The sequence below is a fragment of the Trichococcus sp. genome (assembly GCF_055118575.1).
Window position 1 is genome coordinate 1 of sequence record NZ_JBSQPW010000027.1, and the last position, 45322, is coordinate 45322.

At 48.4% G+C, this 45322-nt stretch carries 43 protein-coding genes, 3 tRNA genes, 2 rRNA genes, 1 riboswitch and 1 other annotated feature; of the genes, 10 read left to right on the plus strand and 38 right to left on the minus strand.

Going from position 1 to position 45322, the window contains the following annotated elements; translation table 11 throughout:
* Nucleotides 1-407: 407 nt before the first annotated feature.
* Complete coding sequence (locus ACTCCX_RS08655; RefSeq protein ID WP_463275622.1) at nucleotides 408-1073, plus strand: helix-turn-helix transcriptional regulator; 666 nt, start codon at nucleotides 408-410, stop codon at nucleotides 1071-1073.
* Nucleotides 1074-1220: 147 nt separating this feature from the next.
* Nucleotides 1221-1802 (plus strand): GNAT family N-acetyltransferase, encoded by a 582-nt coding sequence (locus tag ACTCCX_RS08660; protein WP_463275623.1) that lies wholly within the window; start codon nucleotides 1221-1223, stop codon nucleotides 1800-1802.
* Between the two features lie 41 nt (nucleotides 1803-1843).
* Here the strand turns inward: ACTCCX_RS08660 and ACTCCX_RS08665 are convergent, their stop codons facing one another.
* Both ACTCCX_RS08665 and ACTCCX_RS08670 read right to left on the minus strand, forming a co-directional pair.
* A complete protein-coding gene (locus tag ACTCCX_RS08665; protein WP_463275624.1) occupies nucleotides 1844-3382 on the minus strand; it encodes a sensor histidine kinase in 1539 nt (512 codons plus the stop codon).
* Complete coding sequence (locus tag ACTCCX_RS08670) at nucleotides 3372-4073, minus strand: response regulator transcription factor (protein ID WP_463275625.1); 702 nt, start codon at nucleotides 4071-4073, stop codon at nucleotides 3372-3374. The genes ACTCCX_RS08665 and ACTCCX_RS08670 overlap by 11 nt, the downstream gene beginning before the upstream one ends.
* 167 nt (nucleotides 4074-4240) lie before the next feature.
* On the opposite strand from ACTCCX_RS08670, the gene ACTCCX_RS08675 reads away from it, so the two are divergent.
* On the plus strand, nucleotides 4241-4597 hold the full coding sequence (locus ACTCCX_RS08675) for a hypothetical protein (RefSeq protein ID WP_463275626.1): 357 nt from the start codon (nucleotides 4241-4243) through the stop codon (nucleotides 4595-4597).
* Between the two features lie 285 nt (nucleotides 4598-4882).
* Here ACTCCX_RS08675 and ACTCCX_RS08680 read toward each other — a convergent pair whose 3' ends face one another.
* From ACTCCX_RS08680 to ACTCCX_RS08730, 11 genes are all read right to left on the minus strand, one after another.
* Nucleotides 4883-5650, minus strand: coding sequence for an energy-coupling factor transporter transmembrane component T family protein (locus ACTCCX_RS08680; RefSeq protein WP_463275627.1), 768 nt, complete (start codon nucleotides 5648-5650; stop codon nucleotides 4883-4885).
* A complete protein-coding gene (locus tag ACTCCX_RS08685; protein ID WP_463275628.1) occupies nucleotides 5647-7134 on the minus strand; it encodes an ABC transporter ATP-binding protein in 1488 nt (495 codons plus the stop codon). Before ACTCCX_RS08685 ends, ACTCCX_RS08680 begins: the two co-directional genes overlap by 4 nt.
* 14 nt (nucleotides 7135-7148) lie before the next feature.
* On the minus strand, nucleotides 7149-7727 hold the full coding sequence (locus ACTCCX_RS08690) for an ECF transporter S component (RefSeq protein ID WP_463275629.1): 579 nt from the start codon (nucleotides 7725-7727) through the stop codon (nucleotides 7149-7151).
* Between the two features lie 35 nt (nucleotides 7728-7762).
* Entirely contained in the window at nucleotides 7763-8437 is a 675-nt protein-coding gene (gene tenA / locus ACTCCX_RS08695) for a thiaminase II (RefSeq protein ID WP_463275630.1), read from the minus strand.
* A 145-nt stretch (nucleotides 8438-8582) separates the two neighbouring features.
* A riboswitch (TPP riboswitch) is annotated at nucleotides 8583-8709 on the minus strand.
* 165 nt (nucleotides 8710-8874) lie between these two features.
* Nucleotides 8875-9537 (minus strand): transaldolase family protein, encoded by a 663-nt coding sequence (locus ACTCCX_RS08700; RefSeq protein WP_463275631.1) that lies wholly within the window; start codon nucleotides 9535-9537, stop codon nucleotides 8875-8877.
* A gap of 6 nt (nucleotides 9538-9543) precedes the next feature.
* Nucleotides 9544-9912, minus strand: coding sequence for a PTS glucitol/sorbitol transporter subunit IIA (locus tag ACTCCX_RS08705; protein WP_463275632.1), 369 nt, complete (start codon nucleotides 9910-9912; stop codon nucleotides 9544-9546).
* A 72-nt stretch (nucleotides 9913-9984) separates the two neighbouring features.
* A complete protein-coding gene (srlE, locus tag ACTCCX_RS08710; RefSeq protein WP_463275633.1) occupies nucleotides 9985-10992 on the minus strand; it encodes a PTS glucitol/sorbitol transporter subunit IIB in 1008 nt (335 codons plus the stop codon).
* Nucleotides 10993-11055: 63 nt separating this feature from the next.
* On the minus strand, nucleotides 11056-11604 hold the full coding sequence (gene srlA, locus ACTCCX_RS08715; protein ID WP_463275634.1) for a PTS glucitol/sorbitol transporter subunit IIC: 549 nt from the start codon (nucleotides 11602-11604) through the stop codon (nucleotides 11056-11058).
* A gap of 50 nt (nucleotides 11605-11654) precedes the next feature.
* Complete coding sequence (locus ACTCCX_RS08720; protein ID WP_463275635.1) at nucleotides 11655-12107, minus strand: transcriptional regulator GutM; 453 nt, start codon at nucleotides 12105-12107, stop codon at nucleotides 11655-11657.
* Nucleotides 12108-13988 carry a BglG family transcription antiterminator gene (locus ACTCCX_RS08725; RefSeq protein ID WP_463275636.1) on the minus strand — a complete coding sequence of 627 codons (1881 nt, stop codon included), beginning with the start codon at nucleotides 13986-13988 and terminating at the stop codon, nucleotides 12108-12110.
* Nucleotides 13989-14003: 15 nt separating this feature from the next.
* Nucleotides 14004-14807 carry a sorbitol-6-phosphate dehydrogenase subunit gene (locus ACTCCX_RS08730; protein WP_463275637.1) on the minus strand — a complete coding sequence of 268 codons (804 nt, stop codon included), beginning with the start codon at nucleotides 14805-14807 and terminating at the stop codon, nucleotides 14004-14006.
* 435 nt (nucleotides 14808-15242) lie between these two features.
* On the opposite strand from ACTCCX_RS08730, the gene ACTCCX_RS08735 reads away from it, so the two are divergent.
* Both ACTCCX_RS08735 and ACTCCX_RS08740 read left to right on the plus strand, forming a co-directional pair.
* The gene (locus ACTCCX_RS08735; RefSeq protein WP_463275638.1) at nucleotides 15243-15497 is read left to right on the plus strand and encodes a type II toxin-antitoxin system Phd/YefM family antitoxin; all 255 of its coding nucleotides are present in this window, start codon (nucleotides 15243-15245) and stop codon (nucleotides 15495-15497) included.
* Nucleotides 15482-15748 (plus strand): Txe/YoeB family addiction module toxin, encoded by a 267-nt coding sequence (locus tag ACTCCX_RS08740; protein WP_463275639.1) that lies wholly within the window; start codon nucleotides 15482-15484, stop codon nucleotides 15746-15748. Before ACTCCX_RS08735 ends, ACTCCX_RS08740 begins: the two co-directional genes overlap by 16 nt.
* A gap of 350 nt (nucleotides 15749-16098) precedes the next feature.
* On the opposite strand, the gene glmS is transcribed toward ACTCCX_RS08740, so the two are convergent.
* The 10 genes from glmS to cdaA all read right to left on the minus strand — a co-directional run bounded on the left by glmS (nucleotide 16099) and on the right by cdaA (nucleotide 30084).
* Complete coding sequence (glmS, locus tag ACTCCX_RS08745; RefSeq protein ID WP_463275640.1) at nucleotides 16099-17907, minus strand: glutamine--fructose-6-phosphate transaminase (isomerizing); 1809 nt, start codon at nucleotides 17905-17907, stop codon at nucleotides 16099-16101.
* Between the two features lie 425 nt (nucleotides 17908-18332).
* Entirely contained in the window at nucleotides 18333-19481 is a 1149-nt protein-coding gene (locus ACTCCX_RS08750) for a mannitol-1-phosphate 5-dehydrogenase (protein ID WP_463275641.1), read from the minus strand.
* A gap of 12 nt (nucleotides 19482-19493) precedes the next feature.
* On the minus strand, nucleotides 19494-19931 hold the full coding sequence (locus ACTCCX_RS08755) for a PTS sugar transporter subunit IIA (RefSeq protein WP_463275642.1): 438 nt from the start codon (nucleotides 19929-19931) through the stop codon (nucleotides 19494-19496).
* Between the two features lie 16 nt (nucleotides 19932-19947).
* A complete protein-coding gene (locus tag ACTCCX_RS08760) occupies nucleotides 19948-21702 on the minus strand; it encodes a PTS mannitol-specific transporter subunit IIBC (RefSeq protein WP_463275643.1) in 1755 nt (584 codons plus the stop codon).
* Nucleotides 21703-22096: 394 nt separating this feature from the next.
* On the minus strand, nucleotides 22097-22531 hold the full coding sequence (locus tag ACTCCX_RS08765) for a PTS sugar transporter subunit IIA (protein WP_463275644.1): 435 nt from the start codon (nucleotides 22529-22531) through the stop codon (nucleotides 22097-22099).
* Nucleotides 22532-22564: 33 nt separating this feature from the next.
* Nucleotides 22565-24598: a BglG family transcription antiterminator gene (locus ACTCCX_RS08770; RefSeq protein WP_463275645.1), complete on the minus strand. Its 2034-nt coding sequence runs from the start codon at nucleotides 24596-24598 to the stop codon at nucleotides 22565-22567.
* Complete coding sequence (locus ACTCCX_RS08775; protein WP_463275646.1) at nucleotides 24582-26273, minus strand: PTS transporter subunit EIIC; 1692 nt, start codon at nucleotides 26271-26273, stop codon at nucleotides 24582-24584. Before ACTCCX_RS08775 ends, ACTCCX_RS08770 begins: the two co-directional genes overlap by 17 nt.
* A 443-nt stretch (nucleotides 26274-26716) precedes the next feature.
* Nucleotides 26717-28069, minus strand: coding sequence for a phosphoglucosamine mutase (glmM, locus tag ACTCCX_RS08780; protein WP_463275647.1), 1353 nt, complete (start codon nucleotides 28067-28069; stop codon nucleotides 26717-26719).
* Between the two features lie 66 nt (nucleotides 28070-28135).
* Nucleotides 28136-29245: a CdaR family protein gene (locus tag ACTCCX_RS08785; protein WP_463275648.1), complete on the minus strand. Its 1110-nt coding sequence runs from the start codon at nucleotides 29243-29245 to the stop codon at nucleotides 28136-28138.
* Nucleotides 29242-30084: a diadenylate cyclase CdaA gene (gene cdaA / locus ACTCCX_RS08790; protein ID WP_463275649.1), complete on the minus strand. Its 843-nt coding sequence runs from the start codon at nucleotides 30082-30084 to the stop codon at nucleotides 29242-29244. Before cdaA ends, ACTCCX_RS08785 begins: the two co-directional genes overlap by 4 nt.
* Before the next feature lie 221 nt (nucleotides 30085-30305).
* Here cdaA and ACTCCX_RS08795 point away from each other — a divergent pair, with 221 nt between their 5' ends.
* Nucleotides 30306-30728 carry a cupin domain-containing protein gene (locus ACTCCX_RS08795; protein ID WP_463275650.1) on the plus strand — a complete coding sequence of 141 codons (423 nt, stop codon included), beginning with the start codon at nucleotides 30306-30308 and terminating at the stop codon, nucleotides 30726-30728.
* A 61-nt stretch (nucleotides 30729-30789) separates the two neighbouring features.
* On the opposite strand, the gene ACTCCX_RS08800 is transcribed toward ACTCCX_RS08795, so the two are convergent.
* The 7 genes from ACTCCX_RS08800 to yidD form a co-directional block, all read right to left on the minus strand.
* Nucleotides 30790-30990 (minus strand): hypothetical protein, encoded by a 201-nt coding sequence (locus ACTCCX_RS08800; protein ID WP_463275651.1) that lies wholly within the window; start codon nucleotides 30988-30990, stop codon nucleotides 30790-30792.
* A 198-nt stretch (nucleotides 30991-31188) separates the two neighbouring features.
* Nucleotides 31189-32550 carry a metallophosphoesterase gene (locus ACTCCX_RS08805; RefSeq protein WP_463275652.1) on the minus strand — a complete coding sequence of 454 codons (1362 nt, stop codon included), beginning with the start codon at nucleotides 32548-32550 and terminating at the stop codon, nucleotides 31189-31191.
* 134 nt (nucleotides 32551-32684) lie between these two features.
* A tRNA-Gln gene (locus ACTCCX_RS08810) sits at nucleotides 32685-32756 on the minus strand.
* A 1-nt stretch (nucleotide 32757) separates the two neighbouring features.
* A tRNA-Tyr gene (locus ACTCCX_RS08815) sits at nucleotides 32758-32841 on the minus strand.
* Nucleotides 32842-32989: 148 nt separating this feature from the next.
* Entirely contained in the window at nucleotides 32990-34573 is a 1584-nt protein-coding gene (locus tag ACTCCX_RS08820; RefSeq protein ID WP_463275653.1) for an ABC1 kinase family protein, read from the minus strand.
* A 30-nt stretch (nucleotides 34574-34603) separates the two neighbouring features.
* The gene (locus tag ACTCCX_RS08825) at nucleotides 34604-34885 is read right to left on the minus strand and encodes a phasin family protein (RefSeq protein WP_463275654.1); all 282 of its coding nucleotides are present in this window, start codon (nucleotides 34883-34885) and stop codon (nucleotides 34604-34606) included.
* Between the two features lie 45 nt (nucleotides 34886-34930).
* Nucleotides 34931-35224 (minus strand): membrane protein insertion efficiency factor YidD, encoded by a 294-nt coding sequence (gene yidD / locus ACTCCX_RS08830; protein ID WP_463275655.1) that lies wholly within the window; start codon nucleotides 35222-35224, stop codon nucleotides 34931-34933.
* A gap of 182 nt (nucleotides 35225-35406) precedes the next feature.
* Between yidD and ACTCCX_RS08835 the strand changes: the two genes are divergently transcribed.
* Nucleotides 35407-35994 (plus strand): ECF transporter S component, encoded by a 588-nt coding sequence (locus ACTCCX_RS08835; protein ID WP_463275656.1) that lies wholly within the window; start codon nucleotides 35407-35409, stop codon nucleotides 35992-35994.
* Nucleotides 35995-36362: 368 nt separating this feature from the next.
* Here ACTCCX_RS08835 and ACTCCX_RS08840 read toward each other — a convergent pair whose 3' ends face one another.
* Nucleotides 36363-36956, minus strand: coding sequence for a TVP38/TMEM64 family protein (locus ACTCCX_RS08840; protein ID WP_463275664.1), 594 nt, complete (start codon nucleotides 36954-36956; stop codon nucleotides 36363-36365).
* Nucleotides 36957-37376: 420 nt separating this feature from the next.
* On the opposite strand from ACTCCX_RS08840, the gene ACTCCX_RS08845 reads away from it, so the two are divergent.
* Complete coding sequence (locus tag ACTCCX_RS08845; RefSeq protein ID WP_463275657.1) at nucleotides 37377-38597, plus strand: MFS transporter; 1221 nt, start codon at nucleotides 37377-37379, stop codon at nucleotides 38595-38597.
* Nucleotides 38598-38664: 67 nt separating this feature from the next.
* Nucleotides 38665-40068, plus strand: coding sequence for an alanine/glycine:cation symporter family protein (locus ACTCCX_RS08850; RefSeq protein WP_463275658.1), 1404 nt, complete (start codon nucleotides 38665-38667; stop codon nucleotides 40066-40068).
* A gap of 70 nt (nucleotides 40069-40138) precedes the next feature.
* Here ACTCCX_RS08850 and ACTCCX_RS08855 read toward each other — a convergent pair whose 3' ends face one another.
* On the minus strand, nucleotides 40139-41515 hold the full coding sequence (locus ACTCCX_RS08855) for a DUF2254 domain-containing protein (protein ID WP_463275659.1): 1377 nt from the start codon (nucleotides 41513-41515) through the stop codon (nucleotides 40139-40141).
* 131 nt (nucleotides 41516-41646) lie between these two features.
* Here ACTCCX_RS08855 and ACTCCX_RS08860 point away from each other — a divergent pair, with 131 nt between their 5' ends.
* Entirely contained in the window at nucleotides 41647-42054 is a 408-nt protein-coding gene (locus ACTCCX_RS08860) for a PTS sugar transporter subunit IIB (RefSeq protein WP_463275660.1), read from the plus strand.
* A 75-nt stretch (nucleotides 42055-42129) separates the two neighbouring features.
* Here ACTCCX_RS08860 and ACTCCX_RS08865 read toward each other — a convergent pair whose 3' ends face one another.
* The 6 genes from ACTCCX_RS08865 to rrf (ACTCCX_RS08890) all read right to left on the minus strand — a co-directional run.
* A complete protein-coding gene (locus tag ACTCCX_RS08865) occupies nucleotides 42130-42777 on the minus strand; it encodes a hypothetical protein (RefSeq protein ID WP_463275661.1) in 648 nt (215 codons plus the stop codon).
* A gap of 129 nt (nucleotides 42778-42906) precedes the next feature.
* Nucleotides 42907-42979: transfer RNA gene (locus ACTCCX_RS08870), tRNA-Thr, on the minus strand.
* Nucleotides 42980-43100: 121 nt separating this feature from the next.
* Nucleotides 43101-44045 (minus strand): homoserine O-acetyltransferase MetA, encoded by a 945-nt coding sequence (gene metA / locus ACTCCX_RS08875; protein ID WP_463275662.1) that lies wholly within the window; start codon nucleotides 44043-44045, stop codon nucleotides 43101-43103.
* 87 nt (nucleotides 44046-44132) lie between these two features.
* Nucleotides 44133-44395, minus strand: a binding site (T-box leader).
* A 180-nt stretch (nucleotides 44396-44575) separates the two neighbouring features.
* Nucleotides 44576-44884 carry a GNAT family N-acetyltransferase gene (locus ACTCCX_RS08880; protein ID WP_463275663.1) on the minus strand — a complete coding sequence of 103 codons (309 nt, stop codon included), beginning with the start codon at nucleotides 44882-44884 and terminating at the stop codon, nucleotides 44576-44578.
* A gap of 191 nt (nucleotides 44885-45075) precedes the next feature.
* Nucleotides 45076-45191: ribosomal RNA gene (gene rrf / locus ACTCCX_RS08885) — 5S ribosomal RNA — on the minus strand.
* 40 nt (nucleotides 45192-45231) lie between these two features.
* Nucleotides 45232-45322: ribosomal RNA gene (gene rrf / locus ACTCCX_RS08890) — 5S ribosomal RNA — on the minus strand; the annotation flags it as partial.

The window sequence follows — 45322 nt, forward strand, 5'->3', positions numbered from 1 at the left end:
TCAATGGCTTCAAAGCATTGGTAATACTGGATTATTGAGTAATTCGCTGTCTATAAAGGTTTTTAAAATTTTTTATGCATTTGATATTGCAATTAAGCCAAGGATTAAATTTTTATATTTTTATAAAATATACTAGACAAACCAAAAAAATAGTATATTATTATTGTTATTGGCTCGTTCGGATGATATGGAATTTGAGTCAATTAATTTTCAAATTGTCGAACCGTTGCTATCAGATATATCACGTTAGGAGGATTACTATGTATACCATGTCCAACATAAAAAACCTCTCCTTGAAGATTGTACTCGCTGAAAAGAATACAATCACATCGGCCCAACCTACTAACTACCAAAAATTTCCTTATGTTAAACTTTTCTACGTTACATCTGGGGATGTTTCTTTAATCATGAGAGAAACGACGGAAAAACTCTCAAAAGATCAGCTGATCTTATTGAATCCGAATGTAGAGTACTATTGGGACCTGACAGGAGATAAAGCTGCAGAAATCATCGAAATAGGCATTCACGGACTTGAGTTCTCAAAAATCGGGGATGCAGAGAGCGACTTCTCTTATTACCGCCATAACGACGGTGAAAAAGAAACCGCAACTTTCCTGAATTTATTGCTGGATGAAATGAGCACACGCAACCAAGGCTACGAAGAGGTCAGCAAACGCTTCGTCGAGATCATCCTGATCCACTTGTTGCGTCTGGAAGAATTCTCGATCCGCAATTCACTGAACAAAAAGAACCACAAAGAAATCCAAACGGTCAAGAATTACATGAAAGTGAATTACCACAAGAACATCACTTTGGATGACTTGGTGGATCTGGTCCACATCAATAAGTTCTACCTAATCCGGATCTTCAAGCAGGAAGTCGGCATGTCGCCGATCGACTACTTGATCCATATCCGTATCGACGAAGCGCAAAAAATGTTGCGCAACACCAATATCGCAATCGCCGATATCGCGCACTTGGTCGGCTTCCAGTCACCGTCGCACTTCTCGAAAACATTCCGGGAATTATCGAACTGCACGCCTTCACAATACCGCCGTCAAGGAAACCAATAATACAACAAAAAGAAGAAGCCGTTGCTTATGCGGCTTCTTCTTTTTGTTCCTCCAATGCCCGCAAATACTCTGCCGCCTCGCGCGGTCTGCGGACATGCAGTGGACAATGCTATACTGTAGTTAATAAACCTGAAAGGAACGATACGAATGATACGCAAAGCACAAAAAGAGGACTGCCCGGAACTGTATGATCTGATCCACGAGATTTTCGTTGATATGGAATTGCCGCTGCTTGATCTCTTGGATCCGGATGTCCTGAAAGCCGCGGTAGTTCGGGCGATGCACGAGGACGTCTACCGGTTCAGCTACCGCAACGGCCTCGTCTACGAAGAAGAGGGGGAAATACTCGGCTGTTGCTTCGGCTATCCGGGAGCCTCAGAACCGATCATCGATGCCGCACTCCGGACCGCTTTTGAGGAAATGCAGATCACTGGGCCCAGACTTTTCCCCGACAGCGAAACGTTTGCCGGAGAATGGTATCTGGATTCCATCGTGACGAAGCAGGCAGCGCGCGGAAAAGGTGTCGCCCACCAATTGCTGCAGGCACTGCCGACACTCGCCACAGCCGCGGGCGAAACCGTCATCGGCCTGAATTGCGACAAGGACAATCTGCAGGCAAAAAAACTCTATGAAAAAGTCGGCTTCCGGACCGTTTCCGAGCGGATTTTGAGCAGCCATGTCTATGACCATATGCAATGGGAACCCGAAAGAATTGCCGATATCAAATAAAAAAATCAGCCGCCGTCTGTATAAACACTGCAGCTGATTTTTTATTGTTTCAGGTCAAAAAGAAAGGTGGATCCTTTTCCAGGTATGCTTTCGACCGACAAAACGATGCCATGTCGATTGGCTATCTGCTTGGCGACAGCCAAACCCAGACCGGTGCCTTGCTTGTTACTTTCTTCATTTGATTTGAAGAACTTTTCAAAGATGTACGGTTGATCCTTTTCCGGAATCCCCGGCCCGTTGTCGGTGACAGCCAATCGGCAGCCTTCACCTGAGCCAGTCAAAGTGATCCGGATTTCGCTCTTTTCGGCAGAAAATTTGACGGCATTTTCCATCACGGCGAGCAGCATCTGCCGCAGCCGGGTATAGTCCCCCATCAGCATAAACGCCAGTGGCTCTTTCGAGAAAGTCAGCGTAATCCCCTTTTCCCTTGCGATATAGCGGACTGATCGGATGGCGTTCTCCACGACATCCACAAAATTCAAGGAGCTCATCTCCATTTGATAGTCCGGATTCTGCAACCGTGACAGTTCCAGCAGATCATTGATCATCCGCTCCAGATGGATGCTTTCGGTCAACATCTGCTGGTGGTATTCATCGATTTTGGAGGGATCCTCGACCACATGATCGTTCAAGGCCTCCAATGAACCACGGATGACCGTGACCGGCGTGCGCAATTCATGGGAGATGCTCGTGATGAAATCCTTGCGCATCTTATCCAGTTTGGCGCTCTCTTGCGCGGCTTCCGCCAACTTATCCGCCAGAATATCGATATTAGCCGCAAGCGAACCCATTTCATCATCTTGGACGATGCCTGTCTGAGCTTCGTAATGGTTGTCCGCCAACTGCTGTGTCGTTTCTTCCATCCTTTTCAGCGGCTGGATGAAGCGTTTCGCCAACAGGACCGCTATCCCGATGGCTGCGATCAAGGCCACCGCTGCACTGATCCCCAAGGTCGACAGCCCCGAGCGCACGGCAGTCTGCATGTTTGCGATATAGTCGTGCAAAAGGACCGCAGCAATGACCTCCCCTTCTGAGGAGAGCACCGGTGCCCCGACCGTGATGGAGGTATCCTCCAATAATGGGCTGAAGCCTTCGCTGAAGGCGACTTCGCCTTCGAATACCTCATCGACAAGCGCCAGCGCAGCGCCTGGTAGTTCCGCATAGGTGATCTCTTTTTTGCCGGTCCCGACACTGATCGTCTCTGCGGATTGATCGACGATCCACACCTCGCCCATCGCGATATCCTGAATGGCTGTGATATAGGCGTTGTATCCGTTCACATTATTGCGTCCGGTCGCCCCAGTTGCGCCGGATTGCGCGACCAGGGGATTACCTGCCTGCTTTCCGGCATCATTACCATTCACAGTGAGTGCGCCCTCATCTAAAGCGGGACTCCCGCCTTCCAGATAATCCGCGACGCCAGCAGCGATCGCCTCGGCCCGCTCCTGCATACCCGCCCGGTAGATTTCTTCGGTATGCCGGGTGAACAGCAACAGGAATGCCCCTCCGACCACCACGGAGAACAACAGGATGACGGATGCGAAATAGAGGACCAGCTTGCGGGTGATCTTATATTTCATCAGTTTCTACCTCAAATTTATAACCGACTCCCCACACCGTTTTGATGTCCCAAGCCGGATGGGGAATCTGGTCGATTTTTGCCCGCAGGCGTTTGATGTGCGAATCGACTGTCCGATTATCGCCGAAATAGTCGTAGCCCCAGACGCTGTCCAACAAATTGTCGCGGCTGAAAACCTTGTTTTTGTTCGTCGCCAAAATCCAAAGCAGCTCGATCTCTTTTTTCGTGAGATGGACTTGGTGACCGGCGACCTTTACGATAAACTCGTCCAACCGGATCTCCAGATCTTCATGGACGTAGAGTTTATGCTGATCCTTATTTTCCGGCGTCTGGTCCAAACGCCGCAGGATCGCCCGGATGCGCGCCATCACTTCGCCCGGCGAAAACGGCTTGACGATGTAGTCGTCCGCCCCGATATCGAGGCCCATGATGCGTTCGAAGTCTTCCCCCCGCGCCGTCACCATGATGATGGGGACCGAGGAAACTTTCCGGATTTCCCGGCATACCTCGAAACCGTCCTTTTTCGGCATCATCACATCCAACAGAATCAAGTCGAATTTGCCTTTCCCGAATGCCTGCAGCGCCTGCTCGCCATCATAGGCGACAGCCGTTTCGTAGCCATCCTTTTCTGCGTACTCCTTCAGGATGGCCGTGATCTGTTTATTGTCATCCGCAATCAATAGCTTTACCATCGTAATCACTCCTCATGGAAATCATACTGGAAAAATATGGCAAGATTATGTTTTCACCCCGATAATACCATACAAACGTGCCATTAAAAACACGCTTCTGCCATACTTTTTGATTATTCTATGTTCAAGAAAGAAATAACAAAAAAACATTCCAGGAGGAAACAAAAATGAACAAGACGAGAATCATGACTATCCTATCCGTTGCAGGCTTATTTGTTGGAGGGGCCGCGCCGGTACTGGCAGCGAGCGACACAGCAGCCCAGAACGGAACCATGAACCAAGAGCAGATCAAGTCAGGCGAATGCACAAACGAAGGCGCAAAAAAACAAGGTAATGAAGATGCAACCATGAAACGCGCCCGCGAGAAAAGCGGAACGTGCGACGGGACTGGTACGCAAGCCAAGCAGGACGGCAATCAAAATGCCACGGGCGAGACTGACGGCGACGGCAACCAATACGGTGCAGCCGATGCAGAAAATGACGGCAAGAACGGCGTCCGCGATCAATCCTGCCAAGCAGAATAACAGCTCATCATAGCAATACGAAAATACCAGACAGAGGGGCGGTCTCGAAACGAGACCGCCCCTCTGTCTGGTATTTCTTTGCATTCGCAGAACGGAAACCCGAGAGAGCGCGCATCTGTCGACTAAACGATCACCGAAAACCACATCAAACCTGACCGAGCGTCCTTTTGTCGGGCATCCGCCCAGGACGGTACCGCGGATTGTCGAGAGATCACGCAACTGTAGGTGGTTCTCGCCGCCAAAGTCTTTTTGGCATTTTGTTCAGAGCATCCATTCCTTGTAATTTCAGAAAAACTCCTTCGCGCCGTAGACCACGATCCCCAGCATCCCCATGTAAGCCAGGAACAGGACATCATTTCCGGAAAAGCCGATATCATAATAGTAGGTCCGGCTCTCCTTGTCGGAAAAGCGTTTCGCTTCCATAGCAACGGCGATGCGGTGCGCACGCCGGATGCTACCGGACAACAGCGGGATGGTGTAGACTTTCATCTTGAAGAGGATGCCCTTCAGCCCCTTCACCCTTTCGCCGCCGCGCACCTTGCGGGCATTGCGGATCGTTTCGAATTCCTCCGTCATGATCGGGATCAAGCGCAGCGCCGCCATGAAGCTGTACGCGTATTTAGGATCCATCCGCAGCTGCTGCATCAACGAATAGAATAAATTGACTGGCCGGGTCGTCAAGGCGAAGGTCAAGCCAAGCACGGCGAAGACCAATGCGCGCAAGCCGATCAGCATGCCCCGCAGGAAACTTTCTTCGGTGATGCGGATCAATCCCCATTCGAACCAAAGCGTTTGTCCGTTCCCGAACAGGATCATGGCGCTGGCTGTCGATACGAAAATCGCACAGAACGGGATCAGCAGCAACAAGATCCGCTTCAGCGGCTGCCCCGTAAACAGCAGGAACAGGAGCAAAAGCCCGCTGCCGATGAATGCCATCAACTCAAGATTACGGACAAACAGCACAACGATGCATGTCAGCAGCGCCACGGCCAATTTCAGGCTGGGATTGACCCGGTGAAGCCAGGTTTCTTTGACCATTTCCCATTCCCTCATCCGCAGAGCCCCCCTACCAGCCGCAGATCGGCGGAGACTGCGGTCCGCCTGTCCATAGCCGATCCCGTGGTCTCGCGGATTTCGCCGTCAACAACTTGCCAAAATGCCGTCCCGTAATTCCGGGCGATCACTTCATCGTGCGTCACCATCAGGATGACAGCGCCTTTTTTGCGGTAATTCTCCAAAAACCCCAACAAGGCGAAGGTGTTTTTGGAATCCAATCCGAAAGTCGGTTCATCCAAAAGGATTAGCTGCTGGCCTTGGATGATCGTCGCCGCTACGCTCAGACGGCGCTTCTGCCCCATCGAAAGTTGGAAAGGATTTTTCTCCCGCTGTCCGCTCAACTGGAAGAGCTCCAGATATTCCTCCACAAGCCGGTCGATTTCGGCTTGGCCTTTCCCGTCCAGCCGGAGCGAGTAGGCCATCTCTTCATAAACCGTGTTCGCAACGAACTGGTACTCCGGATTCTGGAAGACGAAAGCCATCCGCTCCGCCAGCTTCTTCACTTTTTTGATCGGCCTGCCCTCCAGCTCACAGCGGCCGCTCGTTTTGATGAACTGCATGACCGCATGGAGGAAGGTGCTTTTCCCAGCGCCGTTCTGACCGTGGATAATGACCCATTCGCCAGGGTAGGCCGCCAGCTCGACTCCGCTGATTTTTGTTTCCCCATTGCGGAAGCCTTTGAAATCGCGCAGCTCCAATAGCGGACGCTGCAACCCAAAAGAACCGTGCTCCCTTTGCAACGGCGTTCCTGCCAGATGCCGGTCCCATACGCCCGGAAACCAAATGCCTTGCTCCATCATCTCATCCTTATAGGCCGAGAAGATTTCTGCGTTCGGCCCATCGGCGATGATACGGCCGGCTGCATCGAACAGAACAAGGCGTTCGGCGAATACGAGCACATGATCGATTTTGTGCTCCACGATGACGACCGTTTTGTCCCGGCAGACTTCCTGCAGCACTTCCCAGATCGTCTCCGTCCCTTGCGGATCCAGCATGGCGGAAGGTTCGTCCAAAAAGAGCACCTCCGGATCCAAAAGCAATACCGAGGCGATCGCCAGCCGCTGCTTCATCCCGCCCGACAGGCTCGCGATGGGGATGTGGCTATCCGCCAATTCCAAGCCCACTTGTCGAAGCGCGCAGTCTATTCGGGCAGCCATCTCCTCGCGCGGAACCGCCAGATTTTCGAGCACGAATGCGAGCTCTTCATCGACGTAAGGCATGCAGAACTGACTGTCCGGATCCTGGAAAACGTAGCCCCAGGAAGCCGGCGTCACGAGCTTTTCTGCCTTCAGCGGCACTTCGATCGATTGCGGAATCAGCCCGCTCAGCACCTGCAGCAGCGTGGATTTGCCGCAGCCGGACGGGCCCAACAGCAGCACTTTCTCACCGGCCGCGACCGAAAAGTCCAAGTCGCGGAACAGCAAATCGGCATCCCCGGGAAATTTCAGCTTCAGTTTTTCGACATAGGCTTGCTTGCCCATTTCCGCCAACCCCCTCAATCCAACTCTGTGAAATCATCACTCGTAAGCGGACGGACAAGGTTCGTCACGCCGGTGTCCTCCAAAACTTCCGCCAGGTAATAGGCCAGCACGCCGGCAAAGAAAATCGAGCCTGCGAATCGGGCAAGCAAGTAAAGTGCCAAGTTCCATGGAGCCAACTCGGCGATCTGGCCGTTCAGCGCATCCACCAGCAGCGATCCCACGCAAGATGCCGAGGCAGCCAGAGCGGCAACCTTCAGATCAAAGCGTTTGTAGCGGAAGGCCATGAACACCAATTCCGCAAACAAGCCCTGCACCACGCCGGAAAGCAGCACGGTCAGACCCCAAGGCGAACCCAACAGGAATTCTCCTGAAGCTGCGGCGATTTCCGCCAACAGCGCCACACCCGGTTTGCGGATGATAAAATAGGCGACGGTTCCGGCGATGAACCACATGCCGTAAAGCAGCTGATCAAGGTGCAGACCCAACGGCTGCACTGCGTAATAGACCGTCCCCCACAGGATGTAGACGATCCCGAATGCGATGGCGATGACGATCGTCACCAAAATATCTGTCAGTTTCAATTCTTTTTTCATTTTTTCTGTCTCCTCTTTATGTTTTATTTTTATTTTTATTTTTCCAACGGCACCGGCCAGGTCTCCATCCGGTAGCCCATTTCCCAAAAAGCGTATTCGTATTGGCTGCTGATGATGAAATGCGCTTTCATCCTTTCGCGGTCCGCCTCGCTCACGGCTACGGCGATTTTATCCAGATGCGCAATCTGTTCATCCACCCGGTCCTGGAAATCCTTCCCGCCATAGGTAGCGATCCATTCCTGATAGATCGGTTCTTCCGGCGCCGCGTCCTGGAAGGCGTCCCCGATTTCGGCGTAGAGCCAATAGCACGGCAGCACGGCAGCGATGACGTCCCCCAGATGGCCCGCGTGTCCGGCCCGGTAAAGGTGGGAAGTGTAGGCGTAAGTGGTCGGCGCCGGTTTGAAAAACTCTTTTTCCTCCGCGGTGATGCCCAGCAGTTTTGCAAATTGTTCATGCAGGCCGATTTCGGCGCTGTACGTATGCTTCGCGAAGTCGGCGAATTGGTTGGTCGTCTCGATATCCGGCGCTTTGGCCGCGCCAAGCGCCAAAATTTTGGCGAAGCGCGTCAGGTAATAGGAATCCTGCTGGATGTAGAAACGGAAATTCTCCAAAGGCAAGCTGCCATCCCCGATCCCTTTGACGAACGGATGCACCATGCTGGCCGCCCAGATAGGTTCGACCGCTTGGCGGATTTCTGCTGAAAATGTCACTGCTTTCCCTCCATATGTTGGGAGCATCCGCCAGGTTCTGATCCATCCGGACGGCCGCTCTTATTTTTTGCAAACAAAAAACCACTCTCTTCCCAACGGAAAAAAGTGGTTGTACGTTCCTTAGCTGATAGGGACTTACTTGGCCAAAAAGAGGCCGCCACTTCCCTACGCTGGTACAAACCAGATCAGGTTCTAAGGGTCTCGAAGTCCTACTTCGATCTCAGCTTTTTGGCGGACAGTCATCCGCCGGTAAAGCACCCCTAGTGGTTAAAAAGAATATTCAGTTCGTTTGCTGTTGTTCTAATCGTATCATAATTTTTCAGGAAGTCAACTCACTGTTGTCCTGCTTATCGGTTGATGATGTGCACAACAGAAAAAGCTGCCCCAATGAGGCAGCCTTTTCTGTAAGTGAAATCCACATGATCAAATTTGGTGGGTTACGCTCCGTATTTTCCAAACAATGCTTGTCCATCCGCTTCAAAAACCTGCAGTGCCTGCAATGCCAAATCTTTGTTAAGCATACTGTTCAGGACATCCGGAGGGATCGTGGCAGTATGAGCGCCCGATTCCAAAGAATCGATGACTTGTTGGGAATTTTTGAAGCTCGCTGCCATGATTTTGGTCTTGTATCCTCTGGCATCGATGAATGTCCGCATGGAACGGATCGCTTTGAATGGATCGATCGCATTGTTCAGCATCCTGTTCACATAGGGTGCCAGATAATCACATCCTGCGGCGGCGGCCAGGATCCCCTGATCGGCAGAATAGATCAGTGTACCGAGGATATCTCTCTCCGGATCATCCTCTTTCACTTTTTTGATTGTTTCCAATCCTGCTTTTGTAACGGGAATCTTTATCGAAAGTCGATGATTTGCATCAAATGTCTTTATTGCTTCATAATCGGCAAACATTTCTTCAGCAGTCGTACCCAGCAATTGCACAAAAAGTTCCGTCGGCTCCAAAGCCAATAAATCTTGTAATTGTTTGAAGCGACTGCCGGAACCGGTCGACAAAATCGTCGGGTTGGTGGTGACTCCTTTCAGAAATCCGCTGTTCAAAAAACTTCCGATTGCTTTGATGTCGTTAGAATCTATGTACATAAGCGACTACCCCACAGTTTCAGTTATTTTGATGATGGTGCCTTCCGCGATTTCGTTCACTGCCTTGTTTTCGACATACAGTGACCCTGCCAGTTCAGCGACGGTTTCCCCACTGAAGTTGATGGTGATGTGCCCTAAATCCCTCAAGTTTTTGTTGACGACATCTCCTACAGCTGTGACGCGATAACTTTCATCGCCGATAACCAACGCGTGTCCCAGTTGAATATCTTCCTCTAGCGCATTTTGTTCAATCAGGAAGCAATAAGGCCGCAATGCTTCCGGCGCATCGTCTCCGAACAATACCATCATATCCTCCGCCAAGAATTCCTTCGCGTTGGGTCCGATTTCTGTGACTACCGTTGAATAAATTGACATTTTCTTCACCTTTTCCGATCATTAGTTTTTAGCATATGAGGCCAAGCGGGCTTGGTCTGCTTTTCTTCCTTTTTAATATAGTCCGAAGCTTGCTAACCAAGCGACGAATACGCGGGGCACACCGTTCAGGAATCGCGAGTAAAGAACGGATGGCACGCCGACTTCCACTGTTTTGGCTTCTGCTTCCTGCAAGCCTAACCCTACCGGAATGAAATCGCAAGCATTTTGTGTGTTGATTGCGAATAAAGCCGGTAAAGCCAAACTCGGTTCGATATTGCCTTTGCCGATTTCAACGCCGATCAATGTTCCGATAACTTGCGCAATTACAGCGCCAGGTCCCAATAAAGGAGAAAGGATAGGCAGAGAGCAGATGAAGCCGATGACCATCAATCCCCAGACATTGCCTGCCAACGGAATCATCATTTTCGCGAACAGATTGCCGATTCCGCTGCCTTGGATGATACCGATCAGCATCGCCACAAAGGCCATGAACGGGATGATCGTCTGCAATACCGTCTGCACCGCTTCACGGGCTGACTGCAGCATGATCGCAATCCCTTTACCGGCAGCCAAACCGATTTTAGCCACAACGCTGCCTTTTTCGGCGTTTTGTTGCGTCAGCTTTTTGTCTGTCGTGTAAGCTACCTTTTCTTCTGCAACTGGTTCTGCAGCAGCCGTGCTTGCCGCCGCTACGTTTGCTGTTTCGCCGGTGACTTGGATCTGATTCAAACCAACATTTGAAACGTAAATTTCTTCGGTGATGTATTTAGCCAAAGGACCGGATTTGCCGGTGGCAACGACATTGATTGTTGGGATGCCTTTTTGCGGATAGATGCCGCATCTCAATGTTCCGCCGCAATCGATGATGGCCAATGCCGTTTCATCGTCCGGGATGGATGTTTTAAATCCATTCACGGCTTCCATCCCTGTAAGTTCAGCAATTTTGTCGACGATGGCAGGTTTTTCCCCTCCGCCAACGATGTAGATGAATTTATGTTTTTGCTCTGTTGGTGTGATGATCAGTGGTCCGCCCCAGCCGCCGGATCCTTTTTCGATTTTGATGCTGTTATATTTTGTCATAATGAATACCCCTCTCGTTCTCATGCATTCTGTTTGTTTTAAGCAACATCTTCTTGGTCGTTATTATTGAACTTTAGCGGTTTTGCTCAACTGGATGCCGGATTTTTTGCAGACATAAGCCGTCGTGAAGTCGGTTACGTATGCGCCGACAGCATTCATCACAAGCCCGACAAGCAGATAACGGATTGCCAATGGCGTGGTGCTCAAGCCTAACGTTTCAACACCTGAAGCGATTCCCAGGAATACGAACAATTCGCCTGCATTGATATGCGGGAAAAGACCGTTACTCGTGTGGTTGTATTGCGCAAGTGCCGCGTAGAAACTTGGTTTGTAAAATTCAGGCAAGAATCTTCCCAATGTGAACGAGGCGGGATTACCCAACATGAACGCTGCCAAGAAAGGCAGAATGCAGTTCCGGACCAAGGAATATTTGGAGAAGCGTTGTGCAAGTCCATTGATTCTTTCCTCACCGATCAGTTTGATCACGACGTTCATGAATACCATCAGCATCAAGACGATCGGCACGATGCCGGTCATCCAGCTCATAAATGTATCTGCACCTAATTGAAATAGTCCGATGAAGCTTTCTGCGCCTTTAACTAAAAAGTCCATATGTAACACTCCTTATTTTATGTATTATTTCCTATTATTTCTTACGCGATTTATCCGAATTTGATGTGTGTGATTTTTTTGGTCAGTTCCTTAAAGGGCGATTCTTTCTCCGGAATGATTTCTCCGCTCATGAACATCCTGTAGTTGGTGACCGCATTCATGATGGTTTTGCGGGTGATCTTGATTTCAGCCAGCACATCCGGATCGTCTGCCTTGATGGCTTCGATGGATCTGCCGTTGAAATTGTTGTACGGTTTGAATCTGGCTAAGATCGTGGTTCCCTGCAGCTTTTTGCCCCTGACGATGACGCCTTCCGCATCCAGTTGGAACATGATGATCGTTCCTGAGGTCAGTTTCCCTGCCCGTTTGCCTATCGCAACCCTGCCGTCCGCCTTCAATTCGTTGTATTCAGTGCCGAAATGCCTGATCTGGAAAAAGCCCAGTGCGCTTTGGATCAAAAAAGCACCGACAACCAGAATACCCAATGCAAACATATTGTTCATCTATTTTGTACCTCTTTTCTCCAGCATCTCAATCAACCCTTGTGCATCCTCCACTTTTTTCAGAACATTGATCAAAGTAGGCTCATTGATGACCTTAAAGACAAAATCATATACTTGCATCAAGATTTTCTCTTGTTGCTCAGAAATGTTCTCGGGTGTCACCAGAAACAACATCAAGGAAAAAGCATCATTGCGGTTGGCCATTGTGATGTTTCCCAAGACGAATACCAACTTGTTGATGTTGGGATCGGTTAAATGCGGGAAAGCTACCTTATTCTCATAAATCATCGTATGCCGTTCTTCTTTTTCGACGAACCGATCGAGGATATCCTCGGACAATCGGTATCTTCTGGACAGGTAGGACATGATTTCTTCCACATAATCAAAGTAGCCCATTTGGCCTTTCAGATTGACAAGGTGATAACTGATGTTTTCGTTCGTCAGGTACTTGATGTTGTATTGATCTTTCTCCACTGCATAGATTTTTTGGGCCAAGTCGTCCGGGCTGACCAGTCTGTCGATCTTGATGACAGGGACTTCGGTGTCCAAAGAGATCTCTTCGGTTGTGAACAGCAGCCGGAATCGCTTCAGTTTTTCTTTCGGAAGGCTGTCGGTGTTCAGGTGAACGATATTCATCTCATTCCCGACTATCTCTTTGATCTGCCTGCTGATCAGCTCAAAGCTGCCTCTCCCAAGATTGGTGATGATGCCGACATCCTTTGTGCTTTTGCCTTTCGGATCGTTCGCTTGCCGTTCGTCCAGCATCAGTGCGTAGTAGACAGCCAGATAGCTGATGTCATCCGCACTGGCACGCAATTGGTACAGGCGATTCAGTTCGGAAAGCGAAATCTTCGCCAGCTCGAAGGCTAAAGGGTATTTGAGTTTGATCTGCTCCAGGTAAAGATCTGTGTTTGGGATCCGGAAGACCAGTCTGTTTATCAGGAAAAGCAGATGGTATTTTACTTTATCAAAGAAGGCTTCTTCATCAATCTCGATCATGACCTGATCGCGTACCGTCTTCAGCATGCTGGAAACAACTTGCCTCAGCACCTCTTCGTTTTCGGTATTTTCGCTTCCTTTTACGTAAGCGGAATTCCTTGTGTTGATCGGGAAGGAAAGAAAAGCAATTTCATGGTCATTCAATGAAACCGCAAATTTCTTTTGCAGCAGTTGAACATAGGCGATGATGTTTGCCGAATCCGCCTCGAAGTTTTTGTACATCGGGATTTCGGAATCGATTGTATGCCCGTGCGTCACCCTGTGAGCGCTTACGGCGAAAGCCTTATAAAGCAATCCTTTTGCCTGCTCATCCAGCTTGTAGTCCCGGGCGAGTCCGTCAAGCACTCCTTGAACCTCCTGGTCCGGCAGAAAGGTCATCTGCAGCAACTCGAAGACTTCATAGATGAGGACCAATCGTGTGCCGAATTCGCTGCACTGGAAGGTGATGCCTTTGTTCGGGATGCCGACAACTTTTGCATTGTATTTCTCCAAAAGTTGCTTCAACTTTTTCAGGTCGTTGTTCACCGTGCTCCGGCTTACGCTCATTTCTTCGGAGAGGTCTCCGATATTCAGATATTCCTCTGTCACTATCAGGCGGTACAATAAGTACGCAATCCTGCATTCTACTTTATTAAAATCCTGCTGTGTGTTGTAACGAAGTGTGTTGAATATGTTCGCCCCCTCCTCTCTGACGATGTCTACTTGTGATTCATCCTTGATCCGGATTTTTAGGAATCCTTCGTAGATAGCGTTCAATTCCGAAATGATCGTTTTGATCTGATAGCTGTTTTTTCCCGACGCTTCCTCGAGACTCTGAAAATTTTTGTCTTTATTTGAAAGTAACACTCTCAGCAAAAGCTCTCTATCGCTTGCCGTTGACATCTGACTGCCCCCATACTATCCTCTAGATTTCCCGCCTGTGATGTTGATTGTTGTTCCGGTGATATAATCGGATTTATTGGAGGACAGGAATGCGACCAAGTAGCCGATTTCGTCCAATTTTCCGACGCGTCCCAACGGAATGCTCTTTTCATACCCTGTATCCAACTGTTCAACCGGTATGTTTCTTGTGTAAGCCAATGCTTCATTGTAGGCAGGAGTTGTCAATCCTGTTTTTTCGTTGATCCCCGGTGCGACACCGACGACTTTGATGCCGAATTTACCCAGTTCTTTTGCCCATGAACGCGTATAAGAATTGGTGGCGCCTTTTGTTGCGGAGTAGATGCTTTGACCGACGGAACCTTCCATCCCGGATTCGGAAGAGATGTTAATGATTGTGCCTTCAACTTTGTTCTTCAGCATGTTTCTGACGACAGCTTGTGTAGTGAATACCATTCCCTTTTGATTGACAGCTGTCATTTTGTTGAATGAATCTTCATCGATTTCATATTTTCTTTCATCGCTGTAGACATCCACCAACAAGCGCGGCAAGTTCATGCCTGCATTATTGACCAAAACATCGATTTTGCCAAATTTCTCAACAGCCTTCTCGACCATTGCCTCGACGCTCGCGATGGAAGTCACGTCTGTCTTCACATTCAGTTTACCATAAACGTTCGTTCCCGTTTCAACACTCAAGTCCGCCACGACGACGTTTGCGCCTTGTTGTTTCAGATGATCCGCGATGTGCAATCCGATGCCTGAATTGCCTCCTGTAACGATAACCGTTTTTCCGTCTAATTCCAACCAATTGTTTGTCATAATGTTTTGTATCCCCTTTCAATCTCTATATTCCAGAGTATAGACCAAATAAAAAATAAATTAATACAGACCTCGGCCGAAAAAAAGGGCCGAATTTTTGAACTAATTCAACTGGCGGAAATCGGAGGAAGAGGATTTAAAACATATTTGTGCGTCTGATTCCGGAAAAAGTGCGCCATTGTTGGGAAAATCTTATTTCTTCTGTTTTTGATCTTGCGGATCGCAAACCTGTATCCGCTGAAAAATTCGAATTAGTGCAAGCATTCCTTCCCTGCAGTGCTATTATCTTTGAACTAATCGGACCTGTGTAAAGGAAAAAAACATACGGATAACTGCGAACGTTCCATTCTCTGAGTGATTCCGTTCGTGACACTTTTTGACGTACTTAATCAAGTACGCTATAATAATGTAAGAAACTTAAAAGGAGGAAATCCTATGTCTATCGTAAATCCAAGTCAGGCACGCAAAGTCTTTTATCAATTACTGAAAGATGTCAACGAAACCCATGAACCCGTCTACATATCAGGTAAAAAGGAAGAAAGCGAAGCGGTTATGGTCAGCAAAAAAGATTGGGACGCTATTCAAGAAACTCTGTACCTTCAATCTTCCGGAGTAGCCGATGTCGTCCAACAACGTGAAAAAGAACATGAATTTGTTACACTGGAGGACATCGATTGGAATACTATGTAAAAATAGCAAAATCCGCTATGAAAGACCTAAAAAATTTAAAAGCCGCTCATTTAGATCAGAAATTCATCGGGTTAATGGATGTTTTGAAAGAGAATCCCTTTCAAAATCCACCGCCTTATGAGAAATTAGTGGGAAATTTGAGTGATAAATATTCACGACGGTTAAATATCCAACATCGGGTAGTCTATTCTGTCGACGTTGACACAAAAGAAGTCATTATCTGGTCTGCTTGGACGCATTACGAAAGATAGTAGCTGCCGCATCAAGGCAGCTACTATCTTTTTTGTCTGAAGCTTCGCCCGGGATCGGATTAACGGGTAACCAGGTGGTGTCCTCCGGTGAACGCAGGCTTCGCCGGAGTTCCGCTGTTAGTCATCTTTGCCTTCTCCGATGAGCAAAGCTTCGTCGGATGTGCGGCTGATTATTACCGATGTGCTCCGGCGGCCGGCGGCTTACCGGAGCTGGGGCCCGCACCCGGCGCGCTCCTCCGGCAAGCGCAGTCGGCCCCGAACCGCAAACAACAAAAGAGCAGTGCGGATCCCCCGAAAGGGTTCCGTACTGCTCAAGTCAGTTCATTCAATTGCAACAAATTTTAGTTTTTTTATTCAACCGTAACCGATTTGGCCAAGTTACGTGGTTTGTCGACATCGTAACCACGGTGAAGTGTTGCGTAGTAAGCCATCAATTGTGTCGGTACGACTGTCATCAGTGGTGCCAGCGCTGGGTGAACAGCAGGCAGGATGATTTGGTCATTTTCGTTGGCCAATCCTTCCATCGCGAAGACGCAAGTGTTTGCGCCACGCGAACGCACTTCTTCGACGTTTCCGCGGGTATGGCTGGCAACGTCCGCTTGGGTGATGATCGCCAATACCGGTGTGCCTTCTTCAACCAATGCGATTGTGCCGTGCTTCAATTCTCCGGCAGCAAAACCTTCTGTTTGGATGTAAGAAATTTCTTTCAGTTTCAAAGCAGCTTCCATTGATACGAAGTAATCCAGACCGCGTCCGATGTAGAAAGCATTGCGGGTGTTCGGCAAGTAGATGTCGGCCAATGCAGCGATGCGCTCTTTGTCATCGATGACCGATTCCATCGCATTTGCGACAATCCCCAACTCATGGACCATGTCGATTCCCATATCATGACCGGTTCTCGCGCCTAACGCATCCGACAAAACAGCCAGGACAGCGATCTGTGCCGTGTAAGCTTTCGTTGAGGCAACTGCGATTTCCGGACCTGCATGCAACAACAGCGTGAAGTCCGCTTCACGCGACAAGGTCGAACCAGCCACGTTTGTGATCGTCAAAGCCGGGTAACCCCATTCTTTTACTTTCACCAGTACTTGGCGGCTATCCGCAGTTTCCCCACTTTGGGTAAGGAAGATAAAGAACGGATTGCCTTTCAACAATGGCGGATTATATGAAAATTCGCTGGCGACATGCACTTCTGTCGGGATCTGTGCAATTTTTTCCAGATAATGTTTGCCTACCCAACCGGAATGGTAGCTCGTTCCGCAAGCCACGATGTGGATACGGTCAGCTTTCAACATAGCAGTGACCAATTCATCAGGAACCGTCAAGCGGCCTTCTGCGTTTTGGTACTTTTGGATGATGTTACGCATAACAGCAGGCTGCTCATCGATTTCTTTCAACATGTAGTAAGGGTATGTCCCTTTTTCCAGGTCGCTGGCATCGATTTGGGCTGTGTACGGGTTACGGGTTACGGCTTTTCCGTCCAACTTTTCGATTGCAACGCCATCAGCTGTCAATGTGATCATTTCGCCGTCGTGGATTTCCACATATTGGTTCGTAATTTGAACAGTAGCCATTGCATCGCTGGCAACGACGTTGAAGTCATCGCCCAAACCGATCAACAACGGGCTTTTGTTTTTGGCTGCGTAAAGGACATCCGGCGCTTGCGCATCAACCAACGCGAAAGCGTAAGAGCCTTTCACGATCGACAAAGCACGGCGCAAAGCTTCTTTGCCGTCCAGGTTTTCTTCAGCAGCGATTTTTCCGATCAGCTGCACAACGATTTCTGTATCTGTTTGGCTGATGAAAGTCACACCAGGGAAATACTCATCTTTGATTTCTTTGAAGTTTTCGATGACGCCATTATGGACTAGTGTGAAACGTCCATCCGCAGATTGGTGCGGGTGCGCATTTTCTGCGCTTGGCACGCCATGCGTTGCCCATCTTGTGTGACCGATGCCTACATGCGCCTCGACTTGCTTGTCGACGATCGCGCGCAAATCCGCGATGCGGCCTTTTTCCTTGAATACATGCCCTTGGTTTTCAGCGTCTACGACAAAAATACCGGCTGAATCATAACCACGGTACTCCAATTTTTCCAATCCATGCAACAATACCTCTTGTACATTGCCTTGTCCTACATATCCAACTATTCCACACATAAGCGTAAAAATCCCCTTTAATATCGATTTTTTCTGGGTGTGGGGATTGATTTCTGTAAGACCGTTCCGGGCTCTAAAGCCGCAAAAGGGTCTTTTTTGCTTCAATCCTGTAGACTACACGTGCCTTGGGTCATCCGCCGAATCTTTCGATAAACCCAATCCTCGTCACTTCAGGGCCAAATTGCCTGTGCTCCCTGAAGTCTGGCGCTATCCATTTGCTCTTCCTCTATCCTCCTTGCAGTTTACTTTCCAGAATACATGCATTTTATCCTATAACCAGTGACATTGTCAAAATGTTTTTAATCCTCTTTCAACCGCAACGCCGGTTTGAGTCATTACTTTAGAAAAATTTATACTCGTGGGCGGTTTGGACTAAGCTAAGCTCCCCCACGAGTACAATCCATACCAAATTCGAAAAGTGCCGATCAGGCCACTTTATAAGCGTATTTCTCTACATTCTGTTTGATGCTGCCCAGTATTTTTTGGTTGTCGATTCCGGTTACTTCCGGAATGATTTTGTCCAAGCCTTTTTGCAGGATCATTTCTTTCAGTTCTTGGCATTGTTCATCTTCCGGGTCGAAATAATTGAAGACCATGCCGATTGTTTCCAAAAGATGGAATGGCATCTCATCGATTTGGGTCAACTCGACCATCGGACGGATGAAGCGCTCATGGTTGCCCAATTTTCTCAGAGGCGTGCGCGCTACACGCGAAATCGCGTCGGAAATGTATTTATTTTGGAAACGGCCAATGATTTTTTCAATATATTTCTCGTGTTCTGCCGCATCAAATCCCCATTTAGCAATCAGCAGTTTGCCTGTCTCATGCAAGACGGAGCGCAATTGGATGACGACCAGATGATCCTGCATCGCTTCATCGATTGTTTCGTATCCCTGCAACGCGCCTGTGTAGGCTACCGTAGCATGGCCTGTATTGACGCTGAACAATTTGCGTTCGATATAAGGCTCCAGATCGTTCACATAGGCAACTCCTTCAAGACGGATCGGGCTCTTGCAGGCGGTCCCTTGCACGACCCACTCGCTGAAAGGCTCTACCTGAACAAAGAGCGGATCGGCATGTTGCTGCATCGGAACGATCCGGTCCACGGCCGCATCCGGAAAGCCGACATACGCATCCAAATAAGCTGTGTCCGTGAAATATTTCTTGACTTCCTCTTTCAGGAAAGTCGAGCCGCCTATCATGTTTTCGCAGGCGATGATGTCGAGCGGCTGCTGGATATTCCGGGCAGCACGCGCCTTGATCCCTTCCGCGATCAACTGCGCGATTCTCGGCAGAATATTCGGTCCGATGGCAGTCGTCAGGATATCCGCTGCGACGATTGCTTCCACCACTTTGTCTGCTTCTTTGGCATTGTTCAGGCCAGTGACGTTTTCGATCTGGATCTGTGCGCGTGATTCGTCCGCCAACTCGATCGTATAGCCGCCGCGCGTTTTCAAAGCATCGATGATTGTATCGTTCACATCCACGAACGTGATGGCGTATCCGTTTTGGTTCAAAATTTCTCCGATAAAGCCGCGGCCGATGTTTCCGGCGCCAAAGTGTACTGCTTTCATTTTCATCTCTCCCTATGCTATAGCTAAGCTGCCAGTGATTTCATCTTTTGTTAAAGCGTCCGCCAAAGTGACTACGTTGTCCACGTCGCTGCAATACAGCGCGATTTTTTGGATCAGTGCCAGGTGGTCATCCCCGACTCCAGCGATGCCGAACAGAACGGTTGCCACTTTTTCTTCCTGCTCGTCACCGAAATCGACCCCGTCAGGCACTTGGACAACACAAATGCCTGATTTTTTCACGTGCTCTTTGGCTGCATCGGTGCCATGGGGAATCGCGATGAAATTCCCCATGTACACTGACAACATCCGATCCCGTTGCACCATAGCCTCCACATAATCCGTATCCACACAGCCTGCATCCACCAGTTTCTGCCCGCAGAAGCGGATGGCTTCTTCTTTCGAAGCAAATGCTTTATTCAAAACGATCATTTCTGTATCCAAATTATTCATTTTATTCTTCCTCTCCTTAGGCTATTGCCTTCAAGTTGGCGACGACACTCTCGTATTTGGGCGTAGTGATCAGACTGTCGACTGACAGATGGACCGCAGCAGGAACTTTTTGTCGGGCCGCTTGCGTCAGGCTATTCTTGCTGATCACCAACGTTTGTGGAGATGCTTGCAGTTCATTGATGTGCACTTTCCTTAAGGGGATATCCAATGCTTCCCTTTCCAAAATCCGTTCTACTACTTTTTGTCCCATCGTGGCGGAGCCTTTGCGGTCATCGTGGACCAGGACAATCTCGCTGATGTTTGAAAAGTCTAAATCAAGAGCCGGCGTTGGTGCTGGTATTGCAACGACTGCTTCTTTCGGATTGGTGCCGGACAGCGTCGCCACGATTTCATCATATTTGGGCGAGTTCAGGAAATTTTCGATCGCCACGAAAGTTGCATTCGGTGCTTTTTGTTGCGCCCGTTCCTTTAGTTCTTCCTGGGTGACGATCAGCGTATTCGCTGCGTCCGTCAGATTATTGATGGCGCGGTTGGTGACGTCTTGCGGCAGCCCGGCTGCATTGATTTTTTTGCGCAGGATAGAAGCTCCCATTGCGCTTGATCCCATCCCTGCATCACAAGCGAAAACGATGTGCTGGATGCCTGTCATGTTAGTTAGACCCGTTTGTCCAGCTGAGCCTTTTGCGCTTAATTTTGCGGCTTGGGTCGCTTTGACGCTCTCTTCAAAATTATCGACGGTTTCTTTGGAGTCCGCCTTCAAAATGACTGTTGCTACCGCAAAAGAAGCTACTGCACCGGCGAGTACTCCCAAAATGACGGGCAGGTATGAACCCATCGGCGTCATGGCCAAAATCGCAATGATTGAACCTGGTGAAGCCGGAGCCCGCAAACCAGCGCCTAAAAGTTGGAACACAAAGCTGCCGGAAACGCCGCCCGAGATGACTGCCAGGAATAACAGCGGTTTCATCATGACGTAAGGGAAGTAGATTTCGTGGATCCCACCCAAGAAGTGGATGATCATCGCACCCGGCGCTGTCGATTTCGCTGAGCCTTTGCCGAATAGCGTGAAAGCCAACAACACGCCCAAACCAGGGCCAGGATTCGCTTCAAGCAGGAAGAGGATCGAACGACCTGTCTCGCTGACTTGCTCCGTTCCTAACGGTGTCAAAATCCCGTGGTTGATTGCATTGTTCAGGAAAAGAATTTTTGCTGGTTCGATGAAAATATTTGTTAAAGGAATCAATTGTGCATTCAGGATTGTTTCCACCCCGGCTGCCATCACTTGAGTCAAACGGTCAACCACCGGTCCGATTGCCTGGAACCCTACAAGCGCCAAAGCGAATCCGATCAAACCTGCCGAGAAATTGTTGACCAGCATTTCGAATCCGGTCTTAATTTTGTTCTGGAACAGACCGTCGAATTTCTTGATCACGAAACCACCCAACGGTCCCATGATCATGGCACCCATGATCATCGGGATATCTGTCCCTACAATCACACCCATTGTGGCGATGGCGCCGACAACCGCACCGCGTTCGCCTGCAATCACTTTTCCTCCTGTATAGCCGACCAACAAGGGAATCAAGTATGTAAGCATCGGGCCGACCATGGAAGCGAAGGATTCATTCGGCAAGTAGCCATCCGGGATGAATAATGCGGTCAATACTCCCCAAGCGATGAGTGCCCCTATATTCGGCATCACCATACTTGAAAGGGTACTGCCTAACTTTTGAACCTTTGCCTTCAGCGATGTTTGTTGTGTCTGTTCCATCTTTTTGTTTCTCCCTTCAAACTGTTTCTTTTGATGTCTTTATTGTATGCGCTTCCGGAGTTGGTTTATAGTCGTGCTTTGGCACGTTTATTTGTGCCAGGACTTGATTGCGCCTTTCGGGACGCAGTGAGCATGACCAGGATCCGCACTGCTCTTCACCGGTGAACGGCGGTTTCGTCGGTATTTGAGCCACATTCTGGATTGTGTTCTCCGACAAGGATGGCTTCGTCGAAGTTGAGGCTGAAAGTTACCGGTATCCTCCGGTAGCGAATCCTTCGTCGGAGCTGCGGCCACATTCCTGCGCGCTCCTCCGGCAACCAACCCGTGAGCGCAAAAAAAGCAAGTGCCGTCTCGTTTTCGAGACGGCACTTGCTTTTTTTTGAATGTGGTTGCACTAGCTGTTTTCGAGAATATTCCGTACCGCCTGCAGATCCTTGGCATCGCTCAGCGCCATCACGTTTTCGATGTCCGAGCAGAAAAAAGCGATGTCCTGCAAAGCTTCCAATTGTTTTTCCTTCAGCGCCACCACAAAAAGGATAGTCGCGATTTGTGGCTCCTGATCACTGCCGAAGTTGACGCCGTCAGGCACCTGAATCAAGCAGATGGCTTCTTCTTCTATAAACGGCTGGCCCTCGCTGTCCCCGTGAGGCAGGGCGACGAAATTGCCGACGTAGACGCTCACTTTGCGATGGCGTGCCAGCATTGATTCGATGTAGTTGGGAGAAACCAACCCTTGCGCCACCAGGAACTCCCCGGCAGCGATGATTGCCGCTTCGGCGCTGCTGTACACCTGATCCAACAGAATATGCTCATCTTTGATCGTAATCATACGAACTCCTCACTTCCGGGTTTCATCGTTTCTTCATTTCTTTACTTCTTCGATCAAGAGCGCAGACAAAAGCTGATAGATGATCGCTTCATTGCCGGAATTGAAGATTTCCATCCCCAAATCGTTCATGATGATCGCTCCACTGATTTTCCCCAGCATTTTGGCGACGTTCTCTTCAATCGGATCCGGAGCCAGCATGATCAAAATCCGCGTCAAGGTCATCGGTTCCTTATCCATCCCGACTATTTCCAGCGGCGTCTGCAGATCAAAGACACAAAAACAGGGCTGAAGAACCGCTGCATGCGAAGCGTGGAATAAAGCAAAATGGGTATTGGGAATACCGATCGGCGCTTGCTGGTAGCGACTCATCAATTTGTCCCGGACTTTTGCCGGATCCGCCACGATTTCAGCCGAAATGTCTTTTACGGCCAAAGCGACTGTCTCGGATATGTCGGCGCTGTTTTCCAAAGGCTTGACGAAAAAGTGCTTCAGCAGCCGGTTGATTTCGTCAATAAACGTCATGACTTCCTGATAGTCGTCATTTTCAGGCAAGCTCGGCCTCGCTGCGGTTTGAACATGCCGTTTCGTATGATCGATTGCGCGGAAGGCTTCTTTGAGCTGCTTGATTTCATCCTCCAGGAGCAACGGGGAAACCAATAAATATTTCCCGCTGTATCCGGGCAACAGTGATGTGGAAATGGTCAAATCGAACGTCTCTTCCAGATTCTGCTTCCCGAGGTCAGCAATGCGGAAAAAGACGATTTCGTTGATGAAAGGAAAATGTTTCCGTAAACGCATTTCCAACATCCGCATCGAAGCCAGGCCGCTTGGGGAGATGCCGGCAATATCCACCGCAATGACTTTCGGGCTGCGCTCCAGAGAATTAGCGAAATGCAGCACCATATAAGCGATCTCCTCTTCGGAGAATTCCTGCTGCGGGAACACTTTCGGCCAGGCCTTGCGGATCGCCCCCGCAACTTCCGAGTATTGCGCCATAATCCGCTCCAGGATGGGATTGTTGAGGCTTCCTTGATTCAGGATGGCGCGGCTCAACGCCGCAGAAAGATGCGTCAAAAGCATTTTATACAGATTGTTGTCTTCAAAGAAATTTACTTCCGCATCACGGCTGACATTTTCGATCAATTGCTTGACCTGGTAGGCCAAGCGCGGATCAAAGCTTTCGCTGAAAAAGTCGTTATCCAAGTCACTGAAAAAATCATCCAATAGATTCGCGAAGAAGACGACTTCACTTACCGCATACAATTGCTTCGTATGCGCGGCGATTTTGGCAAAAATTTGCTTCGACAAGTCCAAAAGCTCCTTATTGATCTGTCCCGAATAGGAATCCTCCACCAGCTGGCAGCCTCGCGGAACGCGATCCATGGAAATCGTCAGCATCAAAATCAAAAATTCCAGTTTCCGGTCACTCAAATCGGAAAAGCGCGGTTCGACAATTTCCCGCACCAGTTTTTGGGCAAAAAGCAGCTGCTCTTGGTTGATGAATTGCAAAAAGAAAATTTCTTTATCTTTCAATTCCGAAAAATGGAAGAAGTGGTACTCATTGATCTCGATCCCTAAAATATTGGCCAGCAAGAGCCGGCGATACTTTTCGCTGCCGGCAAGTTCGTAACCGCGGTTTCGCGTGATCGTCAAGGGCAGACGCTCCAACCTCAGTTCCAACTGCTTGATGTCGGCAAAAAACGTGGTATTGCTGATCAGGTATTCGTCCAAAAACGTCTGCATGCTGATCGGCTCATCACTGTTCAACAGCTGCAGCAAAATGGCATGTTGGCGTTCCGTGGCGGATAATTCGGAAGGTTCATCCTCGGATACAATGGAGAGGATTTCTGCCTTGGCGGCATCCTCAGCAATCAAACGGAAACGGCCCCTGCTCGCCTTTTCCAGCTTTGCGCCTACGGATTCCAAAGAAAGCTCCAGATTCGCCAACTCGCGGTAAACGGTGCGCTTGCTGACTTTCAGCAGACTCATCAAGCGTTCTACTGTGACCGGTGAAGCTGAAAGCAGCAGTTCTTTTAAAATGATGGTCTCTCTAGGCGTTAGAAACATCCGACAAGTCTCCCCTTAATAGTTTTTCGTATTTGTTCGTTGCGATAAGGTGTTCGACAATCAACAGCGGAGCCTTCGGTAGGATATTCTCAGCAGCAAAGGCTTCCGTGATGATATACAGATTCCTCTGGTCCGCAATCAACTGGTTCAACGGCTGCTTTTCAATGAGGACATTGATGTTATGCTTTTCAGCTAGGTTCCGGAACGCGTGCACAGCCATCGTCTGCGAACCACGCACCCCATCCGCATACAAAAAGATGACTTTTTGATAGGGCAGCGTTTGCCCGAGCGTTTCCGGAATCTCTCTCATTTCTTGATCATCGGTCAGCAGCGCCGCAACTTTCGCATACTCTTCTTGGTCCAAAAAATTCCCGATTGTGACGAGTTGTGCGTGAGGGGCTTGGATTTCGGCCAAATGCTTCAACTCATTTTGGATGATAAGCAACAGATGGGGATCATCGTTCACGTGGTAAATGGACGTGTAATCCACCGGAATCACAATCCCGCGCGCTTCCAGTTGCTGCCTCATCAAGCTGGCTCCCATGGCGCTCGAGCCCATCCCTGCATCACAGGCGAATAAAATTTTCCGAATTTCCGTCACTTTGGTCACCTTTTCTGAAATTTCTTTTTTTGTCCGGTGTTTCCTGATCACGAGGGCAGCAGTCAAAAAACTTACCACTGCGCTTCCTGCAATGCCGCTGGCAACACCCAGCAGCATCTCTTGCGGTGTATTCGCCAGAATCGTCACGATCGATCCAGGGGAGGCTGGTGCCTTCAAGCCCACTTGAAACAACTCAAAAACCAGCGTGCCGCTCATCCCGCCCAAAATGACTGCGGCGAACAGCCTGGTATTCAACAAAACAAACGGGAAATAAATCTCATGGATTCCGCCGAACAGATGGATCATAAAAGCTCCACTGGCGGTGGCCTTCAAGTCCTTCCGGCTGAACAAGATGAACGCCAACAGAACACCCAGCCCCGGCCCGGGGTTGGTTTCGATCAAAAATAAAATCGAGGTTCCCGCATCCTCCGCCTGTCCAATCCCCAGCGGCGTCAAGATGCCGTGGTTCAGCGTGTTGTTCAAAAACAAGACCTTCAATGGCTCTATAAATAGGTTGGTTAACAACAACAGATTCCGTTGGATCAGCCAACCGACAAGCAGACTGATTTGCTGTGTGACGCCCGCAATGAAAGGACCGATAAAAACAAGACTCAAATAGCCGAACAGCATGCCGATGATTCCCGCCGAAAAGTTACGCACCAACATCTCATAACCCGCTTTGACTTTAGGCAGAAGATATTTATCGAAAAGGAAAACGTTCCAGCCGATCAACGGTCCGATCACCATGGCACCCAGAATTTGCGGATCTTCTGATTCCACAAGCATTCCGATCACTGCAACGGCCGCCACGACCCCTGCCCGATTCTCGATCAATCGTCCCCCGGTATAAGCGATCAGCACAGGGAGCAGAAATTGGATCATGAGGTGATCCATTTCAAGAAAAGAAGCCTGGAGCGGACCCTGAAGATATTGAATAAGCGTCGTAATGATCCCCCACGTGATGAAAACACTCACGTTCGGCATGATCATTCCGCTGAGGTAATGACCAACTCTCCTTATTTTCGGTAATTCCAAAAGCTCTTCCTGTACATAGGCTCGCTTTGGTTTTATCATGATCGCACCTCCCCTATCATTAACCTGCCGACCTCGCACCTCATTGGGTTCGCTTTCATTATAACCATAAACTTGCGCTTGTGTATATTTGCAATAATTGTTCTGAATGACGTCCTAGACAGCTCATCGGGTCTGCGACCCATCACTGATTACTAAATAAGAAAAGCTGAACGGGTTCGTTCAGCCCTGAAAGAAATTTAGGAAATCGGTCCGACTGAGCATCGAAGAGCGCAATAGGACCGATTTATCTAATTTCCGGAGGGCTTACCCGTGAAGCTGGCCATCAAATTTGATGGCATGAAACATTTTGAAAATCTGTGAAACACCTATGGTGACGCACTTTTCAATTCGAGAATTTTTATACTTTCCTAGTAGACAAAAAATGCCGTGGAACACCACCATTGTAGTGTTCCACGACCTAAAATGTTTAGAAGTTCCCTAGCTTAGATGCCGATTTCGGCTTTTACGACATTTACGATGCGCATAACGTAATCATGGCATTTTTCATCCGTTTCAGCTTCAGCCATAACGCGCAACAACGGTTCTGTTCCGCTTGGGCGCACCAAAATGCGGCCTTTACCTGCCATTTCTGTTTCAACCTCTTCGATGACAGCTTTCACAGCCGGAATCTCCATTACGCCGTCCTTTTCGGAAACGCGCACATTCACCAATTCTTGCGGGTAAAGCGTCACTTCATCAGCCAATTCGGAAAGTTTTTTGCCTGTCTGTTTCATGACATTCAACAATTGGATGCCTGTCAAAAGGCCATCCCCAGTCGTGTTCATATCCAGGAAAACAACGTGTCCGGATTGCTCGCCGCCCAAATTGTAGCCATTTTTGCGCATCTCTTCCACGACATAACGGTCGCCTACTTGCGTCTTCAAGGCAGTCATGCCTTCCGCTTCAACCGCCAAATGGAAACCTAGGTTGCTCATTACCGTTGAGACGATCGTATTGTGGTTCAATTTGTTGCGGTCCTTCAGGTATTTTCCGCAGATGAACATGATCCGGTCGCCATCGATGATGCGCCCATTTTCGTCCACAGCGATACAGCGGTCGGCGTCGCCGTCGAATGCCAAGCCTACATCCGCCTTTTTCTCGACGACAAATTTACCTAGGACATCCGGATGGGTCGATCCAACACCTTTGTTGATGTTGATGCCGTCCGGATTCGCTCCCATTGTAAAGAAGTCTGTTTCCAAGTCCGCGAATAAACGATTGACTACAGGTGATGCTGCCCCGTTTGCTGCATCCAGGCAGACTGTGATGCCGGAAAGGTCATCCGGGATGGTCGTCTGCAAGTATTGCGCGTATTTAAGGACGCCTTCCGGATATTCATCCACCGTCCCCAATCCGTCTGCTGAAGGTCTCGGCAAATCATCCCCTTCTTGGTCCAAATAGGCTTCGATTTCGTTTTCCTGTTCATCCGATAACTTGAAACCGTCGGATCCGAAGAATTTGATGCCGTTGTCGCCCGCAGGATTGTGCGATGCGGAGATCATGACCCCTGCCACAGCACCTTGAATGCGTGTCAGATAAGCGACGCCGGGTGTCGGGATGACTCCCAATTGTAGCACTTCGATGCCAACTGATAGTAAACCGGCAACCAATGCATACTCCAATAATTGACCGGAAATCCTTGTATCACGCGCAACCAGCACAAGCGGATGCGCGATATCTTTAGCGTGCTGTCTTAAGACATACCCTCCAAAACGGCCTAATTTGAAAGCTAATTCCGGCGTCAATTCGCTGTTCGCAACGCCTCTTACGCCGTCTGTTCCAAAATATTTACCCATTACCTGTAATCTCCTTTAGATTTTTCGTTTATTTTCTTTGCATGGATTTGTTTGATTTTTGATTTCTTATGAACTGCTCTCCGATTGATTCGCTTCGCTGCTCATACTGTCCGAAGCCGATGATGCGACGGCATTGCTTTCATCGGCGGAAGCTGAGGACTCCCCTGCATCATCGCTGGCTGATGAATCTACTTCAGCTTCTGCAGCATCCGACACCCGGATATTGACCTTGATCGTGGTCGGCGTCGCCGTTAAGATATCATTCGGTACCGGAATCGTGAGCGTTTGGGTGGTGTTGCTAGAGACACCCGTGACACTGACCGGCAGAGTCACTTCATCGATATCGGCAAGCACAGACCGAGCACCCGTTAAGGTCACACTCGAATCTCCATCCACTTCAATCGTGTAAATTTTGCCTTCAAGCGGAACACCGATTTGTTGGATGACTAAAGGCACTTCTTTCCCGTAAAGAGAAATCGGAATCCGGACGGAAACTTCCTGAGGATCAACGGAAACATTCAACTTATTCCCATTTGTGTCCACTACTTGTACTACAGTATTCATATTCACAGTATTTGTCAAGCCATTTTCAGCTGCGACCGTCACGTAAACACTATCCACACGGCTTATGGTCGAAGCCGGTCCGGTCAACGTTACGGTTTCCGCACTCAGTTCCGGAACGCCGGCCAGATATTCCGGATCGACCAAAGATTCATCGAACCGGACTTCCACCGGTCTCTCGATGGCAACCCGCTCTTCAATGACGACATTCACACGCGATGGCGTAATCGAATAATCGATTTCATTCGAAAGATTCTCGGCCGTCAATTGAATTGTATGGGTTCCTGGCCCCAGTTCGTCTAGATCCTCTGTGACGATCCGGTAATCTGCGGCAGAAATCGTCTGCACGAGTATGCTCTCTGGACCGTTCAGTGTCAGTACCACCGTTTCCGGCAATCCTGAAATGAAATACGCGTCCGTATCGATATTCACTTGGATCGGGACATTCGAAATGGTTTCCCGCTTGCTGGTGCTGATGGAACTGTTGCTGGTGCTCGTGGACCAGCCGTAGTTCTCTGAGTAGACATAAGCGAACAACAACAGGGAAATCAAGAAGGATACGCCTCTGACGACCCACTTGTTTTCCAAAAACTTATCGTCTTGCGGCTTTCTCATTCAGACCCACCCCATTTCGTATTGTCAAAGAAATCCTGAATGAAATTGGTAGTTTTTTCTTCCTCTTCTTCCACGACCAGTTGTTCCGTCAGGTAGGCGACAAAATCATCACGGCTCATTTCGCGCAACAGGCTCGTTTTGTGGGCTATGCTGACGCCTCCGGTTTCTTCCGAAACGATGATGGTGATGGCATCACTGACTTCACCAAGACCGATTGCGGCACGGTGCCTGGTTCCCAGCTCCTTCGGGATAAAGGAACTTTCCGATAACGGCAGATAACTGGCTGCGGTCGCGATTTTATAATCCTGGATGATGACCGCACCATCATGCAAAGGCGTGTTGGGGATGAAAATATTGATCAGCAGCTGGTTGGTCACCTCTCCGCCGATCCTTATCCCCGTGGCAGCGTACTCATCCAGCAAACCTTGCTGCTCGATGGATATCAGTGCTCCGATTTTTCGCTTTGCCATATATTGGACGGCCTTATCCAACTCCGTCACGAGGCGTTCGCTCATATTGACAGACCGTTTGACTTTCTTTCTGAATCCTGTTTTTCCCAGATGCTCCAAGCCTCTTCTGATTTCCGGCTGAAACACGATAATGACCGCCACGACACCCCATTGGATGACGCGGTTCATGATCCAATCTATCGTCTGCAACTGAAGTGTGACAGCAGCCAGTTTGATCAGCACGATGATGCCGATCCCTTTCAGCAATTGAATGGAACGCGTCCCTTTTAAAATCATGATCAACTTGTAGACCAGATACCATACCAACAGGATATCCACTATATCAAAGGCATTGCTCCAAGTGATCACTTCTCCCCAATCGATTGACACATGCGCACCTCCACGTTCAAAGTTATATCGTCAATTATATCACAAATGATCCGACTGAATGGCATTGTTTCCTTGAGAAAGCGCTTCAGGAGCGTTACAATGGAAGCAGATAGGCAATCGATCCCACATGAAGCATATCGTTTGCAAATCTGGCTCATTTTGCTACACTTAGTTTATAGTTATTACAATAAGATAATCAGTTTAAATTAGGAGGAATTCAAATGAGTATCGATTTTAAAGATCATGGCAAAAAACCTTACGTAGTCAACATCGAAGACGCAACCCTGCAGAATGAAAACTACCGCACAACAATCTGGACCGGCGAAAAATTACAGGTGACGGTGATGACGATCCAACCGAACGATGATATCGGATTGGAAGTCCACCATGGCATCGACCAATTCATCCGTATCGAAGAAGGAGAAGGCTTGTGCGTGATGGGCGATGCAGAAGACGATCTGTACTTCGAACAGAAAGTTTCCGACGATGACGCTGTCTTTGTGCCTGCCGACAAATGGCACAACATCACAAATACTGGGGATAAACCACTGAAGCTGTATACGATCTATGCAGGACCTGACCATGTACCAGGAACTGTCCACCCGACCCACGAAGACGCCGAAAACGATCCGAATGAACATTAAATACGAAAAGCAAAACGAGCCCAGGAAATTAATCCCGGGCTCATTTTTTTATTCATCAGAATCAATCAACCAGTTTCGCTAGTTCTTCTTCAGGCAAGTAAAAAGATACTTTGCCGCATTGTGGGCACACAGCCGCTTCCAAAGCCGCTTTTGTATGTTCGTTCAATGTTTTTTCCTTCGCTAATTCAACAAGATAAACTCCTTGGGAATACAAACCTAATCCTTCAATTAAATCAACGTTGCAATCTGTGCATTTAGCCATCGTGTTTCCCCCTCTTTCTCTTCGATAATTGTCTATTATTTTGGAACAACCGCTTCATCCATCATATCACGTTTTTCCGATGAAACATTTTTCCAAATTATGAACTTTTATCTCATAATCTAGAAAACCAGTCACGTCGGCACAAAAATCGACAAAAAAGCCCGTCCCCCGTTCTGTACGGTAGGGCGAGCTTTATCCTTATTGATGCTGCGGAATCACAATGTTCTGATCTTCCAAATTTTTATCCTGCAGCAATTGACTTGTGTATTTTTTGAGAAAACTCTCACTGTTCTGTTGGATGATTTGATAGCCGGCATGGCTGGTCCATTCATCCAACAAGCTTTCATCCTCGATATAATCCTCACCGGAAAAAAAGCGGACATTCATCCTCCCGACGTAGTCCATGACAGCTGCTTCGTAGGCTTCCTCATACCATTGCTCTTCAAACATCATCTGCAAAGCCAAATTCTCGCCATCGCGCTTGAACAAGTCATGGGCTGTCTGCGTGTACGCAAGCAATTCCGGATCTTTGACCCCTGTCGCTTCCGCCCAGCCCTCTACATCCAAGGATTTGCGCTGGTAAGCTAATTCCTCATCGGACAAGGTTATTTCCCCGATTGCGTTGGGGAATATGGACAGGGCTCCGGTTACGACTTCATAGAAAGGAGTCTGCGTATCTGCTGCCTCAGAAATATCCTGTGCATGGATGTGCCCCGCAAAGCTCGTTTGGATGCCTTTTTCTGCAAAATAGTCGATTGCCTCCTCCGCATTTTCCAAAACAAACCCTCCGCCTAATCTGCCGGTATGGTTCAGAAGCGGATGATGCCCGATCAACTGGACAGCCTGAACGGTTTCATCCTGCAATTCAAAATAGCCATCGAGCCAGGCATATGCCTCATCCTTAATTCTTCCCTCCGTTGTGGGGGCTTTTGTACTCTTTTTTTCGCTGTATATATTGGTGTCGATCATCAAAAAAGGAAATCCCGCTTTCGGCTCCATCACATAGCTCAAGGATTCCGGGTCTTTGCTGATGGCCAGATCATAGCCATAATCCGCAAAGATTTCTTGGAAATCCTCGGGTGTTGCTTGCGCGACGACTGCCATTTCTTCCCCTTCGAATTTCCGGGCCCAGCCGCTGTGGATATCATGGTTTCCTGGTATCACACTGACTTGCGTCCCATTTTTTTCGATTCTTTCAAAAAAGGCAGCCAATTCCACCATGCTTTGGTATTCTCCATTGAAGGTCAGATCTCCGCTGACGATCAGCAGATCCGGCTGTTCTTTCGCCGCTTCCCAAACAAGTGCCTCCATCATTTCCGGCACATGCTTCAAGTCTTTACCGGCGGAAGTCGCTTGCATCCGGGCAAAGGCTTCGCCGTCATCAAACAGATCCGGGGAGAGATAGTGGATATCCGTCACCATCCAAATCTTTAAATTTTCGTCGTTGCCGACCAAAGGGGTAAATGTTTGCATAGCGCGCTCCTCATCTTTTTGATTGTTCAACCCAAAAAGAAAAAGACCAGCCAGCAATACCGTCAGTGCCCTGAATAATTTTTTCATCAATTGATAGCTCCCTATGGATCATTTGGACTCATTATAGTGGTTATGCTTGCTGTTTGTCGAGCTGTTTGCTGACAAAAAAGAAGCGTACCGGAAATCATCGCGATGATTCCGGAACGCTTCTTCATTTTTGACTGGGCTAGCTGGATTCGAACCAACGAATGACAGAGTCAAAGTCTGTTGCCTTACCGCTTGGCGATAGCCCAATGGTGGAGGGAGGCAGATTCGAACTGCCGAACCCGAAGGAGCGGATTTACAGTCCGCCGCGTTTAGCCACTTCGCTATCCCTCCGTTCGCTTTCCTTAAAAAGCTGACCAATATATAATATAACAGCGGCAATTGAATTTCAAGAGATAAATCTGAAATTTTAGTAGTTTTTAATAGCAGTTTTTAATGCCCATCCGTTTACCGGCAATCCAGGACAATTAGCCGCATATGCCTACAGGTTCCCCGAACGGAATATGGAAATCAGCAACCAGATGCTGAACAGACCAGCAATCACGAAGCCTGCTTGCCCCAGGAATTGCCCTCCCGGTGTACCGGACATGATGGCGGACGACAGCAACAATCCGGCAACGATCAGGGAGATAACGACGCGATTGGACATTTTTTTGACGTCCTTCCACTTGTCATCCAGCTGATCGACATCGATCCGCAGCATGGTCCTGCCGCTTGCCGTCTGCTTCAGCAACGACAACAGGCTGCTCGGGATCTCGCTGCTGTCCTTGATGAAGGCATAGCCCCTCAAAGCCAACTTTTCCGCAGAAAATTTTTGCATCAGCGTCGTCAGCGTAAAGCTTTCCTTCAGGTAGTCCTTCGCGATCGAAATCAGGTTCAGTTCAGGGGAAATTTCCAGAAAAACGCCTTCCAGTATCGATAAAGACTTAGCGAGGATCGTCAGATCGCTCGGAATGGCGATATTATGCCGTTTGAACATTCTGATGAAATCGGTAATGAACGTCCCCAGATTCACGTTCAGCATATTGTTCGAAAGGTACATATCGAACAGCATTTCGACATCGGCGTACAGATTGCGTTTGTCCACCCGTCCTTTCGGCGTCCCCAATTCCAGACAGACCTTCACCATCCGATCCAGATCTTTCGAGGCCAATCCCTGGAGAATATCATTCAGCGATTTTTTCGTGGTCTCCGACAAATCCCCCATGATGCCGAAATCGATAAAATAAATTTTGCCTTCTTTGATGATCAGGTTTCCCGGATGGGGATCACCATGGAAAAAGCCGTCGTGGAAAACTTGTTTCAGATAGGCCAACATCAATTTGCGGCTGATATCATCCAAATCATAGCCAAGCAGGTCCAACTGTTCGCGGTTGGTGATTTTGGTGCCTTCGATGTACTCTTCCACCAATACCCGGCGCGTCGTAAGTCCCGAATAGATTTTCGGGACACCGATGCAGGCGATGTTGGCATTGAGGTCCCTGAAGCGTTGCAGGAGCTGCGCTTCGTTGCGGAAATCCAGTTCGATCAAAGTGTTCGCCTTCACTTGCTCCAGTGCTTCTTTGGGATCGACTACCTCCACCAGTTCCTTCGGGATTTTCCCGCTGAGGCGGATCAGGATGTCCAAGTCCCGGATCAACAAATCATCGATGATCGGGCGCTGCACTTTCACGACCACTTCCTCCCCTGTCCGGAGAACCGCCCGATGGACCTGGGCAATCGATGCACTGGCAAGCGGTTTTTCCTCGATGGACAGGAAAGCTTCGCCTAAGGACAGTTTTGTTTCTTCCATAAAGATGCGCTCGACTTCCGCAAACGGAAATTCCGGTGCTTTGTCCTGCAGATGCGCCAGTTCTTCAACAAATGCCTGCGGGAGAATGTCGATGCGGGTGGAGAGGATCTGGCCGATTTTGATGAAGCTCGGCCCTAGTTTCTCGAAAGCAAGACGAAGGTTCTCGGGATCCTGGTCTTTTCGGCTCGGCTTCACCTGATTATGATAAAGGAATTGAAGCCCGTAAGAGGACAGGATCCGGACAATTTCATGCAGCCGTTCGTCTCTTGCCATCCTAACCCCTCCTTCATCTTTTGCGGTTGCTTATTTGTTCAACAATTGATCCAACTTGGCGTTGATCGCATCCATCTTGGCTTCCAGCGCCTGCACATCCTCTTTTTTGGCGAACGGCAGATTATCCAGTTCCGCTTTCGTCGCCGGAACGATTCCTGAAGCTTTGCGGGTCAACTCCGTCTGCAGTTCTTTTCCCTCCTGGACCGTAACGCGCCCTTTTTCGACCATTTCATTGATCAGCTTTTCAGCCTTCTCGATTGAAGTGGAAGTCATGCCGACACCTGCTAAGAAAATCTTCTTTAATTCATCCATTTTAATCTCTCCTTTGATTACCGAAATGGGAAAATCCGAAAAATTTTAGTGCTTATGGAAATGTTCATGCTCTGAATGACTGTGTTCGTGTTCGTCTTCATCTTCATTGTTGCGGCGGATGCTGAATTGTTCGGGCACCGGATCGTATCCGCCTTTGACAAAAGGATGGCATCTGAGGATGCGCGCGATTCCCATCAGACTGCCCTTGATTGCACCATGCTTTTGAATGGCTTGAACCGCATAGTTCGAGCAAGTCGGATAGTACCGGCAGCTTGGCGGGAACAGCGGGGATATCACTTTCTGGTAACCACGTATCAAACCTATAAAAATTTTCTTCATGGCGGCTTCCTTTCTGGCTCTATACTGCTATTTTACCCTTTTTTCCGCAAAAATAAAATAATAGCGTGCGCCGAACCGATAAAAGCATTTCCGCTGTTGCTGTTTTTTTCCGGAACAATTTGGTAAAATACCTATATATCGGCACTTGCCGAAATGCATAGATAAAAAGAGGTTGAGCCTGCATGACTGCACAAAAAAATAAAACGTACCGCATCGCTATTCTCGGCATTCTGTCTGCCTTCATCATCATCCAGACATTCGTTCCCTTCCTGGGCAACATCCCGATTCCGCCACTGAATCCGACCATCATCCATATCACGGTCATTGTGGCCGCTTTTGTCCTGAGCACGAAGGACGGTATGCTCGTCGGGCTTGTCTGGGGCTTGGCGCGCATGGTCAAAGCCTATACACTGCCGGCTTCCCCTTTGGATCTGCTGCTTTGGACTAATCCGATCATCGCAGTCGTTCCGCGTGTGATGGTAGGGCTTGTGGCAGGCCTCATTTTTCACGCTTTTCTGAAACGCAAACAGGAAAAACGCGGAATGGTCGTCGCTGCCGTTTTGGGATCCTTGACCAATACCGTGCTTGTCTTGGGATTCATCGCCCTTTTCTATGGCAATGAATACGCCACAGCCCTGAATGTCGATCCATCCAACCTGTTGAAGGTATTGGCCGGCATCGTCGCAACGAACGGACTCGGCGAAGCCGTCGCAGCCGGCTTGATTGCTCCATTCATCGCCAAGGCCCTGATGAAAGTCCGCCGGAAATAAGAAAAGCGGAACGGGTTCGTTCAGCCCTAGGTTAAGGATACACTGTGACCTATTCGGTCAAGTACTCTGATGTCACAGTGCGACATCAGAGGGCCTCACTGCGAGACCGGTTGGATGGCCTGATGACAGGACTAAGCGATTGAAATCGCAAGAGTCATGACAATTTAGGATCCTTAGCTCACAGAGACAAGGGGTTCCTTCCTAATTTCCGAAGGGCTTACCCGTGAAGCTAGCCATCTTTTTGAAAGCGCAAAATATTTGTCCATTTTAACGACACCTACGGTGATGCACTTTTGATTTTAACATTCTAAACTTTTTTGCAACAAAAACGATGAGCCTGTCATGGCTCATCGTTTTTGTTTTGGATTTTATTGAAGTACAGGCTGAATGGCTAGCCACCCTTTGATGAGGGTCGGCATATTCAGGAACACCCAAGTCACAATCGATGCTCCGCCGATGCCATAAAAGTACAGGGTGATCGGCTTAAATAGGAGGAAGATGATCAGGAAACGCTTCATGGACATTTTCGTCAGCCCGGCTACCATGCAGAGGAAATCATCCGGGAATCCAGGAAGAGCAAAGGCTGAGGCCATCAGCCATTCGAATCGTTTTCCTTTCGTCAGCCAGCCATAATATTTCCTGTAGGTTTCTTCCGAAACGAATGCTCTGACGAATGTCTTTCCATATTTACGGGCTAAGATGAAATTGATGATCGAACCGATCAGTACACCGATGAAGCTGTATGTGAATCCCCACACTGGACCGAACACTAACGGAGCGACTACGACCGTCACGCCTCCGGGAATGATGGGATAGACCACCTGGAGAATTTGAATCAGCAAAAAAATGACGGGCGCATAAAGGCCCATTCCATCCAACAATGTCTTAAAACTGCCTTCAGCTTCAAAGAAGCCTGTCCGATAAATCCAAATGCCTAAGATAAGTGTCGCGACTGTTCCCATTACCGTCAAAATCTGGACGATTTTGCGGTTCAATGCAATCCCTTGATGGGTGGTGTTCTCCAATTCCACTTCTTCACCTCTTATCACTTTTTGTGCTGCCCTATCTCCGATTATACCTGACAAAAATAAATTTCCTATGAATTTAGTTTATCGATTCCGTGAACGGCCTATTTTGAAAACGCTTCCTTTTCTTCGCCTTAAGTATAACGCAACCGCCGTACGCCTGCCTCTGACTAAAGTCGGATTTTCTTAACCGATTATAAACACTTCGCGTTGGTTTGTCCATAAAAAAGTAAGTTAAGATTTTCATACTGGAGAAAAATAAGGCAAGTTTGCACTGAAGGCGGCTCCGGCTGGAAAAATCCCGGCTGCTGTGATACTTTCAGTGTAGAGAAATTTTTATCAAAAGACAGGTGATTTATGGCAACAACATTCTCTAAGAACATCCGCTCTACTTTGGTCAGTTCTTTCATAAACAGTTTGATCTATTCCTGCACGATCCCTTTTTTGGTCATCTATCTGGCCGGCATCTTCAATCCACAGATTACCGGCATGCTCGTCATGACAAATGTTGTCGTCTGCTTCCTCGCAGGCATCATCGGCGGGTATCTTGCCGATAATTTCCAGAGAAAGAAAATCCTGTATCTTTTCCAGAGCCTGTACGGGGGCTCTTTGCTTTTGATCGCCCTCAGATTTTTGGGCCTGCTTTCGGCAGATGGCTGGCTGATACTGGGTTATCTTGTCTGCGGCATTTCCTTCAATCTCTATTCGCCTGCGTACGATGCCGTATTGATGGACTGCACCACGGTCGAAAATCGGAAACAAGCCTACCAATGGCAATATTGGACCTTCAACTTGTCGATGGCATTGGGTTTTTCGCTCGGCGGATTCCTGTTTCAGCACTACCTTTTCCAGCTGTTCCTGGTGGCCGGAATCGCGCAGCTGGTGATGGCTCTTTTGTTCCGCAGCCAGTTGGACTACACGAATACGACCGCTGAAAAGCGGCATAAGAACAGGCTGAAAGACTTATTTCTGAACTACCGCATCGCTGCGAAGGACACGCGTTGGCTCTTTTTGATCTTGGGCATGGCGCTGTTCAATACGGCCGAGTTTTCGCTGAAGACCTACACCGCCGTCCGGCTTTCGAAGGAGTTCGAAACGCTGACTATCTTCGCGGTTCCAATCGATGGTGTGCGCATGCTCAGCTTGCTGCAGGTTCTCAACACGCTACTTGTTGTCGGCTTCACTTTCTTGGTCTCGCGCTTCACCGAAAAGCGCTCCGAAAAGGCGACCATCCTTTATGGCCTTTTGATCTATGTCGTCAGCTATGGTTTGATTGCCGTCATGAACAACATCTATGTTCTGATTCCGTTGATGATTTTGGCGACCATCGGCGAGTTGGCTTCCTCCCCGAACATCAATGCCCGCAAAGTCGACCTCGTGCCTGAAGACAAGCAAGCCTCTTATCTGGCTTTCAGTTCGCTTTCCTACCAGGGTGCTGACCTGTTGGCAGCATTTGCCTTGACGCTCAGCGGCTACATCTCGGCCGGTTTCATTGCCGGCTATATCATCATTTTGGGTTTGATCGGCACCTCGCTCACCGTCAGCAGTCTGTACGGGCGCAACAATAAAATCAGATGAATCAGCTACCCTTCCACTGAAGTAACTCATTGTTCGTTCCGGTACTCCGACAAAGGAGGCAATCCTGATGGAAACCATAAAATGGCTGAATGACACAATCGTCTGGGGCATCCCTATGCTGATTCTGATGTTGGGGACAGGGCTGTATCTGACCTTCAAAACCAAGGCCGTCATCTTCACCCGCTTCGGGACAGTGCTGGCCAACACACTGAAGACAGTTTTGCGGAAGCCGAAAGAAATCCAAGCCGGCACAATCACACCCTTTCAGGCGGTCTGCACGGCTCTGGCCGGAACGGTCGGGACCGGCAATATTGTTGGCGTAGCTGTAGCCATCAGCGTCGGCGGCCCGGGTGCCATCTTTTGGATGTGGACTTCTGCTGTCCTCGGCATGGTCACAAAATATGCGGAAACAACCCTTGCGCTCGCCTACCGCGAGAAAAATGCAAAGGGTGACTATGTGGGCGGCCCCATGTATTACATAAGTAAAGGGCTGGGTTATCCCAAGCTGGCCTATTTTTTCTGTCTGTTGACGGCCTTTGCCTCAATCGGCGGTGGCAATATCGTCCAGGCAAATGCCGTAGCCGGCAGCTTGCAGGACGCCGTTTCCATACCCGCCTTGGCAAGCGGTCTGCTGCTGGCTTTCTTTGTGGCCTTGGTCGTGGTGGGGGGCATCAAGCGGATTGCCAGCGTAGCGGAAAAATTGATTCCCATCATGTCAATGATTTATACAGGCGCTGCCATCTTTATCCTGATTCTGCAACGAAACCAGATTCCCTCCGCTCTCGCCACGATTCTCACGGATGCTTTCACCGGCACGGCGGCTATCGGCGGCTTTACAGGAGCTTCCTTCATGTATGCAGCCAGGATCGGTGTCGCCCGGGGAGTGTTCACGAATGAAGCGGGCCTCGGCAGCGCTCCGATCGCCCACTCAACCGCCGACACGGACCATCCGGCGCGTCAGGGCTGTTGGGGGGCTTTCGAAGTTTTCTTCGATACGATCATCATGTGCACCATCACCGCTTTGGTGATCATCATCAGCGGAACTTGGAAGGACGCCTCGATCGATGGCACGGAAATGTCCAATCGGGCCTTCAGCGCCGTTATCCCGGGCGGGGAATACATCATTTCCATCGGCATCGTCCTGTTCGCCTTCGCGACCACCATCGCCTGGTATTACTATTCCGAAAAAGCGATCGAATACATTGCCGGTCAAAAAGCCATCCTTATCTATCGGTTCTTTTACATCGGTTCCCTTATCTACGGGGCAGTCGCCGCCGTGGATGTCGTGTGGGAAATTTCCGATCTTTTCAACGGTCTGATGGCCATCCCGAATCTGATCGCCTTAATCGGTCTGGTCGGACCCCTAGTAGCGTTGACAGAAGATTTCTTCGCTGATCCAGTAACAATCCGACCGAAGGATCAATCCTATGCTTCCTTTCTGCGGATCAGATCCAGCAAAAACAAGGAATAGATGACCAAAATCGCTATTTTGCTGCATAACCTAAAGAAGAGGAACTCGCGTGCGCTCGAGTTCCTCTTCTTTATTTTTGTTCATCGCTGGTGATTTCCAGAATGCGCTGCTGGCGTTCCTCGATATTTTGCTGATCCAACCTTTCCGTGAAATTCGGACTCGTCAGATTAAACAAATAATTGCTGTAATCCTTTATGTAACTCAACTTCTTCGGATGAGCGGCATAAGCGACCGTCACTAACGAATCGAATAAAGCCACTACTCCGGAAATATCAGTCTTCATGTAATGGATCAGCTGCCAGTAGCTTTCATATAAATCTTTGGAAAAATTATTGAAATCATAGAATACGCAGCCGTTATAGCGCAATATCCCCTCGTCGACGTCCTCTTTTTCTTCCCCCATCAGAACAAACCTTCCCGGCAGGCGAGCAAACTTGGCATCCAATAGGGCTTTGTAATGCAGGATGTGAATTGCTGTATTCGGATCGTTTATTCCCGGCGAAACCGCCCGGAGCGCTACCTCAATCAATTTTTTGCGGGCAAAATTGGGATCGAACATCGTGGAGGGCTCCGTTTCATAGGTAAGGCTACGATTCAGTGCTTCCCGGACCCGTGGCTCATCCTCCAATTTCCGGTTCGTATAGAAAATGGCCAAAGGTTCATTGACGGAAAGGAAATCGCCTATCCTGAAGCGCAATACCATGATCCCTTCAAATTCTTTGCTCAGCTCCAGTAACCTGCCGAAATTGATGTATTCCGCATAACCATTCGTATCCGCTTGGATGGTGTACTGGTGTAAAGACTCTATTTGCGGCAGATGGTCAAACATCGGTTTCCCTTGAAAGGACGCAATCGTTTCTTCGACTATCTTATCCGCCTCTTTGTAGATTTTGTTCACCAGTTTCTCCAATTGCACCGATGTCGCAACATTGTAGACGAACTTAATAAAGTAGAGGACACAGGCAAGGGCATAAATCAAGGCGACTGTCGCGGAAATGACAAGATATTCATTCTCTGAACTCCGCATAAAAAACAAGGAAGAAAGGCAGTAGATGAAGCCCCCAAGAAAAATGCCGAGCGTTTGCATGGAGGTCTTGTGCAAAAGAAAATTTTCCACTGTCCGCGGACTGAAATTGGAAGAATAGAAGGAAATGACAGATAACATCGTAGCAAACGTAAAGGTCGCCACTGAGAATAGGGACCCCGCCAACAGGCTCAGTATTGATTTGGCCAGATTGACGCTCGTCAGCAAAAACGGCGGAAAATAATCAAGAGCCGTGATCAAGCGTGTGTCGAGCAGGATGACACCTATGGCCAAAACGAACGAAAAGAGCACACTCCCCCCCAAGGTCACCCACATCCGTTTTTCTTCAAAAGTCAGTCGGAGTGCTTGCAGCACATCCCTCACCCCTCTCAGGATCAGAATCCCTTTCATCGATTTCATCATACCACATGCCTGTTCCGTTGAAGAACTCATAAGCCTGAATGAGAGATTAGGTGCCTGAAGCGCGCAAAAGTATTTCAAGCGCTTCCAATAGATGTTATGATGGACCTATCAAAAGCAATGGAGGAACCCAAATGATCCATATCCTGTTGTGCTGCGGAGGAGGCTTTTCATCCAGCGCGTTGGCGGCTAAAGTCAAAAAAGACATCCAACAATACCAACTGCAAGACAAATTTGAGATCGAATTTTCGCCTTTCATGATCGCCAAAGAGAAAATGGACCGCTTCGATATCGTCGTTTGCTGCCCACATCTGACTTATGATGTCAAAAAGATGGTCAAAAATGCCAATCCCGACAAACCCATCTACATTTTGCCGCCCCGCATGTATGGCCTGATCGATATCCGCGAATTATCGACCGATATCCTCGACGTACTCCAAATGTACAGCCGAAGCCCCATCAACCCTGTCCATTTCCCGGGTGAAGAGAACATCATGCGCGTGACGCGATCCGTGGCTTATCGACGAAGCATCGTTTCCTGACTATCAAGCTCCCCCGATCAGGAAACTGTTCGAAATGGGCAGGCGTATGGTGAAAGCAGTTTTGTTTCAGCTGATTCACCCACCATGGCGCCGATGGAAATCTTCGACTCCCAATTGGCAGGCAGATTTGTCGCCGATCATCCGGAACATTTCGAAATAAACATCATTTTCAAACGTATCCGTATCGATCGGCTCAATCCCGATCCGATCCCCGGCCCAACTCCCCTTTTGTTCGGCTTGTTCTTCTGCTTGCGCCAGAACAAAATAAGGCATCAGATTTTTCGTGCGCTTAAACAAACGGCGATCGATCGTCATGAATAAGTGCGAATCATAATTGATCAGCACAAACTGATTGATGAACGCCTCCCACTTTTTCTTCCAGGCAATGACTTCAGATGGATCGATCGAAACAATGTCTATTCCTGCTTCTTTGCGGTTCCGACGCAGCAATTTTTTCTTGTACCCATCGTGGATCGTATACTTCTCTTCATCCAGCAAGTAGGCTCTCACATCTTTGGAATCGATAACCAAAGCGATCCGGTCGCCTTTCCATTCATCCATCAACAACTGGAACAGTACGTACTGAAAAGGATTTCCCAACTGCGGATGTATTGCCGCTATCCCATTTATCGTGCTGTCCCCAGCCCAAGTCAGCGGGGTCGGTTCCATCATTTTCTTTTTATCCAAATTGACCAATAAATGCTGTTGCTCCGTATTTCCCAATTTGTTGCCTCCTCTATATTGATCTTTCACTTAACAGATACGTATTCTGGAGGCAATTACTTTTTCGAAATAGACAAAAAAAATATATCAAACGTCCCGAAAGAGTTGATATACCTGAATAAAAGATTATGCCGGCTGCAGGATTTGAACCTGTGACCTCCGCGTTACGAGTGCGATGCTCTACCAACTGAGCTAAGCCGGCCTAGCTATCGGGTCACTCAACAAGTGAACCACAACATAATAAATTATAAATAAATTTTGTAGATTTGTAAAGAGGGCAATTTAATCAATTTGCCCTCTTTGCATACCTATCGGAATACATTTTAATCTTTAGCAGGCTTATTCCTTAGTTCATGGATACGCTGCAGATCGAATGGTGTTTCCTGATAAACAAAGTAATTCAGCCAATTCACAAAGAGAATATTGGCATGGCCGCGCCAACGCACCACCGGGCGTTGGCTCGGATCGTCAGCAGGGTAATAATTGATCGGAATGTTGATAGGCCGGTCCAAGGCGACATCCCGTTTGTATTCCTTATCGAGTGTATCAAAATCATACTCGGCATGACCTGTCACAAACACGAAACGGTTGTCCCTGCTGCGGACGATGCTGACCCCTGCCTCTTCAGATGTCGCCAAGATTTCGAGCGCACTACAGGCTTCTATATCCTTTTTAAGCACATCCGTATGGCGGGAGTGCGGCATATAAAACTCATCATCAAATCCTCTGAGCAACATCGTTCTGCTGTCTGTGATCGTATGCTTGAACACACCGAACAGTTTCTCCTTCAGAGGATACTTTCCGATACCGTAGTGATGATACAACCCGGCCTGGGCACCCCAACAAATATGCATCGTCGAGAAAACATGGCTGGCGGACCATTCCATGATGGACACCAGTTCCGGCCAATACTCCACCTCTTCAAAAGCGAGGTTTTCGACTGGTGCACCCGTAATGATCATCCCGTCAAAGTATTGATCCTTGATATCGGAAAATGTCTTGTAGAAATAGTCCAAATATTCTTCCGACACATGTTTGGAATCATAGCTTTCCATCCGCAGCAAGGTCACTTCCACCTGCAGGGATGTATTTGAAAGCAAACGGATGAACTGCGTTTCCGTAGCCTGTTTTGTGGGCATCAGATTCACGATGATGATTTTTAACGGACGGATATCCTGCGTGACGGCCCTCAGCTCGTCCATAACGAAAATATTCTCTTTGGCCAACTCTTTGATGGCAGGCAAATCCTTCGATACTTTGATCGGCATGTTTTCCACTCCTTTTTCTTTCCATTAACCGGTTCATTCAACAGCTCTCTTATGCACAAAAAAGCCCCCCTCACCACAGTCTTGCGACCATGGGACGAAAGCTTCGCGTTACCACCCATTTTTATAAGGACTTCACAATCCTTACCTCAAAAAGTACGTAAAGTGATTGCGTGACCGCATACCCTTTAGATACTCTGCAGAATATCGCCTGCGTACGTAATCGAGCTGATTATTCACCCGATTAAAGGCTCCAAGACCATCTTCACTTTGTTCCGATACGCTCCCTTTCACCAAAACAGGAGCTCTCTTTACGTACTTCCCAAAGTTACTCTTCTTATCGTTGCCCGTTCTATTGTCAGATACGACTTACATTAATATAATTAAATTATCATCATTTCTTAATCTTGTCAATAGGTAAAACCGATCACAACTGATCCATTCCAACAAACACAAAAAATAGCGAGCCGGAACTACTTCCCCTAATTCCGACCCGCTACTCTCATCTATATTAAAAATAAGAGAGAACAGTGTTAAATTTCTGCCTTGATATCGGCATATTTTTCGCGTTTGCGATCGAACATAGCCACAACATAGGAGCAGCGTGGAACGATTTTTTTGCCTTCAGCCCGCATTTCTTCGACAAGACGATCCAGCAGCATCTCCGCAATCCCTTGCCCTCTCAATGAAGAATCAACATAAGTATGATTGGCTATGACCTTGTCTTCACCATACGGTGCATAAGTAATTTCAGCTATCATACGTTCGTTTTGATCGTGCAAAGCGAAGCCATTTTTGATCTTAACAAAATCTTCCATTTTGGTTTTAGAAAAATCTTCCATTCTTTATTTCCCTCACCTTCTGACAACTATCCTTAAACATAGTTTAGCACGGTTCCTCGATTTTATACACTAAATCGACTCACTCTTTCCAGCGCTGTGTTCAATTTGGAAAATTTTATTCTTTCCTACTATATCAAAAAAGGCTACCGACTTTTACGACGGTAGCCTTCTGATTATTTATATAAAAACATGCGCGGCAATGTCCTAGTCTCACAAAGGGAAACCCTTCACTACAATCGGCGCTAAGAAGCTTAACTTCTGTGTTCGAGATGGGAACAGGTGTGACCTTCTTGCCATCATCACCGCACATGGTGATTCTGATATATAAGTTTAATTTCAAAAAAAAAGCGCGGCAACGTCCTAGTCTCACAAAGGGAAACCCTTCACTACAATCGGCGCTAAGAAGCTTAACTTCTGTGTTCGAGATGGGAACAGGTG

Coding starts and splice junctions, on each gene's coding strand:
- ACTCCX_RS08655 (WP_463275622.1), top strand. CDS start 408: ATGAGAGAAACGACGGAAAAACTCTCAAAAGATCAGCTGATCTTATTG.
- ACTCCX_RS08660 (WP_463275623.1), top strand. CDS start 1,221: ATGATACGCAAAGCACAAAAAGAGGACTGCCCGGAACTGTATGATCTG.
- ACTCCX_RS08665 (WP_463275624.1), bottom strand. CDS start 3,382: ATGAAATATAAGATCACCCGCAAGCTGGTCCTCTATTTCGCATCCGTC.
- ACTCCX_RS08670 (WP_463275625.1), bottom strand. CDS start 4,073: ATGGTAAAGCTATTGATTGCGGATGACAATAAACAGATCACGGCCATC.
- ACTCCX_RS08675 (WP_463275626.1), top strand. CDS start 4,241: ATGAACAAGACGAGAATCATGACTATCCTATCCGTTGCAGGCTTATTT.
- ACTCCX_RS08680 (WP_463275627.1), bottom strand. CDS start 5,650: ATGAGGGAATGGGAAATGGTCAAAGAAACCTGGCTTCACCGGGTCAAT.
- ACTCCX_RS08685 (WP_463275628.1), bottom strand. CDS start 7,134: ATGGGCAAGCAAGCCTATGTCGAAAAACTGAAGCTGAAATTTCCCGGG.
- ACTCCX_RS08690 (WP_463275629.1), bottom strand. CDS start 7,727: ATGAAAAAAGAATTGAAACTGACAGATATTTTGGTGACGATCGTCATC.
- ACTCCX_RS08700 (WP_463275631.1), bottom strand. CDS start 9,537: ATGTACATAGATTCTAACGACATCAAAGCAATCGGAAGTTTTTTGAAC.
- ACTCCX_RS08705 (WP_463275632.1), bottom strand. CDS start 9,912: ATGTCAATTTATTCAACGGTAGTCACAGAAATCGGACCCAACGCGAAG.
- srlE (WP_463275633.1), bottom strand. CDS start 10,992: ATGACAAAATATAACAGCATCAAAATCGAAAAAGGATCCGGCGGCTGG.
- srlA (WP_463275634.1), bottom strand. CDS start 11,604: ATGGACTTTTTAGTTAAAGGCGCAGAAAGCTTCATCGGACTATTTCAA.
- ACTCCX_RS08720 (WP_463275635.1), bottom strand. CDS start 12,107: ATGAACAATATGTTTGCATTGGGTATTCTGGTTGTCGGTGCTTTTTTG.
- ACTCCX_RS08725 (WP_463275636.1), bottom strand. CDS start 13,988: ATGTCAACGGCAAGCGATAGAGAGCTTTTGCTGAGAGTGTTACTTTCA.
- ACTCCX_RS08730 (WP_463275637.1), bottom strand. CDS start 14,807: ATGACAAACAATTGGTTGGAATTAGACGGAAAAACGGTTATCGTTACA.
- ACTCCX_RS08735 (WP_463275638.1), top strand. CDS start 15,243: ATGTCTATCGTAAATCCAAGTCAGGCACGCAAAGTCTTTTATCAATTA.
- glmS (WP_463275640.1), bottom strand. CDS start 17,907: ATGTGTGGAATAGTTGGATATGTAGGACAAGGCAATGTACAAGAGGTA.
- ACTCCX_RS08750 (WP_463275641.1), bottom strand. CDS start 19,481: ATGAAAGCAGTACACTTTGGCGCCGGAAACATCGGCCGCGGCTTTATC.
- ACTCCX_RS08755 (WP_463275642.1), bottom strand. CDS start 19,931: ATGAATAATTTGGATACAGAAATGATCGTTTTGAATAAAGCATTTGCT.
- ACTCCX_RS08760 (WP_463275643.1), bottom strand. CDS start 21,702: ATGGAACAGACACAACAAACATCGCTGAAGGCAAAGGTTCAAAAGTTA.
- ACTCCX_RS08765 (WP_463275644.1), bottom strand. CDS start 22,531: ATGATTACGATCAAAGATGAGCATATTCTGTTGGATCAGGTGTACAGC.
- ACTCCX_RS08770 (WP_463275645.1), bottom strand. CDS start 24,598: ATGTTTCTAACGCCTAGAGAGACCATCATTTTAAAAGAACTGCTGCTT.
- ACTCCX_RS08775 (WP_463275646.1), bottom strand. CDS start 26,273: ATGATAAAACCAAAGCGAGCCTATGTACAGGAAGAGCTTTTGGAATTA.
- glmM (WP_463275647.1), bottom strand. CDS start 28,069: ATGGGTAAATATTTTGGAACAGACGGCGTAAGAGGCGTTGCGAACAGC.
- ACTCCX_RS08785 (WP_463275648.1), bottom strand. CDS start 29,245: ATGAGAAAGCCGCAAGACGATAAGTTTTTGGAAAACAAGTGGGTCGTC.
- ACTCCX_RS08795 (WP_463275650.1), top strand. CDS start 30,306: ATGAGTATCGATTTTAAAGATCATGGCAAAAAACCTTACGTAGTCAAC.
- ACTCCX_RS08800 (WP_463275651.1), bottom strand. CDS start 30,990: ATGGCTAAATGCACAGATTGCAACGTTGATTTAATTGAAGGATTAGGT.
- ACTCCX_RS08805 (WP_463275652.1), bottom strand. CDS start 32,550: ATGAAAAAATTATTCAGGGCACTGACGGTATTGCTGGCTGGTCTTTTT.
- ACTCCX_RS08820 (WP_463275653.1), bottom strand. CDS start 34,573: ATGGCAAGAGACGAACGGCTGCATGAAATTGTCCGGATCCTGTCCTCT.
- ACTCCX_RS08825 (WP_463275654.1), bottom strand. CDS start 34,885: ATGGATGAATTAAAGAAGATTTTCTTAGCAGGTGTCGGCATGACTTCC.
- yidD (WP_463275655.1), bottom strand. CDS start 35,224: ATGAAGAAAATTTTTATAGGTTTGATACGTGGTTACCAGAAAGTGATA.
- ACTCCX_RS08835 (WP_463275656.1), top strand. CDS start 35,407: ATGACTGCACAAAAAAATAAAACGTACCGCATCGCTATTCTCGGCATT.
- ACTCCX_RS08840 (WP_463275664.1), bottom strand. CDS start 36,956: ATGGGAACAGTCGCGACACTTATCTTAGGCATTTGGATTTATCGGACA.
- ACTCCX_RS08845 (WP_463275657.1), top strand. CDS start 37,377: ATGGCAACAACATTCTCTAAGAACATCCGCTCTACTTTGGTCAGTTCT.
- ACTCCX_RS08850 (WP_463275658.1), top strand. CDS start 38,665: ATGGAAACCATAAAATGGCTGAATGACACAATCGTCTGGGGCATCCCT.
- ACTCCX_RS08855 (WP_463275659.1), bottom strand. CDS start 41,515: ATGATGAAATCGATGAAAGGGATTCTGATCCTGAGAGGGGTGAGGGAT.
- ACTCCX_RS08860 (WP_463275660.1), top strand. CDS start 41,647: ATGATCCATATCCTGTTGTGCTGCGGAGGAGGCTTTTCATCCAGCGCG.
- metA (WP_463275662.1), bottom strand. CDS start 44,045: ATGCCGATCAAAGTATCGAAGGATTTGCCTGCCATCAAAGAGTTGGCC.
- ACTCCX_RS08880 (WP_463275663.1), bottom strand. CDS start 44,884: ATGGAAGATTTTTCTAAAACCAAAATGGAAGATTTTGTTAAGATCAAA.